Genomic DNA, 57,671 nt, shown 5'->3' with positions numbered 1-57,671 from the left:
TCGGACATACGTTCGCCGATCTGGCCGATGAGTATACGGATGCCTATCCCGGGTTTCCACCGGGGGATCATGAAGCGAATGTCGATTACGATGCCTCGGGTGCGGCCCTGAAATGGCTGGTCTGGGTAGAGCCGGGAACGCCTCTCCCCACGCCGGATATACCGACCTGGTACAATTCAGTCGGGACATTTGAAGGGGCGCGCTATTTGACCAGCGGAATCTACCGCCCATCGCACAACTGTCTGATGCGTGCGCTGGGAGTGCCGCTTGATCCGGTCTGCAAAGAAGCACACTTGCGCAGTTATTTCAATCGAACGAGTTTGATAGACAACGCTACTCCCTCGACTGGTTCCACTAGTCTGGTGACATACGGCGGTGTTGATTTCTCGGTCAATGCCATACCATTTCCCGGATTGAGTTATCAGTGGAAGATCAACAGCACGATTCTGCCGGAAACTGGTGCAACACTCAACCTGACGTGGGAAGAGTTTCATCAAATCGGAGGACAAGCCGGCAACAATCTCATTCTGACGATCAGCTATCCTACTAGCCTGATGCGATTGAGCCTGGAGTCGGAGCAGTTCAGTTGGGTGCTTCGCCCCGACTGCAACGGCAACGGGATCGCGGATGCGACCGATATCAGCACGCATACTTCGGACGATCTCAATCACAATAACATTCCGGACGAATGCGACCAATTGATCTGCTGTGAGGGGACAACGGGGAATATCAATCAAAGTGGTGGAGTTGACTTGTCGGACCTTTCGATCCTCATCTCCTATCTGACCGCGACGCCGCGCCCTGCAATCGGGTGCGACAACGAAGCCAATGTGAATGCAACGGCCGGTATAGATCTTTCAGATTTGTCAGTGTTGATCAGTTATCTGGTGACGACACCGGTGCCGGAACTTCCGGCCTGCCCGTGACGCTGAAACAATAGTCGCATTCAGGACAAAATTTGTGTGTGAAAAAGGGCCGCCGCTTGGCGGCCTTTCGGTTATAGACAGATAGTTTGACAAAAATATGGTTGGTGGCTATAGTGGGGGTACATTTGACACATTTGCATTTGACATATTTCTCTGCGCCGACGTCTGTTTGGCAACAAACAACCCATGGGAGGGTCTATGCGTTCAAAGTTATTCACTATTCTCTGCGTTGTAGTGTTGGCACCGTTTGCTGGATTTGCACAGGATCCGCTTGATCCAGGAGTGGTGGACACGTTTCGGTTCATGCCTACGACTCTGGTTGTAGGCGAATCACGGCCGGTCGACATCTGGTTTTGGAATGATGAAACGATAACGGCATTCCAGAACGTATTTACGGTTGCTTCCGGCGACGGCGGTTTTGCGAGAGTTGATTCACTGGTCTTTGCCGGCAGATTGGGTGATCCTTCTATGTTGAATGATCGCACTGTCAACTTAGATGTGGTGGATGGAGTGTCAACGGATACCATTATCGTCCTAGCGTTAAAATCAGCCCGCGGGAACAATTTGGTTGCCGGTGAGGGAGTCCTTTATCAGTTATACATGACAGGACTTGTGCCAGGCGAGATCATACTCGACAGCCTTCACTGGATAGAGTCGATAAACCTCGACTTTGTTGTTGGCGACGGTCAATTCACCCTCTTTCATCCCTATTTCAGACCCGCAACATTGCAGGTAGTGGAAGAAACCGCTCCGCTCGTTCTTTCACTCCCGTCTCAGCAGGAACCGGTGACGATCGGCGATATGGTTGGGTTCTCCGTTGCTGGCCCATCAGCACCGTCAGATAGTGCTATCGTCACGCTGACTTCTCTGACATTGGTCGATGATGACTCACATTTCGCCCAAACGAGCCCGATTGTCAGCGGTACTAACCCACTTGAATTCGATTGGACACCGGGCGCACAAGATATTGGGATCTGGAAAGCATCGTTTGAGGTATCGGGCAGTCAGAATCGCACGACATCGGGTCAGGTACAGATACAGGTGGTTGCATCGGAGGACTATCTGGTCCAGTTCACAAGCAACGCCCTGGACAACACTGAGCAAGCTCTCGGCATGACGCACGGGGATTGTGACGGCGACGGCAGGCCAGAGGTGGTTGTCGCAGGTTCAGGATGGCCAAACTCGTATGCAGTCTACGAATTTCAGAATGACCTGGAGGAGGTCTCGTCTGTCTACGATGGTTACCACAAGCGCGGGCCGCAGTTAGGCTACTTCAACGATGACGACACTCTCGACCTCGTTATGTACAGCACTTTTGGCCTGTTGACTTACTATGGCAATGGTGACAACACGTTTACCAAAGTTCAGACTTATGACGATCCGACAGCCTCGGGATACTCAACTGACTTTTTCGACTTTGACGGAAACGGCCATCTTGATCTGGTTGCATCAGACGAGGACGGCTTTGTTATCTATCCAGGCGCTGCTGGTGGGACATTTCTTCAGGAGATCCAATACTTGACCGAGGACAGTGCACTCTCAGTTACCTCCGCCGATTTTAATGGAGATGGATGGGATGATGTTGCTGTCGGCACAGTAAGTGGCCTGGAGATATTCCTGCACGATGGCCAAGACAGCCTTATCAGTACATTCGTTTATACGCAGACATTTGGTGCACGAGACATTCAGGTAACCAATCAAGGCTCTGACGTTAACAACGATGGCCGATTTGATCTTTGCCTTTCGACACCTTCGATCGGCGGTGCGAACAGCGACCTGATGCTCTATTTGGGGAATGCGGATGGTTCGTTCGGCCAGCATCTCGTTCGCACGGTGAACGGTCAGATCTTCGCCAACTGTCTCGGAGATTTCAACAACGACACGGATCTCGATATCGCGTACGTCAACGGCACGAAGAAGTACGTTGGCATCCTGTTTGGCGATGGTACGGGAGCATTCGCAAACGAGTTGCGGTATCCGGTCCCGTCATTCACTCCCTTCATGCTTGATGCCATGGACATTGATACGGATGGCGATATAGATGTCGTGGTCAGCTCGTATCAGATCTACGATACCGCGGTCATGTATTGCTATCTGAATCAGACGGACCCGGGGATGCTGGCAAAGCGGTTTGAAGTTCGGGCTACCGACAAAGCGAGGCTTGAGATCACGGCGCCGGACGGAGCACGACTGGACGAACTGAAGCAGGTGATACCAGCCTCTGCGTACTACGAACGGTCGTTGAATGGTAACAGCGCGCTGGATATTATGACCAGCATCAGTGTCATAGAACCTGGCGGCTATCTGCTGACAGTGGAGCCGAGAGCAAATGATCTGGAGAGCGACAACTTTTCGCTAAGCTATCAGGTCAACAGCGATCAGTATTCTATTGCCAGAGAGATACCGCTTCCGGTCGACGGATACCGCTTCATGGTCTATCCTGATGGTGCATCGCCGATCCAACCGGCGCTTGGCGCCTATGTTGCGTCACCATCGCCGCACTTCAGTTGGCCGAACAGCGGCACGGTCCTTTTCCAGTTGGCAATTGATCCGACTTTTGCGACGATCATCGACAGCGCGACAGTGACCGGCGGAAGCTACACCACCGACCTCTCGCTTGCCGATGACTCCACCTGCTACTATTGGCGTGTGGTTGAGGGGCAGGGTGCGGAAGCAATGTCCGGATTCAACAGCTTCACTATCGTTCCTGTCCCGACGGGTGCTGATGATGAGGGGAATTCTGGCCTGCCGACCGAGTACGTGTTGTATCCCAACTATCCGAATCCGTTCAATCCCAGCACAACCATCATGTATGACCTTCCAAGAGCCGGTCATGTAAAGCTGGAAGTGTATAACATTCTCGGTCAGGAGATAGTCACATTGGTTGATGCGGTGCAGTCAGCCGGCAGCAAGCAGATCGTCTGGAACGGCAGAGATGCACAGAACAACCCGGTCACTACCGGTGTTTATCTCTACCGACTGACGGCGGCTAATTTCCAGGCGGTTGGGAAAATGCTGTTGCTCAAGTGAAGTGATCAAGTTTTCTCTTTCGATGCCCCGAAGCAGAATGACTACTTCGGGGTATTCTTTTGACCGACAGGCAAAGACCGGGGCTTGACATCGGACGGTAAATGACTAATTTGGTGGGATATGTCGATGATGAAAAATATGGTTCTGCTGAATAGAGGTAACTGACCATGACACCTGTAAATCCCGATGTCCTGATAGCTTTGAACGCTGGGATCCAGTCCGAAACAGCGGCGTATGTCTTTTATATTGAGGCATCCAAAAAGTCGCAAGCCAAGCAGTTCAAGGATGTACTGGAAAGACTGGCGATGGAAGAGAAGATGCACTTCCAGATACTGGAAGGACAGCACCACTCCCTGATTCGTTCCGAGAAGTGGATCAGCACCGCTGATGCCATGAAGACCGAAGGACTTCCGGAGATCGGCGAAGAGATGAATGAAACGCATCGCGCTTTGATCAATGAAGTACAGTCGGCTGACTCGATCAAAACGATTCTCGAGATCGCGTTCCGGCTGGAAGAGGAAGCATTCGAGCTGTTCGATCGCCAATCCAACCTGACAACCTCGCCCGAAGGAAAAAAGATCTTCTCCGATTTGGCGAAGTTTGAGGAAGGACATATGCGGTTGATCCAGGAGATGATGAAGAAATACGGCGCCTGATCAGTTGGCGTGAGCAAAATCAGAGGGCCCGGAGCTTATGCTCCTGGCCCTTTTCTGTTTTCTGCAAGAATGAATGTCAGTCGAAGGTCCGGCGATAGGACCACCAGAAGGCTATGGAATAGAGCAGAAGTCCGACCGCCAGGAGGGGATAGAGGTATGCCTCGGGCGAGACACCAGCCGCGACATATTCGGAATCGCGAAGGAAAGTGTAGAGGATGACGGCTGTTGCGGCGAGGGCCAGCCCCCAGGTAGTCGGGAGAGCGCGGAAGCGTCGATTGCGCTTGTAGATCCTGGTCAGTGCAATCCCGACATAGATCATCAGGCAGGAGACAAGGATCGGGGCAACGACCGGCCCAACCCAGGGAGCGGGGATAAGAAAGAGAATATCCCAGTCGGTGAAGGTGAGTGGCCAGTCGATCATTACTTTCAGCCAGACGTAGTAGAAGATATCCCAGATCCCGAAGAGGAAAACAAACCAGCCGAACCGTTCCCATCGTTCGCGCCCGAGGATCCCGGCGACAGTCAGTAACATCACCAGCGTGGCCAGCTCCCGGCCGATCTCAACCGCGATATGCTGATTGGTGAACGCTTTGAGGATGACGTCAAATCCTTCGGGATAATAGAGGGCGCGCAGATAGACCACAACCGCCGCTTCAACAGCGGCCATGGCGACGGCGAAGAGAAACGCCAACGCAAGCCTGCTCCGATAGTGAACCATGTCAGTTATACGCAGGATGTTGCAATCTGGTCGGCGGTTTGTGGAGGGGTTTGGGCCAACAAAAAAGGCAGGAGGAGTGCTCCTGCCTTACAGAGTCATGAGGATTTTGATTACAGGACTTTGGCCGCCGATTTGTCGGCAACCTCGGCTCCGCGGAAAAAGACGCCTATGTTCTCGGCAAACGTTTTGACTTCGGCCATCTCTGTATCGGATGGTATCAGACGCGCCCGGAGCGGGTCGGGGTAGACTTTCAGTTTGAGCCCTGCCAGACGGTCCAGCACCAGTTTGGGTGCCTCGCCTCCCCAGCCGTATGAGCCAAATGAGGCAGCCCTTTTGCCGAGTGAATAGACGGTGGAGAACAGGCTGAGGAAATCCCAGATAGGCTTGGGAGCATCGCCGTTAAACGTCGGCGTCCCAACCACCACGGCAATCGACCGCTCAATCTCTTCCCGAATATCATCGGCGCTGGTCTGGGTGATATCGATCAGCTTGGCGGTGAAGCCGAGTGCGTTCAGATGTTTGGTGACTGCTTCGGCCATCAGGCCGGTGTTGCCGTAGTTGGTGGCATAAAAGACAGCCACTCGCTCGGCACCGGCGGTCTTGTCGATCGACCATTCTTTGTACCGCTCGATATAGCTGCGGACATTGGTTCGCAGAATCGGGCCGTGCGAGGTTCCGATCATTGCAATATCCAGCGCATCGAGTTTCGGCAATGATTTCCGCATGTAGCCGGTGAATGGGCGCATGATGCAGTCGAAATAGTATTTCACTTCCCAATCGAGATCGCCGATCTGCTGGTCATCCCAGAGCGAATCACCGGCGATATGCGCGGCGAATCCATCGCAAGAGAAAAGGATCTTTGCTTCCGGCAGATATTCCATCATGGTGTCGGGCCAGTGCATGTAGGGAAGGACTTTGAAGATCAACTTCTTGCCGCCAAGATCCAGGACATGCTCATCTTTCACGCCGACAATTTTGGCTTCCTGGTTGATAGTGCTTTTCACGAACGGAACCGCCGAGGCAGAGCAGTAGATCTCAAGTTTCGGGCAACGACGCATCAGTTCGACGATCGCGCCGCTATGGTCAGGCTCGGTATGGTTGACGATCAGGTAATCGATCGATTCAAGCGGGACCAGTTTCGACACCTTGTCAAAATACTCATCGGAGAACTGCTTTTTGACGGTGTCGATGAGGGCGATCTTCTCCCCTTTGACCAGATAGGCGTTGTAGGTCGTCCCCTGCTTGGTCTCCATGACGATATCAAAGATCCGGAGATCCGGGTCCTTGACCCCGACCCACCAGACGTTATCAGCTAATTGTAGGCTATCCATTCGAATCCTCTGTTGAAATGCTCGTTGAATATACTCAACCGGGGAAATTCGGCAAGGGTGCCCGAATGGTTGCAGAAAAATGGTGAAATTACGCTTTGTTCAGCGAGGTTAGTTTGCGGGAGAGGAATAGCCGTTCGGTTTCGTTTCCGGCCAGCGAGATCGCCAAGTTCAGACAGGCGGCGGCTTCGGCCGTTCGGCCAAGCTGGATCAGAAATTCGGCGCGGACGGCGTGATAATAGTGATATCCTTGCAGCGCTTCCTTGTCCGTCGATTGGTCGAGCGCCGCCATCCCAACCTCCGGACCCTTCCAGCAGCCCAGAGCGACCGCCCGATTGAGCCGAACAACCGGCGAATTATCAATCTCTACTAACTGGTCATATAATTCAATCATCTGTCGCCAGTCGGTCTGCTCGAATGACTGCGCTATGGCGTGAAGCGATGCAATCCCGGCCTCGAGATGATAACGGCTCAGCGTGCTAGCTTTGGCTGCCAGCTCAAGATGCTGAAATCCTCGGGCTATCGCCTCGTGATCCCACTTTGTGCGATCCTGATCCTCCAGCAAAACGAGCTCACCGTCCGGCGACATTCGCGAGGGAAAACGAGAGATCTGAAAATAGAAAAGCGCAAGCAGCGCGTGGAGATCGGGATGATTGGTCGTTCGGTGATTCGCTAACAGCTCAGCCAGGCGGATCGCTTCGCGGGCGATATCATCTGACAGCAACGCTTCGCCGGAATGGCGAGCATATCCTTCGTTGAAGATCAGGTAGATGATCCTGAGAATCGACTCGCGGCGCTTGGCCAGTTCCGATGGTTCCGGAATCTCAAACGGGATGACACCACTGCGCAACTGCCTTTTCCCCCGGACAATTCGCTGGGCGATCGTGGCGTCCTCAACCAGAAATGCGCGCGCGATCTCATTGACCGAAAAACCGCACAGCTCTTTGAGCGCGATCGCCGTCTGCGTATCGGCAGCGAGCGAGGGATGACAGCATGCGAAGAGCATCCGAAGTTGCGCATCGCTGATCTCACTCTCAAATGACGGATCAACTGCTTCGTGACGCCCGTCGCTTTCGAGATAGCGGACGATCTCTTCTTCCTTGCGGGTCATGGCAGTTTCGCGACGGATCTGATCGATCGCCAGATTATGCGCAGCCCGATAAAGCCACGCCGCCGGATTCTCCGGGATGCCATGATTCGGCCAGGTTTTGAGCGCACGGAGCAGGGTCTCCTGCACGACGTCTTCGACCAGGTCGATCCGCCCAAGGCCGAATCTGGCCGTGAGCGTGGCGGTCAAGAGCGCCGACTGGTTTCGAAACAGATGCTCCACCAATAAACCGGCAGAGCGATCTGATCTGTTTGATTCGTCTCTTTCGATCGGAGCCTCACTGGTAGAGCGAGATCGCGCGGACCTCGACCATGCCGCCATGATCAAACGTCGGACACTCTTTGGCGATCGCGACGGCATGCTCGTAGCTGTCTGCCTCGATCAGATAATAACCACCGATCGTCTCTTTAGTTTCGGTGAAGGGGCCATCGACTATAGCACTTCCCTGTTTGCGGAGGACGCGGCCATTGGATTGCAGTTCATCGCCGCCTTTGAAGCGTCCTTCGTCGCGGAGTTTCCTGGTGAAGGCGATATATTTCTCCATCGACTTCTGCATCTCTTCGGGTGAGAGCTCGACCCATTCGCCATTGCGGATCAACAACATATACTCGGCCATAGAACCTCCATGCGGGGTGCGTTGATTATTGACTTACACTATCCAAGATAATAACGAACGGCCGATTTGGGAATCGACAAGGAAGAAGCGAATTCGGACAAATATCCGGTTCAGCGATATCTTGCGATCCAGTCCAGCGACTCGGCCATATCCGCCATTTTGCATTCGAGCGCCCAGATCGCTTTCGGCGCATATTCCTGAAGATTCGCCAGAACGGACTCAATCGGAATATTTCCATTCCCCAGGCCGAGATGCTCGTCCTCGGTTCCGTGATTGTCGTGCAAATGAACATAGCCGATCCGATGTCTGAGCAGTCTGATCCACGCAACCGGGTCGCCGTGAGAAAAACAGCAGACATGCCCGATATCGAGATTGATATCGAGCCGCGGATCGCCAATTGCATCGACGACTTCCGCCAGTATCTCCGGCTCCGGCTCCAGTACATTCTCCAGATGCAGATGAAAACTGCCGGGGCGAGTCTCGAGGAACTGCTTCCAGAACGCGATACTCCTCTTGATCGTATGTGCTTTGGAACCAGTGAATGGACGGTAGCCCAGATGAAGCACCATGTGATTTGCCCCAAGCTGATCGGCCACCGAAGCCGCTTGTTCGAAGCGGTACCGGGCCAGGTCACGGACCATGACGTCGAAACTTCCGGGACAGAGATCACCAAATGGGCCGTGGAACGAGCGTAGGGCTATTTCGGAAACCAATGGTAAATGAGTTTCAATGGTCTCCGGTTTCTCGACGATATGGGATGGATCGTAAAACGACTGAATCTCAATCCCGCACTGATACTCTGCGCAGAGCCTGGCAGCTTCGGCAGGGTAACAATCATCACAGACGAGCAAAGTATGCATGAAAATCTCCCGGCGAGTCTATCGAGAAAATATGGAAAGACCGAGGCTTAGGAAAGCATTTAGAACTGTAGGGCGGGTCCGTCCGCGAACCCGCCGTCAGGAACCAAGGTTCCTGACCTACGAAGTCGACGTTTTCCGCGTCACCATCCGTACTCCCGCTGTCAACAAAAGCAGAATGATCAGTGCAATCATGATCGCCGGGCCGGTCGGGAGGTCAAAGACCAGCGATGAATGAATCCCCGCTAATGCCCCTACCACCGCGACTGTCCAGCCTATGGCCAGTCTCTTCCCTTTCGAGGGTGTGATCAGCAGGGCGATCACTGGCGGGATCACGAGCAGAGAAAAAACCAGCAGCACTCCGGCGATGTGTACTGATGATGTCACCACCAGCCCAAAGGTCGCGTAGAAGAGAAAATCCCAGAGGACAACATTCATACCCGAAGCGGCCGCCTGTTTGCGGTTCTCCGAGATCATGAAGAATTTATCGCGGAAGATATAGTGCACTATTCCAACTCCAGAGTAGAGTCCTGCGATCGTCAACAGCTCTGGGATAGTACAGGTGAGAATGGATCCATTCGAGATCTCCTGAATAGTCTCCATCCCTTCGGCATGATGCGATAAGACCAGCACAGCGAGTGCCGCAAAACCGGCATAGATGATGCCGATAAACGCTTCCTGCGGAATCCGGTCATCTTTCGTCCGACTGACTGCCACCAGCAACGCAGCGACCATCGTGAAGGCGAGCGAGATGAAATAGGATTGCATGGAGTGATCCCCCACGCCGGCGAAGATCGCGATGACATAACCGAAAGCCGCCGCTTGGGCCAGCGAAAGATCAACAAAGATCACTCCGCGACTGACAACATGGAATCCGAGATATGCGTGGATCCCGGCCAGCACGAGGCTGACCAGGATTCCGATTTGTACAAATGGCTGCTGAAGCAATTCGAACATCAGTGGCCGTTCGCTTTCTTGAGCGTGCCGAGCAAAGTGTCGAAGAGGCTGAAGTAGTCAGTCGCTTCGGCGACACCGCCGACCGATGACGGCACGGTGTAGACAGTCGCACCGGTGGCCTTGGCGAGCGAATTCGGGGCGCGCTCCGAAAAGTACGGTTCACGGAAGATCACAGAGATGTGCTGTCCGGACATCAGGTTGATCAGTTCGGAGGTGTGCGAGGCGGTCGGCTCGATACCCGGTTTTGGTTCGATCTGCCCGGCAATCTCGATACCGAACGCATTCGCGAAATAGGAGTAGGTAGTGTGGTAACTGACCAACTTGAGTCCTCTAAATGAAGCTGCCTCCGTCGACCAGTTCTGCCATGCAGAATCGAGTCGTTGAGTGAATGATGCGAAGTTGGCTTCATAGGCTGAGGCATTGGCCGGATCCGCTTTCACCAGGCCATCGAGAATATTCTTCGCAATCGTCTTGCCGTTGCGCGGGTCAAGCCAGTAGTGCGGATTACCCGACGGGTGTACATCCCCCATAGAGGCATCCACTTTGCCGGTCGGCTTCTCCAGGACATCGATCCCTTTCGAACAATCGACAATCACTATCTTCCCATTGCGGGAGCCATCGATGATCCCATCGGCCCATTGGTCCATGGTCAGACCGATCTTGAGGTAGATGTCTGCCTTGGAGACCTTGAGCATATAGCTGGGAAGCATTTCCACGAAATGCAGATTCGCTTTCCCTGTGCCGATCGAGGAGATCTCGATCTTGTCGCCGCCGATCTCTTTGGCGATGGAGGCGAGATCGCTGGAGGAAGCTACCAGTTTCACTGAGGCGGAGGCGACTTGTGTCAGCGCCGCCAGCATGAGCACTATGATAAACAATGATTTTTTCATGGTATTTCTCTTTCTCGATTAGAACTCATGCGGTTTGTGTGGGCCGAGCGACCAGAGTAACTGGAGGCCGACTGTGTATTCATCTTCTTTCTCGGGGATAAACTCGGTACTGACTCGTTGGGATGAGCGTTTGTCATCAAACGAAGTCAATCGCCCGAACAACCGGATGACGGTCGTCTCTTCCATAAGCGAGAACCCGGTGAAAAGCGTAAACGATGTTGTGCGGTTCAGGTCATCGAAAATGCCAGCCTCGGTGTTGTCCGGATCCTCGATGGGGTTGTAGTCATGCTCGCCGCCATCGAAGATCCCCGGGGCGAAATCGATCAGCGCGCCGACATTGTAGCGCTTGTGAAAGCGGAGATCCGCAAATGCGAATCCGCCGATAGTTGAGACAGATCCGAACGGTTCGCCGGGTAGGAATTGATCTCTCTTGCTGCCGATCAGCTCGCCATGGAGAACCAGCGATGTGTAGTCTGACCAGCGATGCTTGTACTTGATATCCACGCCAAACATGGTTGCCCAGAGGTCCTTGTAACCGGAGATATCGTCGCCAGTCCCTTCGGCGCCTGAGGCAGCGTACATACCATATAGGCCAGAGCCGCCGATCTCAAGGTTACCGTTTTGACCAATAGGAAAGAATCCGCTGAGGCGGCCGGAGAAGATCGGGTCCTCGGTGTTGCGTCCTTCGATATGCTCTCCCTCCTCTTCTTCCTCCTCATGGGCGTGTGCATCCGGTTCGAAAAAACTACCGCGCAGGACGTTGAGCGAGAGTTTGCTGTAGAATCCGACCGGGAGCAGGAAACTGACATTCACCCCTTCATCAGCGAATCCCTCGAATCCGAACATCATGCGGGCGGCGATCGGACGGTCGACGAAAGGAAATGCGTGCGGGTGGTAGCTGTTCAGTTTCCCGAAATCAATCAGGTACCGTCCAGCCTTGATCTGCGCGCTGAGGGGTAAGCCGCGCAGGATCGTGGCGTAAGCTTCTTCGATCTCGAAACCATCGCCATGATTGGCGACAAAAACGTCAGCCCGGGTATACGGGTTGAGGTAGCCGTTAAAGGCGAGTTCCAGTTCATTAAAGCGCATGTTGAAATTGCCATTGCGCAGGGTCTCGTCGCCATGGGCATCTTTGTAGTTGCCAGTAAAGGCGCGGAAGTCTCCGATAGCCGATATATCCGGCTGGGTCATGGCAAATGCGCCCGAACCAGTCACACAGAGAAACAGCAGAAGTAGTACTGCTACTTTCATAACATCCTCCAAATAGTTCATCGCACAGGCGGCCGATGGCCTGCCCGCACAGGGAAAGTGTCTGTCTTACCGGGAGATCAGGCGATGGACGGAGGAGCGCGTGGTGAGAGAGCAGCACCAAGCTGTGATTCGAGAACGAATTGCGATTCTGCCGTACAGGTGGTGCGAGGCGATTCTATCCGTGCGATATCCGGCAGATCCGCAAGCAGGTCGAGCTGACCATGCGTTTTGCACAACTGACAGAGATCGGGATTGTGTAGAGAATGACTATCAGTGGAATTAACGAGTTTGGATGCGGAATGCAGCTCTTTCGGCGTGTGATCGCAGGCGTGGTGCGGGACGATCCAGCCCAGGAAGAGAAACAGCCAGAGCGCCATCACGGGATGGAGAATTGAGCGATCGGCCTGTCTGTTTAGAAAGAAGCGCATTATCTCTCAGGTCATTTTCTGGTTAGAGCCAGCAGTCCGGCGACCAGGTCACTATCGGTTATTGGAACCGACTTGAGTTCGAGCGGTTCCCCGGCAGATGTAGTTAGTGCCAGGACGGCGGGGTCAGTCTGCTGTTCGGGCCGCACTACCAGGATTGTCGGCGCGGCGGGGGCTCGCAGGTCGGCGATCTCGCGATAGCTCGCCGCACTGTTGCTTCGGATATTATACCACCACCAGAACATGGTTCGATAGAAGGGGAACCAGACCAGGCTTTTCTTCTCACGAATGGCATCGATCATCCGGTCGGTGGTCAGGTACGGTTCAATGGCCGCGATCGCATCGATCCGGTTCTCGTCGATTGAGGCGAGCAACGCGGCATCGGCGCCGGCATTATATCCGACAACCAGGAGCGGGTGGGCGATCTGGCCATGGATCTCCAAGTGAGCGATCACTGCCTCGAGATCGACAGTCTCAAGCTGACCATCGGAATGGTAGAGTCCCGATGAGCCACCGGTGGCTCGTTGATCATAAGCGACTACCGCCAGCCCTGAATCATGAAAAGCACGGGCCAGACTAATGATCTGGCTTCGGTCCTGCTGTTCGGACGGGATGAGGATCGCGAGCCCTTTCGGGACGGAGTCTTTCGCTTTGATGTAAGCGGTGGCCAGCTTGGTCAGGCCATCGGCTTCGATCCGGATACTGTCAACGGAGAGTCCCGCTTCGATAAAGGGGGTCAGGTCGTTCGGCAGGAGGGTGTCGGCCGGTTGACCGGCGATCTCCGGGCGGCCCATAAAGGCGTTGGTCCGGTTGAGCGGATAAACGAGGTAGATAAAGACCAGGATCAGGACTGCCAGAATGACCAGGATCGTCTTGATCGTCTCTCGGGTAGCCCGGGAAATTCGCGCCATGCCGTAATGCTCCGTTGCCGTTGGTGGTTAGTCGCAGTGAATCTTCCGGCTTTTGAGGACTTAAGTCAACAGCAAATCAGGTGGGTGGGGTGAGGCGAGAGCCGGGGTCTGGCCGAACCAGGGGCGAAAGCGAGTGCATGAGGCGGGCGGATGCCTCGATTCGGAGCATGCAAGAGGAAGATGCTCCCATGATGAGCCAACACTTCCATAGCCCTTACCGGATATAGTGTTAGTGTACGGTGAGCACGAGCGAAGCGCTTCCGTGGGTGATGCTCCCGTAATAAGTGGGAGCACGGCGGAGCACGCCGAAGTGCGCGCGTGCCAGAGCGACCTCGGCTTGCTCAGTAAGCATAAACTAACCGATGACTGATGCGGGGATAACAGGGCGTTGCTATCCTTCGATCGACTGATGGCCTGTGCAAGAACTGCACAGCAAAGAGGGGGAGGCGAGGCGCGAGAGGGTCGGCGGGCGGGGTAGATCGGGCACCGAATAGTCAAGAAGCGCAAGGGAATACCGAAAAAGGATGAAGGAGAGAAGGGGTTGTGTCGCAGTAATTGATCCGGGATGCAGGGAACCGCTGGAGCGGGGGCTTTCTCCGATTCTCTTATAATGATAAAGAGCTGAATCGATTTGTTGAACATTCTTCGCAGTTTATGCGCGAAGACCGAATGGAGTGACAGGAGGTGCGGTAAGAACCAAACGTGCTCACGAGAAACCACGGTTAGCGGCGACAGTTCTGTTCGCACATTGCGAACGGGATCGGATCGGCCGGGCGTGGGGTGGCGGAATTTTGGCATAAAGTCCGGCTTTTTTGGCTTTTAGGTGTTGACACAATCGGACACTGTCTGTATATTCTCCGTTGGATGATAGGTGAGGATTCCACAGAACGGCATACACCAAAAGTCAAAAAGCCAAACTCTTTCCGACGCTGAATTGTTCTGAGTGAGTACTCCATCCTCGGTCCTGCTGTGGGGGCGAACCGAGAGATACAACAGGTTACTTACAAACGCACTACTGTTAAAGAAACACACGTTATCGTTACGGACTGCAGAGAAAGCTCTGTCCAGTTGGTGATGATGTTTTGTCTGTAAACATCAGGAGCCGCTGGCCGAAGCCGGACTTGTCGTCTACGGTGTGTGACAAGCAGGCTATGGAATGAGTATTCGTACATCTATCAAGGAGGCACTCATGCCGTTCGGCTTTCCCCCGCGGCGCGTTATTGCGCTGCTCGGAACAGTAGTGGCTATTCTGCTCGTACTCTCGATGGTGCCGACGACGGCTTCCGCAATTCCCGAATTAGTCTTGAGAGTCAGTGACACGACCGGGACGTCGTGCCAGCAGAACTCAAAGATCTCGGTCTATGTGACCAACATCACGGATTCGATCGCCGGATTCTCGCTCTGGCTCCGGTTGAATCGTCCGGACATCATGAAATTCCAGGTCGACACCACCATGGTGTCTGACACCACATACTGGAAGTGTCTGCAATACAATGGCCAGTTGTGTATCGATTCCCAGTCAATCCCCGCCAATCAGTATGGTCAACCGAATACGTTCCGTCATATTAAGGATACCTTGGTGACGGTCGGTAATATCGATCTTGCCGGTTCGCTGATCCAGAACTGGGATCTGGTACGGACTCGTTCGATCTCCGGTCAGGGGACAGACATCCTGGTGACCGCATTGGCCAGTTTTGATATTACGCCTCCAGTGCTCCCGCCGCCCTTCCCGCCGCGTCAGCAGGAAGCATTGTTGTTCAGTCTGAGCGCGGACATTCTTTGCGTGCCGGACACCCTGACGGACAGGACTGCCGTTATTTCCATCGAAACCGACTTCCTGGACAAGTTCATCTTCTCGCGTCCCACCGGGACGGCGATCGGGATCTACGGGGTCCCGTATCAGGATACCAGTTGCTGGCATTGCAATAACTGGCTTATGGGTAACTGTCTCGATTCAGTCAAGGTCTCGATCCCTCCTTGCGACTGGATCACGGTGGTGACCGACACGATGCCTGTCCTGGATACCACCAAGGTGTTCACGTTTGACGGTTCGCTGACGATCCTTTCGGGTTGCTGTGTCGGTACGACCGGCAATACCAATAAGTCGGTGTCCGAAACGCCTGATCTCTCCGATCTTTCGCTGTTGATCTCTTATCTGACAGTCACTCCGCGCCCGGTTCTCCCGTGCGACAAGGAGGCGAACGTAAACGCGATTGCGACGATCGACCTGTCGGATCTGAGTTTGATGATATCGTATTTGACGGTTACTCCGCGGCCTACATTGCCGGCCTGCCCGTAGGGAGCATGGTGGCACGGTGGCCGAACGGTCATGCTCCGGGAGAATTAACCAGATTCTAACGGGGCCGCAAAGCAGGTCCAATAAGGACCAGGTACATACCGCTTACTTCGATGGTACTTGCAAGCAAACCGCGTCACTGACGCGACAAGACAGATAAAAAATGCAGGCGTTTTTTTGATAGAAAGGAGGACGCGTAAGAGAGGCTTCATTGCACACGCTCAAAGAAAGGACGTTTGACTGAGCCCCATCTCTGTTGCCTGATCCGATGACTTGTTGGCTCTCGTCGTTGGACGTAAAGTGACGGAAAACTGAGGGGAAATCAGTGGCACAGTTAAACGTGGCAACTCGCAAATTGTTAACGAACGTTTGTTAGGAGACAAAAATGAAGCGAAATTCGTTTCTGATCCTAGTCGCACTGATCCTTTCTTTGGGTATTTCTGCTTATGCCCAAGACGGCGCTGTGCTGATTAATCCGAATGGCGGCACCATGGTCGGCCCGAACATCAAGTTGAACTCCGACCCCGCTTTCACAGTCGTTTATGACAACACCACCGGTGAACGGTGTAACGTTTCGAACGGTTTCAAGGTCACCTCTCCGGACGGCCTTGCGATCAACAACGTGAAGCTGGATACTCTTCCCCCGGATCCGGGTGGCGAAGCTTTCCTGCGCACGTACTTCAACCAGGCTTTTGCAGTCCAGACCGACAATGATACGGTTGGCTGCCTCGGCGCTGGTAACCCGTCTGGTACCCGTCAGCTCCCGCTTGGTCCGACGACCATGTTTGGGCTGAATATCGACATCTCGACCGTTGGCAATGTCAACGCTCAGGCCGATAACGGCAAGCATCTCTGCATCGATACCGCTGACGGTAACGACGGTCTCTGGACCTGGAAATGGGTGACTCGTACACTCGTTGACAAGTTCCCGACCTACAGCGTTGCCGGTTTGACCACGACCTCACAGTGCTTTGTGGTGGAGTGGGTTCTGAACCAGCCGCCGGCGATCTCCAATCCGCCTGCTCAGACCGAAACCGGTGTCTACTGCTCGACTTTCTCGCATCAGTTCACCGCGGTCGATCCGGAAGGCGATCCGATCACTGGTTTCAATCTCGTGTCAGGTCCTGGCGCCATCACCGCTGGTGGTATGTGGTCCTGGAACGGCGCCACCATTGGTGACGTCGGCGCTTCGATCACCGTTGTCGTGGAAGCTTGCGACGCCGGTGGCTGCGGAGCTGATTATTCCATGGCGGTCAGCGTGACGAACGCTGCTCCGGCTATCACGAACTCCTGCCCGATCAACGGCGGCTTCTCCTCCACCGGCTCTACCAAGACCGTGGATCTGGATGGCACCGATGATTGCGGCGTGTTGCTGTGGTCAGTGGCTGATGACGGCGATCCGGCGACTACGGTCTCGATCGACGCCAACGGCGTGCTTTCCTTCTCCTCTACCGCGGCTGGCCTGTTCGCTCAGACGGTTACCCTGTCTGACGGCGCGCTTTCCGTGACTTGCGTTGTGAACTTCGAAGTCTCCGCCAACTCCGCGTATGGCGTGCAGATCGAGAAGACCCACATGACGTTGCAGGGTGGTTTTGAGAACGTTGACGTTACTCTGAACTATATGCACCCGATCAATGGCATCGGTGGTTTCAACATTCTTATCGCCTATGACAACTCTGCTCTGTCCTTGCAGCAGGTTATCGAAGGTTCCATCTACGCCGCTTGCGGTTGGGAATATTTCACCTATCGTTTCGGTGCTGATGGTAACTGCTCCGGTGGTTGCCCGAGCGGTCTGGTTCGTGTGATCGGTATTGCCGAGACCAATAACGGCGCCAATCACCCGGTGGCCGATTGCGACGCGACTGGCGAGACCCTCTTCTCCTTGAAGTTCTTGGTCTCCAACGACTATACGTTGGAATGTCAGTATGCACCGATCCGCTTCTTCTGGCTGGATTGCGGCGACAACACCATCTCTGATGAGACTGGTAACATCCTGTACATCGCGGCTCGCGTGTACGATTATCACTTCATCGATGCTAACGTCCCGATGGACCCGAATCTTGCTACGTTCCCGGGCTACGCCGGCGTGCCGATTGGCGCTTGCGAAAACTCGACTCCTGGCAAGCCGGATCCGATCCGCGACATCGACTTCTATAACGGCGGTATCGACATCGCTTGCGTCGACTCGATCGACGATCGTGGCGACGTCAACCTGAACGACTTCGCGTATGAAATCGCTGACGCCGTTCTGTTCTCCCGTTATTTCGTCTATGGTCTCCCCGTGTTCACGATCAACCAGGCTGGCCAGATCGCGTCGACCGATGCGAACGCTGATGGACTCGTCCTCACCGTGGCTGACCTTGTTTACTTGATCCGTGTCGTCGTTGGTGACGAGCTGCCGTATGACAAGCTCTCCGCCGTGTCGACCGAATTCACCAACGCTAACGGTACTCTCTCTGTCACTGGTGACATGGGTGCTGCTCTCGTTGTCGTGAAGGGGAACGTTGTTCCTGAGAACCTGACTTCCAGCATCATGGACTTCGCTTTTGACGGTACCAATACCCGCATCCTGGTTTACCCGGATGTCAACAACTTCGCGTCCTTCACGGGTGAGTTCCTCAACGTGAATAACGCCGAAGTCGTGTCGGTTGAGTTTGGTTCCGCCAACGGTGCGACCGTTGTTGCGAAGCAGATCCCGGCGAACTTCTCGCTGAATCAGAACTATCCTAACCCGTTCAACCCGGAAACCGTTATTAGCTTTGCTCTGCCGAACGCGAGCGACTACACCCTGACCATTTACAACGTGACTGGTCAGAAAGTCGCCGAGTTCTCCGGCGCCGCCGAAGCTGGTATCGAAGAAGTGCGTTGGAACGCGACGTCGAACGCTTCTGGTATCTACTTCTATAAGTTGAATGCCGGTAGCTTCAGCGCCACGAAGAAGATGGTCCTGATCAAGTAATTTGGTCCTTTGGACTTTTCTCCCCGGAGAGGCTCGTCCTCTCCGGGGTTTTTAAACGACGATCGGTAATCACCAGAGGAGACGTCTAACGACAGATTGCTCATGTAATGAACACTATTAGAAAGCAGAGCGACTGACTTCGATGATGACCAGAGTAAAGAGGGCTAATTGGAGGGACCTTGCGCCAAGGTCATCTTTTTATTATACTGAGGTCTGGCTTCCGCGAAAGATCTGGACGATGCGCAGCAGTTTGCGCGAATGCGGGCGGTTGCAGACTGAAATGATACGTTCAATCCCTGCCTCACTATACCTCACTGCTGTTCAGACATGGAGAGCGCTATAGCTCAATTGGTACCTGGTAGTAGTATAGCGTCTTGTTGACGGTAAGTTCTTACATTACTTCTCATTACACGGACTTAAGAGAAGGCCATTAGCAACTGGACCAGTGGTGGTGGTATTTCCCTATGGATTGCCCTCCACCCCGCGAGGAGGCGGTTTCTGGTCTGATTCTTGCTCAACAGTAGGTGAACAAAACCGACTGTGAGTAGTGATTGGGGATAATGAGGTATTTTGGGATACTTTTCGGCATCTTGATGGTGCTGGTTGCTGCAACTTCGGTTACAGCCCAGACCGATCATTTCGGGCAAATCGACCGGGTCAGCCTGGACTCTGTTGAAGTTGTTCCGGGGCAAGATGTTACTATTCGGTGCCTGCTTACGAACGATGAGTTCCTGAGCATCGTATCCGTGCCCCTGACCTATGATACCACGGTCCTGACTCTCAAGTCGATCAGCTTTGACAGTTCCCGAGCTGGGTATATCCAGACCAAGATCCTGACGCCCTCACAAATTGGCCAGATCCATGGCCATTTTGTGGTGGCGGTAGTGAAAATGATGGAGACTCCGCTTCCCCCTGGCGACGGGCTGATTTTCAAGGCGACTTTCACAGTCGCAGCATCCGCGCCGGTCGGTACTCTGTCGATAATTGACTCGTTGGTTTTTCCACCTGGCGGCGAACTGATGATGACCGAAAGCAACTCCTCGGAATCGATTCGACCGGCCTTTACGGCCGGTAAAGTCGTTGTGCGTGGTCAGAACCGTCTGCCGGTCATTGCTTCGCCGACGCTGGTTAACGTGCTCGAGGGAGACACGGTCAAGATCGATGTGACCGCCAGCGACCCGGATGGTTCTGCTTTGTCGCTGAGTTGTCCGCTTAAGCCAACCAGTGCCCAGTTCACCAGCACTCAGGGGAATGGCCAGTTACTCTGGGTTCCGGAGTATGTCGGACCTCAGTCGGCCGATGCTTCCCCGCTGAAAATTACCTTTGCCGCCAACGACGGCAAAGCAACTGTCACCCGCGATGTGACGATCCAGGTGATCAACCGCAATCGTGCGCCGATAGTAGCGGCTCCCGAGCGGATGGAAGTGATCGCCGGGGATGCGCTGCAGTTTGATATTTCGGCGACCGATCCCGACTTCGAGGCGATCAGTTGGACGGTCAACGGCGCTCCGGTGGATGCATCGTTTGATCCGCACAACCCCTGCCGCTTCAGTTGGAATCCGTCGATCAACGCGCTGGATGATTCATTGCCGGTGCTGTTTATCGCGGCCGACCCGCAGGGCTTCGCCGATACGGCGGTTGTCCGGGTGGTAGTCCAGGCGGCGACTTTGTATGAACTTTCTATCGATTCGACTTCGGTGTTGCCGGGCGACCAGGCGACACTGTCAATCGCGCTCAGTAATCAGGTGGCGGTCAGCGGTTTCACGCTGATGCTGCAATATGACCAGTCTGTGCTCACGCCGATAACGGTAACGTCTGCGGCTACTCGCACCGCAGCGTTTTCACAGTTTACGGTCACGCACAATCCGGGTGGATTGCAGGGAAGCATCAAGATCGTCGGCGTTTCGTCGGCCGCCGGTCCATCGGTCTCCCCGCTGCCGGCCGGAACCGGCGCGATCGCCAAGCTGGTCTTCCGTGTTTCTTCCGATCTCGCCTATAAGGGGATGAGTATTCCGGTCCGCTTTGCTTTCACCGATCCGGCAACTCGGACGGACAACACGCTCAGTTCTACCACCGGAACGAAGATCGAGCAGACCGAGATCACCTACACCGATGGCTGGGTGAAGATCGAGGATATCGGCACGATCCTGATCGGAGATATCAATCTCAACGGTCTGGCGAATGAGATCGCCGATGTCATCTACTTCACGAACTACTTCATCAATCCGGCGCAGTACACGTTTAATGTCCTGCAGTACGCCAATTCGGACGTGAATGGTGATCAGTTGGTCGCCACTATAGCCGACCTGGTTCGGATGATCTCGATCCTGGTCAGCGGCGGCGCGGCCAAGCCGGTTGCGGAAGGCGAAGCTGCCGGTGAAGTGCAGGTGACGACCTCGATTGACGGTCTGTCGCTTGGCTACCACTCCGATGTTGCGGTCGGCGGAATGCTGATCACGCTGGAAAGCGAGACGGCGATCGATCCTTCGCTCATCGAATCGAACTTCGACAATATGACTATCGCGACCTCCCAGGAAGGGTTGGTCACGAAAGTACTCATTTATAGTATGACCGGATCGAGTATGCCGTCCGGCAACGTGACGGTGTTTTCTCTCCCCGGTTTGACCGACTGCGAAGTGGTCTCGGTCGATATGTCGACCGCGGATGGCCGCTTCATGACGGTGGCGCTGGCGAAAGGGACAGAGTCGCTCCCGACCGACTTTACGCTGGAGCAGAATTACCCGAATCCGTTCAATCCGTCGACGCGCATAGACTTCAGTCTCCCGGTGGCGGGTGATGTCACGCTGGTGATCTACGATGTACTGGGTCGTTCGATACGGACCCTGGCATCCGGATCCTATGCGGCGGGACACCACACGATAACGTGGGATAGCCGCGATGGATCAGGGCAGGCAGTTGCCTCCGGAGTTTACTTCTATCGACTTGAAGCCGGCGGCAGATCGACAACACGCAAAATGATGCTTCTGAAATAGAATTGAGTTGTGGTTTGAACTCTACACCAATGGAAAAGAACATGTTTCACCATACAGAGGTAGCAATGCGAACACTACTTCTAGCGTTGTGCGGGCTTGTGCTGGTCCTGGCGTTTGCCAGTCCCGGTCAGGCTCAGCCATATCAAGGTATCGCGTGTGACGACGTGACCAAGTCGAGCGTGGATATCATGCGAACGATGTCGTTTAAGGCGAGACCGGGAGACACGGTTGGTCTTCCGCTCTTTTTCAAGAACGACTCGGCGATCCTCGCTTTTGTTGCCGCGGTGCAGTTTGATTCGAGTAAGATGTATCCGCTGAAGGTCCCGAATCTGGGGACAATCAACCCGGATGACAGCGTCTTCTCGTTCACTCCGTGGGGACGGTTCAGAAAGGTCTACCAGGTGACCGGTGAATTCGGCACCTATGACAGCGTTGGTACGCGTGCCGAGATAAGTAATGGTGTGGCCCAGGATTCGACCGGCGCCACGCTGGAAAATGTACTGGTGCTGACGAGCTTACCGGCCTATTTCGATCCGACCCCCAGTAACGGTATTGATGACGGTTTTCTGGTATCGGATACTATTGCATCCGGCGCGGATACGATCGCATTCCTTCACTTTGTACTCAAGCCATTTGCCAGGCAAAACGATACCATTTCGTTCTCGATCTATAATGATGACAAGTTCGCAGGTGATACGGTTGTCCTTGGTATCTATACGCCCCGCTATGCCGGTTGCTACGGCGCTGAAATGACACAGCTCTGGTTCTATGACAACAATGGACCGGACAATCCTCCGGGACCGGATACAACGGATATCACGATCTGGCCGACCATTAATCCGCTCGGTGTCGGCAGACTCGTGATTGACTCTCTCTACGTACCGGTGGTGTTGCCGACCATTTCATTATCCGCCAATCCGACACAGGTATCATCGGGCGGTTCATCATTGCTTTCCTGGACGGCGACAAACGCCGATTCAATTGTAATTTCATCCTCGACAGCGGGTCGTCTCACGGTGAGCACGACGCTGATCAGCAGTTATGTCGCCAATGGCATTACAGTGGCGACAACCTTCACGGCGACTGCCTACAAGGGTACAGCAACCGCGACCGATCAGGTGACGGTGACTATCGGCGGCACGACGGTTGGCAATCCGCCCTCATTTAGTGCGCCAACCACGTTGCTCTACGAAGTCAACGAGGGGGAACCGGTCTTCTTTACCGTGACCGCCTCGGATATTGATGTTGGCAATACGGTGACTCTGACGGTGACGAGCTTGCCCACGGGAGCTTCCTTCCCGCTTCCTGCGGCAGCGCAGACGGTCACCAGCAATTTTACCTGGACTCCCGATTTCGGGCAGCAGGGGACCTATCAGGTGATCTTCACCGCGAGAGACAATCTCCTGAATACTACCACTCGCACAGTTACGATAGTGGTCAATGAACTTGAATTTGATCGGTTGTTCTCGCTGTCGTCGCCGCCACCTGCCGGCAAGCCGGTTGGTGGATTGCGCGGAACCGGCGGGATATTCTTCCCGGTCAACCTGGTCTCCTCCGCAAACGTGTACGGTATCCAGTTTGATCTGGAGTTTCCGGATTCGATGATCACGATCGACTCGATCGTTCGTTCGGGCCGAATTCCTGAATATACGATCTACGACAATATCGGCGTGACTCCCGGCAATATCCGTGTTGTCACCTTTGGCATGAACAACGAACCGGTGCAGACCGATACGACTACGGCAATTATGTATGTCGTGGTGACGCTGGATTCGAGCGCGACTCCCTGGACCTCGGCGCCCATGAAACTGCGCAATGGTCGCGAGTCGGTCAATCCGGATCCCAATGTTGGCGGACTTCCGCTCGTAACCGACACTACCGGTATCGTGGAGGTCGACTCTCTGGGTGACGTCAACCTCGACCACTATATCGATGTCGCCGACGTTGTTAACATTGTCGCTTTCGTGATCGGTAACTACGACCTGACGCCGCGCCAATTCGCGACGGCTGATGTCGTGATCAATGATTCAGTCAACGTCTTTGACCTGGTGGCCAATATCAACGCCATCTATGGTATTCCGTTGCCGGTCTCCCCGGCGCCGTCGACCGACGAACATGCGATCGTCTCGCTTGCCTATGGTGAGATCCCGGCCGGTTCGCGCGATTTCATGACGGTGGCGTCAGAGCTGCCGGAGCAGGTCGCGGGTGTTGAAATGGAGATCGAATATGATCCGGGCACAGTCACCCTTGGCATTCCCAAGTTGACTGCGGACAACGGCAAATTCGCACTCCAGTACAAAGATAATGGTGCAGGAAAATTGAAAGTCCTGCTCTATCATATGGCGCCGTTCAAGTCCGGTGAATTGATCCAGGCTGGAACAGCCGATCTCGTCTCGATCGAGGTCAACGCCAAAAATGAAGTCACTCCGGGTAACAAACAGCAGCTTCGCCTGACCAAAATGTTGCTTTCGACCTCCGCCGCCGGGAAGATCGAAGTCGACGGTGTTGATGAACCGTCGCTCCCGAGCAGCTTCTGGTTGAAGCAGAACTATCCGAACCCGTTCAATCCGACGACGCAGATCCAGTTCTCGATCGCGCCCGGAGACGGGGGCGCGGGAATGCGCGATGTGACGCTGGATGTCTACAATGTCCTTGGTCAGAAGGTCCGCAGCCTGCTGAATGGCATGCTGTCGGTCGGCCCGCACACGGTTGAGTGGGATGCGACCAGCGAGTCAGGCGAACGAGTCGCCAGTGGTATCTATCTGTATCGTCTCCAGGTCGGTGCAGAGAGCCAAACCCGTAAGATGATCTTCCTGAAGTAAGGCGAAGTGGAGATACGAATGAGGCAGTTACTTTTCCTCACTATCCTGATGTTGACGCTGGCCGTCACGGCGTCGGCACAAACTGCGCCTCCGGTGCTTGATCCGATCGGGCCGCAGTCGGTTGACGAGGGGGTCCTGTTGACGATCGGGGTTACCTCGAGTGATCTCGATGCAACCATTCCGACCCTGACCACCTCGGCGCTTCCGACCAACGCGACCTTTGTCGACAATGGAGACGGCACCGCTACGTTTAGTTTTACGCCGGACTTCACCCAGGCAGGAACGTTTAATGTCACGTTTTATGCGAATGACATTGTGACTTCGGATATCGATTCCGAAGAGGTGGCGATCACGGTCAATAATGTAAACCAGGCGCCGATTTTGGCGGCGATTGGGTCTCAATCTGTGGCCGAGGGTGCATCGCTTAACTTTGGCGTTACTGCATCTGATGCAGATGGCACCAACCCGACGCTGACGACTTCAACTCTGCCGACCAATGCCTCGTTTACGGACAATGGCAACGGCACTGGGTCATTCAGTTTCAATCCAGATTTCACGCAAGCCGGTTCATTTAATGTGACGTTTTACGCTACCGACGGATCGATTGTTGATTCTGAAGTAGTCGCGATCACAGTTACCGGCACAAACCAAGCGCCGATCTTGGCGGCGATTGGTTCGCAGTCCGTCGCTGAAGGTGCCTCGCTGAATTTTGGCGTAACTGCCACTGATGCGGACGGAACGACTCCGACTCTGACAACTTCGACATTGCCGACCAATGCCTCGTTTATAGATAATGGTAATGGCACTGGCAGTTTCACGTTCAATCCGGACTTCACGCAAGCTGGATCATATAATGTGACCTTTTACGCGACCGATGGCTCGATCATTGATTCCGAGGTCGTGGCAATCACAGTCACTGGCACGAATCAGGCGCCGATTTTGGCGGCGATTGGTTCTCAGTCTGTCGCTGAGGGCACTTCGCTGAATTTTGGAGTCTCAGCAACTGATGCAGACGGCACGAATCCGACATTGACTACCTCGACTTTGCCGACCAATGCCTCGTTTACGGATAATGGCAATGGGACTGGCAGCTTCACGTTCAATCCCGATTTCACGCAGGCTGGTTCATATAATGTGACCTTTTATGCGACTGACGGTTCGATCATCGATTCTGAAGTAGTAGCTATCACGGTCACTGGCACGAATCAGGCGCCGATTCTTGCTGCAATTGGTGCTCAGTCTGTCGCTGAAGGTTCCTCGCTGAACTTTGGCGTAACTGCAACAGATGCAGATGGCACCAACCCTACATTGACAACCTCGACTCTGCCGACCAATGCCTCGTTTATAGATAATGGTAATGGCACTGGCAGTTTCACGTTCAATCCGGACTTCACGCAAGCCGGTTCATTTAATGTGACCTTTTATGCGACTGATGGCTCGATCATTGATTCCGAAGTCGTAGCGATCACAGTGACCAACACCAACCAGGCGCCGATTCTTGCGACGATTGGTGCACAGTCAGTGGCTGAGGGTGCCTCGCTGAACTTTGGCGTGAGCGCGACTGATGCGGACGGCACCAGCCCGACTCTGACTACCTCGACACTGCCGACCAATGCGTTATTTACCGATAACGGCAACGGCACTGGTAGTTTCACGTTCAATCCGGACTTCACGCAATCTGGATCTTATAACGTGACTTTCTACGCGACCGATGGATCGATCATCGATTCAGAAGTCGTAGCGATCACCGTTACGAATACCAACCAGGCGCCGATTCTTGCGACGATTGGTGCACAGTCAGTGGCTGAGGGTGCCTCGCTGAACTTTGGCGTGAGCGCGACTGATGCCGATGGCACCAACCCGACATTGACGACCTCGACTCTGCCGACTAATGCGTCATTTACTGACAACGGCAACGGCACTGGGTCATTCAGCTTCAATCCCGATTTCACGCAAGCCGGCTCATTCAATGTGACTTTCTATGCGACTGATGGCAGCATCATTGACTCCGAGGTCGTAGCTATCACCGTTACAAATACCAACCAAGCGCCGATTCTTGCGACGATTGGGTCGCAGTCTGTCGCTGAGGGTGCCTCGCTGAACTTTGGCGTGAGCGCGACTGATGCCGATGGCACCAACCCGACTCTGACCACCTCGACTTTGCCGACTAATGCGTCATTTACTGACAACGGCAACGGCACTGGCAGCTTCACGTTCAATCCGGACTTCACGCAAGCCGGATCATATAATGTGACCTTCTACGCGACTGATGGCTCGATCATCGATTCAGAGGTCGTGGCAATTACAGTGACTAACACCAATCAGGCGCCGATTTTGGCGGCGATTGGTGCACAGTCAGTAGCAGAGGGTGCATCGCTGAACTTTGGTGTAACTGCAACTGACGCTGATGGAACGACTCCGACTTTGACTACCTCGACTCTGCCGACCAATGCCTCGTTTACGGATAATGGCAATGGTACTGGGTCATTTAGCTTTAATCCCGATTTTACTCAAGCCGGGTCATATAACGTGACTTTCTACGCGACTGATGGCAGCATCATTGACTCCGAGGTCGTGGCGATCACAGTCACTGGCACCAACCAGGCGCCGATACTGGCGGCCATTGGTCCGCGGTCTGTTGCCGAGGGTGCTTCGCTGAACTTTGGAGTTACTGCAACTGATGCTGATGGCACTAACCCGACGCTGACAACCTCGACTCTGCCGACCAACGCGTCGTTTACTGATAACGGCAACGGGACAGGCGGCTTCACGTTCAATCCGACTTTCACGCAGGCTGGATCTTATAATGTGACCTTCTACGCGACCGATGGCTCGATCATCGATTCTGAGATCGTTGCAATTACAGTGACCAACACCAACCAGGCGCCAATTTTGGCCGCGATTGGTCCGCGGTCTGTTGCTGAAGGTTCCTCGCTCAATTTTGGTGTTACCGCCACTGATGCTGATGGGACTAACCCGACGCTGACAACCTCGACTCTACCGACCAATGCCTCGTTTACGGACAATGGCAACGGCACTGGGTCATTCAGCTTCAATCCCACTTTCGCTCAAGCTGGTTCTTATAATGTGACCTTTTACGCTACCGATGGGTCGATCATTGATTCAGAGATCGTAGCGATAACAGTAGGGAATACAAACCTGCTTCCTGTTCTGGCCAGTATTGGCCCTCGGTCAGTGGCAGAAGGTGGCGCACTGAGTTTTGGTGTGACGGCCACGGATGCTGACGGTAGCACACCGGCCCTGACGACTTCGGCACTACCGGCCAACGCGTCGTTCATTGATAATGGTAACGGATCTGGCTCATTCAGTTTTAATCCGAGTTTCAGCCAGGCCGGCATTTACAATATCACCTTCCGTGCTTCGGATGGTCAGGATGTTGACTCCGAAATCGTGGTGATCACGGTGAGCGGCGTCAATCAGGCGCCAGTGCTTGCGGCAATCGGACCGCGTTCAGTGACTGAAGGGATCGCGTTGAATATCCCGGTCTCCGGATCAGACGCCGATGGATTCATTCCGGTGCTGACGACGAGTGCTCTTCCGGCTGGTGCGATATTCACTGACAACGGAAACGGCAGCGGATCGTTTGCCTGGACCCCGACGTTTAACCGCGCCGGATCGTACAGCGTGACCTTCTATGCGACTGATGATTCCTCCGCGGTCGATTCCGAGGTCGTGGCGATCACGGTCAATGAATCCGGTAACCATGCACCGGTGTTGGCGACCATTGGCGGTCAGTCGGCTACCGAGGGGATCAACCTCAGCTTTGGCGTATCGACTGTTGACCCCGATTCCACTCTGCCGGTTCTGACGACCTCGACTCTCCCGCTGGGCGCGAGCTTCACCGACAATGGCAACGGCACCGGCAGTTTCAGCTGGACGCCGTCATTCACGCAGGCCGGCGCTTACAACGTGACATTCTATTCTTCGGATGGTACGGCGATCGACTCCGAGAGAGTGGCGATCAACGTGTTTGAGTCCGGCAACCAGGCGCCCGTTCTGGCGGCGATCGGTCCGCGCTCGACCACCGAGGGGATCAACCTGAATTTTGGCATTTCGGCCACCGATCCTGATGGTACCACTCCGGTGTTGTCTACCTCGACACTTCCGTCAGGCGCAAACTTCACCAATAATGGAAATGGGACCGGGACATTCAACTGGACCCCGGGTTTCACCCAGGCCGGTTCATACAATATCACCTTCCGCGCCACCGATGGCGTGGCGACCGACTCCGAAATAGTGGTGATCACCATTAATGAAGCGGGGAACCAGGCGCCTGTGCTGGCGGCTGTTGGCAATCGTTCGGTTACTGAAGGGGCACTGCTCAGCTTTAATATCTCCGCGACGGATCCTGATGGCACGACTCCATCGTTTACCGCATTGACACTTCCGTCCGGTGCGAACTTTGTCGACAATGGCAATGGTACCGGCTCATTTAGCTGGACTCCCGGTTTCACCGCGGCGGGACCCTACACGGTTACTTTTATCACTTCGGATGGTGCGTTAGCAGATTCCGAAGTCGTGACTATCACCGTAAATGATGCGGGCAACCAGGCCCCGGTTCTGGCAGCGATCGGCGCGCGTTCGACCTCCGAGGGTGTTAACCTGACGTTCGGCGCCACGGCGACTGATCCTGACGGCACCACTCCGACGCTGTCTTCCGGCACACTGCCGACCGGTGCAACATTCATCGACAACGGCAACGGCACAGGGACATTCAACTGGACTCCGTCATTCACGCAGTCCGGCGGCTATCAGGTAGTGATTCGAGCCACCGATGGATCGCTCAGCGATTCTGAAATAGTAACAATCAACGTCCTCGAGGCGGGCAACCGCGCGCCGGTCTTTGCGACAGTCGGCCCGCAGTCAGTGACCGAAGGGTTGTTGCTTACTATCCCGGTCAATTCGTCAGACCCGGATGGGACAACTCCCGTACTGACCAGTTCGACGCTTCCTCTGGGTGCAGGCTTTGTTGACAACGGTGACGGTTCGGGAAGTCTGACCTGGACTCCGACCTTCCTGCAGTCTGGTGTTTATAACGTTTCATTCTTTGCGACCGACGGCATCCTGCGGGATACCGAGCTGGTCGTCATCACGGTCATCGATGCCGGCAACCAGTTGCCGGTACTGTCATCGATCGGACCACGCAGTATTACTGAAGGGATACAGTTGACGGTTGCGGTAAGCGCGACCGATGCCGAGGGGCAGTTCCCGGACATGTCTACCGGCGCACTCCCAGTCGGAGCATCATTCGTTGATAATAACAACGGTACCGGGACACTCAGTTGGACGCCGCTTTACAATCAGGCGGGAGTCTACTCGGTGACATTCCGGGCGACCGATGACTCGCTGGCGGTTGACTCCGAAGTAGTAGCGATCACCGTAAACGATGCCGGCAACCAGTTGCCGATCCTGGCGGCGATCGGTGGACGTTCGATCCCCGAAAATTCGCTGCTGACGTTCGGTGTATCCGCCGCAGACCCTGATTCAACCATACCGGCACTGACGACATCAACATTGCCGCTGGGCGCATCATTTACTGACAATGGCAACGGAACCGGATCATTCTCCTGGACACCCAATTTTGTGCAGTCAGGGAGTTACCCGGTCAGATTCTATGCATCTGATGGAATTGCGATTGACTCAGAACTCGTGACGATCACTGTCACCGAGGCCGGCAACCAGGCGCCTGTTCTGGCGGCGATCGGTCCGCGGTCCGTGACCGAAGGACTGAACCTTTCGTTTACTATCTCAGCGACTGATCCGGATGGAACGACACCATCCTTTACGACCTCCACGCTGCCGTTGAATGCCAGTTTCACCGACAACGGTAACGGAACCGGGTCATTTAGTTTCGACCCGAATTTCGTTCAAGCTGGTGTATACAATGTCACCTTCCGCACCTCTGATGGCGGATTGGTTGATTCCGAAGTCGTAGTTATCACAGTTAATGATGCCGGTAATCAGGCGCCTGTCCTGGCCGCTATCGGAGCTCGCTCTGTTTCAGAGAGCCAGTTACTGACGGTTAACATTTCGGCGTCGGATCCCGATGCAACCTTCCCGACGCTTTCCACTTCGGCATTGCCGCTGGGTGCGTCGTTCGTGAATAACGGCAACGGCACCGGTACGCTGACCTGGACACCGACCTATCTTCAGTCTGCAATCTATGCAGTGACCTTCTACGCGTCGGATGGTTCGATCGTCGATAGTGAACTCGTGACTATCACGGTCCGTAACGCCAACGCCGCACCTGTTCTCGCCGCTATTGGGCCGCGGGCCGTGGCTGAAGGCGCTTCGCTGTCATTCGGCGTCTCGTCTTCAGACATTGACGGGACCAATGCCGCTCTGACGACATCGTCGCTGCCGCTTGGTGCCAGCTTCACTGACAACGCCAATGGCACTGGTCAGTTTAACTGGTCGCCTACCCAGGCGCAGGCCGGGGTCTACAATATTACGTTCTACGCGACCGACGATTCATCAGCGGTCGACTCCGAGATCGTGCAGATCACGGTTGGTAATGTTAACCAGCCGCCGGTCCTGGCGGCGATCGGCGCTCAGTCCGTAGCGGAAAACGTCCTCCTCAGTTTTGGCGTCACGGCCACAGATGGTGATGGTGTCTTCCCGGTGCTGTCCACCTCAGCATTGCCGCTTGGCTCAACGTTTGATGACAATGGCGACGGTACCGGCTCATTTAGCTGGACCCCGAGCTTCACGCAATCCGGACTATACTTAGTAACATTCTATGCTGATGACGGCGAAGATATCGATTCTGAGACCGTGGCGATCACGGTTACCGAGGTGAATCTGGCGCCGGTATTGACGGCAATCGGCCCCCGGTCGATAGCAGAGAACTCGCTGTTGAGCTTCACCATAACGGCGTCCGACCCCGATGGTACCAGCCCTCAGTTGACCAGTTCGTCGCTCCCGTCAGGCGCCTCTTTTGCCGATAATGGTAACGGCACCGGCGACTTCGACTGGACCCCTGATTTCACCCAGGCCGGAGTTTACGAAGTGACCTTCTATGCCTCTGATGGCCAGTATGTTGATAGCGAGAGAGTGACCTTGACGGTAAACAATAGTAACCGCGCGCCACAGGCGAATGCCGGCACCGACCAGATCGATGTGCCGGTCAACTCGACCGTCCTGCTGGATGGCACGTCGTCATTCGATCCGGACCTTGAGATCATCACCTACTCCTGGACTCAGGTTAGTGGAACCGCGGTGACGTTGACCGGTGCTTTGACGGCGACGCCGTCATTTGTGCCGCCGCTTCCAGGCAGTTACACGTTCCAGTTGATCGTTTCGGATAACAACTTGTTCTCGACTCCGGATACGGTGGTGGTGAGTGCTATCAATGCCGCTCCGCCACAGGCGATCACGGATCTGAGTATCGCTATTATCACTGATAATATCCAGTTGAACTGGAGTGCAATTACGCTCGACACCGCCGGTCTTCCGACGCAGGTGGGCGGGTATATCATTTATCGCGATACGATGGCGCATTTTGCGCCGACATCGGCAGACTCCATCGGCGCGGTGACACCGGGCACGCTGACATTTACTGACAATAACATCTTTGGCGCGAATGTCGTGGGAGATACGCTGAACCAGTACTTCTACGTTGTCGTCCCGTACGACATCTACGGGAATCGCTCGGCAGTCTCCAATCGGGTCGGCGAGTATGATTATGCGATCCTCACGACGGCGACCACAGACTTCAACCTGATCTGTGTTCCGTTTACGAATACCGGCATCACCAATGCGGTGCAGTTGATCGCCGCGATCGGCGTCTCGAACGTCAACACGGTGAATAACTACAATCCGACGTCGCAGAGTTTCGAGTCGCGCTTCGCGGCGGGCTTCGGCGTCAATTTCTCTGTAGTCCCCGGCGGGATCTATCAGGTCAATGCCGCCAACGCGACCACCTTCTCGGTCGCGGGACGAGTTCCGGCCCCGTCGGCGATCAGTTATCAACTGATCACAACGGCCAGCACGGATTATTCTTTCCTGTCGATCCCCTTCGATCATGAATCGCAGTTTGCTACCGCGCAGGACGTACTGAACAATGTCCCGGGCGGATTCAATACTTTGAATAGATTTGTTGCGGCATCGCAGAGCTACCAATCCCGCTTTGCCGCCGGTTTCGGTACCAATTTCACCGTCAAGGCGGGCAAGCCGTATCAGGCGAACAACGCCGCGAGCGCGACTTTCCCTCAGTAAGGAACGGTGGGTGAGAGTATGAGAAAAACACGTTTCGATATATCCGGAGGTGCCACAGTGGCAAAGAGAAAAGAACTTCTTAGGATGCAGAAGTTGCTTGGACTTGTCGTACTGTTGTTGATGACGCCCATATCGTCTGCTTTTGCGCAAGGATCGATATTCGGCACGGTACAGAATTCCAACCTGACGACTCCGGCCAACGGAGAGATCAGCTTCTACGGATTCACCAACAACACGGATGACGAGATCCGTCTGGAATCCTCGATCGGCGCCGGATATGATGCCGGCAACTGGTTCGACGATTTCCAGAACTACCTTTCCAAGACACCGGGCAACCCGTATACCTATCGCTTCTTCAATACGGTGAATGGTGAAGGTGCTGTTTTGGCGAGCACTATTCCGAACAATTCGTTCCAGCAGGAGAATATCTCGCTGGGGACAGTTGCCTGGCCTGCTGCGCCTGCCGGTATGAGTGCGCGGATCATTTCGCCGACCTCTGTCGTCCTGACCTGGACGCGGGTCGCCGGTGTAAGTTACCATGTCTACCGTCGTCCCTCGACCTCGCAAGGCTCATTCTTCCGGATAGACAATCCCGCCGGTCTTCTGACCGATGCCGGTGAGATCGACAGCTTCTTCGTCGATAACACCGTTTCGGGTGGCGGATCATATGATTACCTGTTGATCGGCCAGAATGGTGCCGGTCAGCTTGGACCGCATTCAGCGATCCTGACAGTCAGCACGGCCACTCCTGCCGCTCCGGCGATCGCATCCATTACGCCGAACAGCGGATCGAGTTTGGGTGGTACGGCAGTCGTGATTGCCGGTACCGGCTTTGATGTTAATGGCGCCACGGTGACGCTCGATGGCGCACCGCTGACGTCGGTGACAGTTAATTCGCCGTTCCAGATCAGTGCGGTCACTCCGGCAGGCTCTGCCGGTCCTGCCGACCTGGTGGTTACAAATACGGCGGCCGGACTTTCGGCCTCGCTTCCGGCGGCCTTTACCTATCTTGGTAACCAGGCGCCCATTCTCGCGGCGATCGGCCCGCGGTCGGTCAACGAAGGTGCGAACCTCAACTTCGGCGTCACGGCGACCGATGCCGATGGCACCACACCGACCCTGACAACCACGACTCCTCTTCCGGCCAACGCGACTTTTGTCGACAACGGCAATGGGACTGGAACCTTCAATTTCAATCCGAACTTCACGCAGTCCGGTTCCGTCAACGTGACCTTCTATGCAACCGACGGGATAGTCATCGACTCCGAAGTGGTCACGATCACGATCAATAACGTGAACCAACTGCCGGTGCTTGCGGCGATCGGCCCGCGGTCGGTCAATGAAGGCGCGAACCTGAACTTTGGCGTGTCAGCCACGGATGCCGACGGCACCACGCCGATCCTGACTACCACGACTCCACTGCCGGCCAACGCGACATTCGTCGACAATGGCAATGGTACCGGGACATTCAACTTTAACCCGAGCTTTGCACAGGCCGGGACATTTAACATCACCTTCTATGCCTCGGATGGGACAGCTATCGACTCTGAGCAGGTGGTGGTGACGGTAACAAACGTGAACCAGTCGCCCGTGCTTGCGGCGATCGGCCCGCGTGCGACAACCGAAGGTGCGGTTCTCAACTTCGGCGTTTCCGCAGCGGATCCCGATGCAACCACGCCGATCCTGACGACCTCAGCGCTCCCGACCAATGCCAGTTTCACGGATAACGGCAATGGCACCGGGACTTTCAACTTTGCGCCGGACTTCACGCAAGCCGGGCCATACAGCGTTACGTTCTACGCATCTGACGGCACGGCGATCGACTCCGAAGTGGTCGCGATCACCGTCACCGGCACCAACCAGGATCCAATCCTGGCGGCGATCGGTGCGCGGTCGATCACCGAAGGTCTGTTGCTGACCTTTGGCGTCTCGGCGTCGGATGGCGATGGTTCAACTCCGACCCTGACAACGTCTGCGCTTCCGGCGAATGCAACGTTCCTCGATAACGGGAATGGCACCGGCACTTTCAACTTCACGCCAAGCTTTGCCCAGGCCGGGCCATACAGCGTGACGTTTTACGCGACCGACGGGATTGCGACTGACTCTGAAGTCGTGGCGATCACTGTCAACGAGGCAGGCAACCAGGCGCCAGTGTTGGCCAATATTGGACCGCGTGGCGTCTCCGAAGGGAATACGCTGGCGTTCGTCATTAGCGCGAGCGACCCGGACGCAACTCTTCCGACTCTCACTGCGCTCAACCTGCCGCTCAATGCAACATTGACTGACAACGGCAACGGCACCGCCAACTTCAGCTTTACGCCTGATCTGACTCAGTCCGGCTTCTACGGGGTGACATTCATCGCGTCCGACGGCGCTCTGGCTGATACCGAGATCGTGGCGATCAACGTCACCGAAACCAACCAGGCTCCTGTCCTGGCGGCGATCGGCCCGCAGAGCGTTACCGAGGGCATCTTGTTGTCGTTCGGCATCAGTGCGACCGATGGTGATGGTCCGATCCCTACGCTGACCACCTCGGCCCTTCCGGCCGGTGCGTCATTCGTGAATAATGGCGATGGAACCGGGACTTTCTCCTGGACGCCGACCTTCCTGCAGGCTGGTCCGTATTCCGTCACTTTCTATGCGACCGATGGTATCGTGACAGCGGATGTTGACTCCGAAGTCGTCAGTATCACGGTGAACGATGCCGGTAACCAGACCCCTGTGCTGGCGGCGATCGGCGCTCGCTTTGTGATGGAAGGAGCGACGCTCAACTTTACCGTCACGGGCAGCGACGCGGATAACACGCCGTTGACTCTTGGCACGACTGCTTTACCGACCAACGCGACATTTGTCGATAACGGCGACGGTACCGGCAGTTTCAGTTTCCTGCCGGACTTCACGCAGGCCGGAAGCTATCCTGTCACGTTCTTCGTGAGTGATGGTGCAGCGGCCGATTCTGAGCTGGTGACGATCACAGTCACTGAGTCGGGCAACGTTTCGCCGGTCATCGTGGCGATCCCGGATACTGCGGTCTCCGAGGGTGGCACACTGGTGATCAATGTGACGGCGGATGATCCGGACAGTCCGCTCGCTCCGGCGATCGGCGTCTCCGCCAATACGATGCGCAATTTCACCTTTGTAGATAATGGAAACGGTACGGCGGTCCTGACCTATACGCCGGACTTTATTGACGCCGGAATTGACTCGATCTTTTTCCTGGCCTCGGATGGTTCATCCGCGCCCGGAACAGAGATCGTGCGCGTGACCACCAATGATGTCAACCAGATCCCGTTCTTCCGCGCAGTTACGCCGAAGCAGGTGCAGGTGAATGACTCTCTGCGCTTCACGATCACGGCGGTCGACTCGACCGATCCGGGATGGCCGCGTCGTCTTTTCCTGACCGCGACCGGACTGCCGCTTGGCGCGATCTTTACTGACAATGGCAACAACACTGGTTCATTCCGGTGGGCGCCGAATGTCAGCCAGATCGGCAGTCTCAACGTGACGTTCTACGCGACCGATCAGGGGATCCCGGCTCTTGCCGGAACAGTGGTTGTGCCGGTGACAGTGGTTCCGGTCAACAATCCCCCGGTGCTGAATCTTGCATCGGCTGAGGCCCGCATAGTCGGCGAAGGCCAGTCACTGGTCGTAGCCATCAGCGCTGTCGATCCGGATGGCGGCGCACCGTCGATCGAAGGACAGGACCTTCCGGCGAATGCCTCGATCGTGCCAACCGGTGCAGGCACGGCCAATCTGCTCTTTAATCCTGATTTCACGCAGGGTGGCAATAGCGGCAATTCACGCCTCTACTCGGTCACGATCCTGGCGTCCGATGGTTCGGCCACCGATCGCTCGGTTGTCACAATTCAGGTGGTGGATGCCGGCAATCAGAATCCGGTCTTTGATACCGTCCCGACACCGTCGATCGTTGAGGGTGTGACCGACACGATCGTGGTGCACGCCTTTGACCCGGACGGCGGATCTGTTACATTGACAGCGATCAACTCCACCTTGCCGGTCAATGCAGATTTCTTCGACCGTGGCAATGGGACCGGATGGATCATCTTTGCCCCGGGCTTTACCCAGGCGGGAAGCTTTAGTATTGGGATCATCGCCAATGACGGCACCTCGCTCGACACGGCGTATGTGGATATCACGATCGTTGAAGCAGGCAACCAGCCGCCTGTTCTGGCTACCGTAGCTGACCGTACAGTGAAGGAACGTGCCTCCCTGGTCTTCCGGTTCTCCGGGACCGATCCTGATGGCACGCGCCCCTTATTGTCGGTGTCACCGCTTCCAGTCGGTGCAGTCGTGGTAGACTCCGGAAACGGCGCGGCCTCGTTCACCTGGGTGCCGACCAACTTTGATGCTGCTGTCTATCCGGTCTATTTCAGAGCGGAAGATATTGATTTCCCTGGCGTCTTCGATTCGCAACTGGTCGTGATCACGGTGGCTGATTCGAATATCGCCCCGATCATCTTTGCGACCGGCGGCCGGACGATCTTCGAAGGGGACACGCTGCGGTATGTCATTACATCCGCCGACGAAGATCTGACCTTCCCGAATATCCGCTGCCGCCTGACGACGGCTGATTCACTGGCGACCAACATGACGTTCTTTGATTCAGGCAACGGTGTAGGCGTGCTGACCTTCATTCCGAACTATTCACAGGGCGGAACCGGAGCAGTAGGCAATACCCAGATCCTGTACAACGTTTATTTCATCGCCGAGGATGAGACCGATCCGTTGTTGACGACCCAGACCTCATCGGTCCAGATCACTGTTCGTCATCGCAATGCGCCGCCGAATCTGGTGATATCGCTGGGCGAGGGTCCGTTTACAATTAACGAAGGATCGACGTTGACCTTTAGTGTGTCGGCGAGCGACCCGGATGGCGGCCTGCCGACGATTACGGGGACGAATATCCCGATCAACGCGACTTTTGCGGCGGGTGTGCTTTCGCGGACGTTCACTTTCACGCCGGACTTCACGCAAGCCGGGACATTTGTCGTCCGCTTTTACGCGACGGATGCCGCCGCGCCACCGGCGGTCGACTCGGTCTATGTGACGATCAACGTGACGGATGCGGGGAATCAGGCGAGCCGCTTTACGACGACTCTGCCGGATACCCTGAATATTGCATCTAACTTCTTGACGCAGATAGTGATACGTGCAACCGATCCGGAATACGGGACAATCGCTTTGGCGGTCAGCCCGATCCTGCCGTTCGGCAACTTTGTTGACTCGGGGAATGGTGTTGGGGTCTATTCACTTACTCCAGACTCAACCCTGGTCGGCCAGTTGTGGGCGATGCAATTCACGGCGACCGACGCCCAGAATGCGGTCACCACAACAGCGACTAACCTCCGTGTGGTCAGTTTCCTTCGCGGAGACCTGGATCAGAACGGCCGGTATACGTTGCTTGATCTGGCCTCGTTGGTGAATTATCTGCTTCGTCAGGGACCGCCGCCGGTGATCATTCAGACGGCGGATGTGAATGCGGATACGAAAGTTGACCTTTCGGATCTGGCGTTCATGATCAACTTCCTATATGAAGGCGGGTCCCGTCCGCCGCAATAATTGCGTCCAAAGATCGAATGCGACGGGATTTTTTGGAGCCCGACTTGCTGTGTGCGAGTCGGGCTTTTTGTTCCCGGTCCCGGTCAATTTTGGACTAAAAGTCTTGACAAAAGTACTAGTTTTCAGTAAGTTACCATTCGGAAAAGTCTTAACATGAGTTTGACCGCTTGTGTGGTCTTACCGGTTTATTCTCACGGAATATTAGCGAAGGTGGCATCTCCGCCAGCCCCTTATCAGAAGATGAGTGGATAGTCGTGACCGGACTGTCGGACGACGGAGTTGCCTGTTGTATAAATCACTTTATTGAACGCGTACTTCAAAAGTTCACGTCTCGTTGGCACTTTCGGACGAGGGGTAAGTGACGCCAACTCAACCGACCTGAATAAGGTTAGGAAGGGAGGTTGATTTACAGAGTAGAGTAACAACTACGCCGCCGATGTGTAAAGTTATAGGCATCGACCGGCACCTTTTGCATTCCGTTTTTTTTTACTCGAAAATCAGTGTAATCACAAATACGCTGGGAACTATCGTAAACAGTTGAAAGGAACAAGCATGACGAAGAAATGGTTCTCGATTGTCGTCCTTCTGGTCGTGCTCGTTGGGATGCTGGCAGTCACCGCTGACGCCAAATTGCGCCCTAGCGATCCACGCATTGAGAAGGCACGTCTATTCCAGAGAAGCCTGGCCCTGGAAGATGGCCGTGGTCAAATGGTGGCTGCTGCTCGCGGCTATCAGACCTCTTCCCTGGGTGCCGCTCAGCCGGCAGTAGATTCTCGTGGTGCATTAGTTGCGCAGACTTGGCGCGACTGGATGTCCAACTCTTCGATCGGCCGTACGGTCGATTTCAACCCTCCGGCGTCCGGTTTCCCGGCGGTGCAGTTCTCCTATATGGAGAAGGCTTCCGCTTCGGCTTCCGATCTGACCCGTTGGGGATGGGCTGCATTTGAAGCCGCCACCGCTGGTGGATCGTTCGTTCCCCCGGGCGGTAAGGTAATCGTGCAGAGCAACCTGGGTGGTTCCGTCGAAGCCGGTTCCTACCCGAAGATCGCCGTGGACGCCACGGGTACCGCGTTTGTCGGTTCCTATGACTTCCCGGATCAGGCAGGTTCCCCTGCTACCACCCAGATGCATGTAACCTATGACAACGGCTCTTTGGCCGGTGACTTTGGTGGCATTCTGGACGGTTCCGTTATGTCCGAAGCGGTTCGTGATCTCGGTGGTATCGAAGCCGCCGAAACCATCTGGCCGACCATGGATATCTATGAAAACGGCGCCACCACCACCATCTACCTCGCCGCGTTTGAAAATGCGACGGGCAATGATGGTGCGATGAAGGTGTACCGTAAAGTTGGTTGGACGGCTGCGAACCCGGATGCGACTTGGTCGCTCGTGTTCACGGACACCACCTTCTTCCCGACTCAGGATATTTCCTGCTCGCGCGTTTCTTCGCGCGTTGGTGTGGCGTGGCCGAAATTCACCCCGGCTGGCCGTACCGCTGGTGACACGTTCCAGAACGACGTGCATTGCGCGATCTCCCCGACCGGTGCTTCCGGTACCTGGGTTCGCACAAACATCACCAACTATTCCGGCGCCGGCTATCGTGCCTGGCTGGAAGTTGCCTGCTTGTTTGATTCAGGCGACAAGTTCCACGTGATTTGGAACGGTGGATACACCGATGGCGTCGATTTCGGCGCTCGTCGTTGCCGTCTGTTCCACTGGTCAGAGTATGTTCCGGGCAGCATCTACACGATCTTTGATGCCGGCTGGGATCCGACCCTTACCGATTGCGTTGGTGGCTCGAACGTCATGAACGTTGGTAAGTTCTCCATCGCCGAGTGCGACAGCCGTCTCTATGCCATCTTCACGGCATGGAACTGGCCGGGCCCGGATGGGACCGATCCGGTTGACGATTGCTGCGCCAGCGCCGCGGTCAACCAGGCCGCCAACGGCGAACTGTATCTTTCCGTTTCGTCCAGCTTGACCGGTAATGCGTGGGATGTTCCGCGTAACCTGTCAGATTCATATGCTCCGGCCTGCGACACGGGCAACTGCGTCGACGACCGTTGGGCCTCCATCAGCCGTTACGGCATGGATGATGCTCTTTATACTCCGGCTCCGTCCTGGACCAACGCCCTGACCTATGATCTTGGCACCGGTTATGCCGGCACCAAGTATCTCCAGGTCTGGTACCTGACCGACCGTTATCCGGGCGGTGGTATTCTGGCTACTCCGCAGGGCCCGCTGACCAACAACGATATGCGCTGGATCCGTCTGGCCTGCGTTGCGCCGGTCCCGGCTGCTTTGCTCTCCGTCAATCCTGGTTTCATCGCCTATCCGGAATACACCAAGCCGGGTGTCGAGAAGCAGTACACGTTGACTCTGGAAAACACGGGTAACACCACGTTGACCTTCAGCTCTATTACTCCGGTTGAAGATTCAGCGAAGCCGTCGGCTCCGGCCGGCTGGCTCGGTTTCTCCGGCGCTCCGGCGAGCATCCCGATCGCGGGTTCCGCCAATATGACGCTGGAACTGAACAACGGTGGCATTATCAACACTCCTACCAAGACCCGCGTGTGGGGCAAGCTGGTGTTCAATTATGGACCGCCCGCGAAGACCCTCAATTTCCCGGTCGAATTCATCATTGCTGACACGATCGTTGGCACCACCTGGGATTCCATTACGACCCAGTGCGGTATCCGTCTGACCGTGGCCTCCAACGGTAACATGGGGAATAACTTCCTCGGTGGAGCCAATATGGGCTTCCCGCAGCCGTCTCCGGAATGCGACACCGATGGTGGTACCCTAAACGCTGGTGATGCGTCGATCTACATGGGCGATGCTTCGCCGGTGATCGTCCGTTTCACCGCTCCGAGCACCTATATTGCTTCCTGGTCGATCTTCCAGGATGGCTTCTCTTCGAATAACGGCTTCAAGCCGCTGTTCCCGACCTCCGCTCGCGGCTCCTTCAGCGCCGCTCGCTGGGATGGTTACAACTCCGGTACCTTCTGCACCTCTGACTCTCTGGTCAAGATTGAGAAGACCTGGTGGGCCCCGATTGGTGCGTCCAACAATGATAGCTGCAGATTCATCATTCAGCGCATGCGCGTCTTCCCGTTCACGATCGGTTCCTCTGTGACCAATCTTGCTATCGGTGAAGGCTTTGACTGGGATGTGGCGACCGACTCCGGTACGTCTAACGACATCGCCGGTACCGACCCGACCCGTCGCCTGGTTTACATGCGCGGATTCACCTCTGCCGACACCGGCATCACCAACCACAACTGCTATTCCAATAGCCTTCGTGTTGGTGGCGCGGCGTTGATCACTATGCACATGAAGGATTGCGTCGGTGGTGGTTCTGCTGGTGGCACCCTGTATGCCGGTTACAACGCGGCCAACGATAGCTTTGTCTATCCGGCTGGTGGCTTTGTTCCGGAAGAACTCTGGGCCAACATGCAGTCGACCGGGTATTCTAACGAAGCCCGCATCACTGACCTTCACTCGGTTCTCGTCTACAAGAACGGCGCGTCCAATGTCGGGTACACACTCCCGGCTAACGACACGCTGACCATCTGGACCGCGATGGCGGTTGTTCGCCCGACCGGCGGCACTGCTCTCCAGGCCGTGGACTCCTTGAAGAAAGAGATCGATAAGGCGTTTGCCTGGTATGCTAACGTCAGAACTTGCGCCGGCGGTTGCTGTATCGGCACCCGTGGTAACGTCAACAAGTCAGTAGCCGAGACTCCGGACCTTTCGGATCTTTCGCTGTTGATCTCGTACCTGACGGTTACTCCGAAGCCGACGCTTCCGTGTATCGACGAAGCGAACGTCAACGGTTCAGTTGCGCCGACTCCGGACCTTTCGGACTTGTCGCTCTTGATCTCGTATCTGACAGTTACGCCGAAGCCGGTCCTGCCGAACTGCCCGTGATGAACGGATAGTTTGTCGGAGATTGATTCGACAGATAAAGGCCACCCATATGGGTGGCCTTTTTTATTGGGAATGAGTCGGCTGGTTATTGCGGCCCTCACCCGCCCTTTCAGGGCACCCTCTCCCAGAGGGAGAGGGGATTCCAGATATACTCCAGGAGACGGTGGTATTTCGACGAAGGCGGGACGGATGCGGGTGGTGTTGAGGAGTTACGACAGCGGTGAGTATTGCCGGATCGACCGACCTCGTTTTTTGCTTGTATAAACCGGCTAAGTCGTTATATTATAGGCTGTACGACGCAAACGTCCGGCTGTTATCCGCTTGGATGAAACAGGTGGTTTACCTCACCAGCCGATTGATCTCACACCGGGTACCCAAGGTATGCGGTGTCGCTCGCACCCCTGAGGTCATTACGTCCTTCAGGTTCAGATTCGCAACCGGATTGCAGACAAACAGTCGGTGAACTATTCGCCGATACACAATAGAAAAGAGAAGAATCAGATGTCAACCTATATACGGGAGTACTGATGAGTACTAAGCTAAGATCCCTTGCCTTGATCTTGCTCGGCGCGGTAGTGGTAGTGTTGTCGGTTCAAAGTGTGCATGCGGTCTCGATCGAGGGACAGGCATTGCCGAAACCGACCATGCTCAAGGGGAAGATCACCGTTCAATTTACCGATGAAGTTATTCAGTCGCGAATAACCAAAGGGTTTGGACGCGTGTCAGTGGGAGTAGCGTCACTTGATCAGGTCCTCGCCAAAGTTCAGGCCAGTGCGGCCGAACCGATTTTTGTCGATGCCCGCAAACCTGCCGCCGGGTCTGCTCTCCGCGACCTGACGGGGTACTACGAACTGACGATTCCTGAAAATGCAGACCAGGGAGAAGTTATTCGGGAGTTGATGCAGAACCCGAATGTGAAGCTGGCCGAACCGGTCTGGCTGTCGTATATCGACATCTCCACGCCCAACGATCCGCAATATAATAGTCAGTACCAGATGTCTCCTCCCGGTCCCGATCCGCAACCATACAATGCGTGGGATCTCGAGCGCGGTTCTGACTCCATCAAGATAGCGATCATTGATACCGGCGTGCTCTATGCACATCCGGATCTGGCCGGCAATATCTGGGTCAACCCGGGTGAGGATATGGATGGCGATCTGGCCGTCTTTGATCCGGGAGACATGAACGGGATCGATGACGACGGCAATGGATTCATCGATGATCTCGTCGGTTGGGATTTTGTCGCTTCCATGAGTTCGGTCTGGCCGGGTGAAGATGGTGTCACACGGGACAACAATCCGAGCGATCATAACGGTCACGGCACACACTGCGCCGGGATCTCCGCCGCGATGAATAACAATGCGACCAACGTCACTGGTGTGGCGGGTGGTTGGTTTGGTGGACATCGGTCGTCGCGCGGATGCCGCATCATGTGCGTTCGCGCCGGAGGAACAACTGCCGGTGGACTGGGTGAGTTGAACTCAAATGATCTCGCCGCCGCGGTCAACTATGCCGCGAACAATGGCGCAGATGTGATCAACGCCAGTTGGGGCGGCGGTTCGTTCTCGTCACCATTGAATACGGCGATGTTTAATGCGATTGCTGCCGGTACGTCCTTCATTCACTCGGCGGGAAATGATAACGTCGATGCTGAAGGTTGGCATGACCAGGTACCGGGTGTGGTCACGGTAGCCGCTACCTATAATGCGGATCAGAAGTGGACCTGGAACGCGACGCAGGGATCGAATTACGGCACCTGGATCACGGTCAGCGCTCCGGGGCAGAACATTCTGTCCACCGTCTCCAACTCGTACACGCCGAGTACCGCAATTTACACCGGTACGTCGATGGCCGCTCCGTATGTGGCGGGCCTCAATGCGCTGATCCGTTCGATGATGCCCTCGCTGACGCGAGCCCAGGTTGATTCGATCATCACGGTCACGACGGACAATATCGATACCCAGAATCCATCGTATGTCGGATTGCTCGGGACCGGGCGAGTGAATGCGTTCACCGCGCTGAGCAACCTGGCCAATGCGAAATTCACGTCGAACGTGACCGATGCCAACGTACCGTTCACGGTCAACTTCACCGATCAGTCGCCGAATTCACCGTCGACGTGGGATTGGGCGTTTGGTGATGGTGGAACCTCGACCGACCAGAACCCATCGCACAATTACACGGTCCCGGGAATCTACGATGTCTCATTGAAGATCACCGAGTCTCGCGGACTGGGTGAAGAGCATCTGCAGAATTATGTCTGGGCGCGCGCTGATACGATCAAGATCGATTCGGTAATGGTAGATCCCGGTACCAAGGCGGTCCTCAATATTTACCTGAGCAATACCGCCCAGGTGAAAAACATGATACTGCCGTTTAATATGACCAACAGCGAAGGGATCACGCTTGATTCGTTCTCTGTCGTCGGGACGCGGACCTCGGCTTTTGAGTATGCGGCGCTGGATGGCGGCGACGGTATGTACACGTTTGGATTCGACCTTCGTCCGACCCTGACCGGTACTCCGAATTATATGACGGTCGGGAATGGGAATATCCTGAAGTTGTATCTCAATATTCCGTCCACCGCAACTAAAGGTGCGGTGGTGACGATCGATACGCTGTCGCTTGGTCTGGGCGGCTCGAAAAAGCCGAAGATCGCTGCGGTGTTTGCAGACTATTGGCCGGTCTTCAAGACTGGTAAGGTGGTGGTTCGCCCCTGCCTGCGCGGAAAGATCCTCTGCGGTACAGGCGCGGTCGACCTGACCGACCTGAGTTTGTTGATCAGCTACCTGTTGACGGGGAGTCCGACGGCCGATCCGTACGGCGGGAACGTCAATGCCGTTGGTGGGATCGACCTGTCCGATCTTTCCTATTTGATCGCTTATTTGATCGCCGGGGGAAATCCGCCTCCAAATTGATCGAAACACACGCAATTGTATCTTGATAGCGGGGTTGTAAATCCAACCCCGCTATTATTTTAAGAGAAAAGCCAGACTTTTTTATTGACGCCGGTCTTGGGGGGGTGTTATAGTTGATTACTTTCTGAAAATCTGCCCTAATCTTAAGTGGCATAACACAAACCTCACAGGGAGGTGGCGCGCAAGATAGTTTGTTAAGGTTTTTTGGTTAGGCGAACTCAAGGATGGTGGCGTCGTTATACTATTCGGCGCAAGCAAGCGCGGCCAGGGTGGCCGCATGAATTGGCAAAAATTTTGTAGGTTATAAAGTAGGAGTATGCATATGAAGCGATTGATTCTGTTCGCGCTACTTTTCGCCGCGCTGGCGATGGTCGCCCCGACGAACAGCTATGCGCAGGATGGCGTCGTATCGATAGACACGGTGAAGAACACCATCTATCCGGACGGCACCTTTGAGAAGGGTCAGAATCCCCGCATCCTGATCCGATTCAACAATACCACTGGTGAACGTGCGAACGTCTCGAACGGATTCAAGCTCACGTCGCCGGATGGTGCCGAGTGGGATAGCGCCACGGTTGACTCGGTAGGCGCAGTGAATGTCGACGGCGAGAATATCTTCTTGGCTTACTTCAACCAGGTGGTTGCAGTCCAGGGTTATTCCACCGTTCGTCCCGGCGATGGCCCGCCCGTTGATACCTTCGGTATCCTTGGCGCCGGCTCACCGACTTCGGCCTCTCGTCAGATGCCGATCGGTTATAATGACACGATATTGGCGATCAACATTTACCTGACCCCCGCCGCCGACAATCATGGGACGCATATCTGTATCGATTCCGCGTGGGCGCAGGACAGTCTCTGGACCTGGAAATGGGTGACCCGCACTCTGCTCGACAAGAACCCCACGTTTGAGAATTACTCTACTCAGACCTACGAACCGACTGGTTCAGGTGGTGCGGATCGCATCGGCTCAGGCTACTGCTTCATGATCCGTGATCCTCTCGTTGGTGTTGATGACGTGAACCCCGGCTTGCCGACCACGTTTAAAGTCAGCGACAACTATCCGAACCCGTTCAACCCGTCCACCACGATTGACTACTCCGTGCCGCGGAAGTCAAAAGTGACCCTCGCCGTGTACAACGTACTCGGCCAGAAGGTCGCCACGCTGGTGAATACGGAAATGGCTGCCGGCAAGTATCGCGCAGTCTGGGATGGCAAGGCCGACAATGGCTCGACCCTCTCTTCGGGTATCTATTTCTACAAGTTCGAAGCTGACAACTTTGTCAAGACTTCCAAGATGGTCATGCTGAAGTAGTTTTTCTTCAGTCTGATTTAGACCCCTCCGGCCCTGGTCGGAGGGGTTTTTAATTGGTTTTTGGGGGCGGGAAGTGATAGCGCCGAGTAATGTGTTGTGTGACAACATCTTAAACAATTCTCCTTGACATTCTCCGGGGGATATGTTAGGCTACTTATTCAGTGGCCCTGGCGACAAGTTATAACTAATTGATAGACAAGGTTTTATATGTTAGGAGTCATCGGGAATCGATTCTCCATTGGTAAAGAAACGTATCAGCCCTTCTCCGCCGAACTACACTACTTCCGGATCGACAAGCGTTATTGGTCCATCTGTTTTGAGCGTATCAAGCGCGCCGGCTTTCGTATCATCTCAACTGCGGTCCCCTGGAATCTTCACCAGGATGACAGCAAGTATATTGATTTCAACGGATATGGCGATCCGCGTCGCGACCTGATCGTCTTTCTTGAGCTGGCTCGTGAGTTTGCGTTTAAGGTAGTGCTTCGTCCCGGACCGTGGATCAATGGGCAGATCACCAATGGTGGATTGCCGAATTACCTTTTCCAGGATATTCGCTTACTCGCCCGCGATTCCCAGGGAAATGAACTCGCGCTGCCGTCTACTTTTGGTGTGCCGGGAGGATACCTCCCCAGCTATCTGCACTCCAATTTCCAGTTTCACCTGAAGAACTATTTCAAGGCGTTCATCGAGACGACCAAAAATTACGTCCACCCGCGTGGGCCGGTCTTTATGGTTGAGCTGGATTATGAGACTTCGTTTGGTCGAATGCTCGACCCGGACAAGGCCGACTACAATCCGGATCTTCTGGCGCGGTATTACCCGCCATTCCTGGATGGGCTGTATCAGGGGGATATCAAAAAGCTGGCATCCCGCTACAAAGAGAAGCATACCAGTTTCGAAACGGTCGAGCCGCCCAAGAAATTCAGCGGTCTGGATCTCGAAGACTACCCCAAAGTACTGGATTGGATGAAATTCCGTGAATACACCCTCAACACCTATCTCGAGGTGATGGAGGATCTGTTTAAGTCCTACACGGTGGAGCCGCTCTTTTTCCGGTCGCTCTATTTTAATGCCGGCGAATTGCTTCCGGCGTTCAACCTCGTGCCTGATGACCGTGCGCCATTCCTCGGCGCGAATGTCTTCCCCGAAGGGAATTATTTCGACCTGGTCAACAAAGCCCGCTTCCTGAAGGCGGAGTATGGATTCGCCTTTGCGTCATCCTTCTCCTCGGGCGGAGCATCGGCGATGCCGAACCGCGACCGTGAGCTGAAGCCGATTACCGACAATATCCGCCGCTTCTATTATGCGGCTGGAGCGGCAGCTGGTTTCAAGGGGCTCAACCACTACATGTTTGTCGATCGCGATTACTGGTATGGCGCGCCGCTGCACCAGGATGGGACGGTCGGCGACGGGTATGAAGTTGCCAAGAATTTCAATAACGCGATCACCACGCTCGGTTTCGATGAGATGGAGGCGAAAAACGATGTCTGCATCGTTGCCAACCGTCTCTACTACATGCTCCGTCGAACTACCAGCGAAAAAGAGTTCACCTATCTCCCGCGGCTGGTCGATGAATCAATGACCGGCTTCTGCCGCGATCTGATGCGACTGAAGATCCACTACGGTATTCGCGAGAACCGCGACTGGAACGCACTCAAAGAATACAAGATGGTCTTTGTGCCGACCGCCGAGGTGATGTCGGAGAAGGATCAGGAAGGTTTGGTCGAGCTGGCCAAAGCCGGAGTGACCGTGGTGCTCTGCGGCTTGATGCCGAAGTACGATGAAAATCTCAAGGAATGCCAAGTCCTGGCAAACCACTTCCGGATCAAAACGACAACCGACTATCATATCGGTTCAGTGACCCATAAGAACGGATCATTCCCGACCTACATTTATGGCTCGATCCGTCCGTCGGATGACCCTAAAGTGAAGAAACTGGCTACCGAGGGTCCCAAGATCATCGCGGTCAGTTGCGGTCGGTTCAAAGGGATGATGTATCTGTTCACATTCGATTTTGCTTCCGGCGGCAATCACCAGAAGCTGGCGTTTGTGGAGTCGACTCTTTCCGGCGAGAATATCACCAGCCATCTCTATTCGTCCGATCCATCGGTCGATGTTGCTTTCCAGATGGGTGAAAAGAAGGGGATGTTGTTTGTGGTGGTCCCGCCTCCGGGTGAACTGTCTGACAGTTTCGAAGCTCGCGAGAAAGAGATCATTGTTCGTGCCGATCTGAAAGAGCTTGGTTTCTCCGCGGCCAACCTGAAACTGACCAATATTCTGGCCGGTGAAGGTGTCGAGGCGATCAAAACAACTGCCAAGGATCTCAAGGAAGGTATGCCGATCAAGGTGATGTATCCTGATGGCGTGATCTACCTGGTCGAAAAACGGTAACCGAACTGCGTCAGGAGTGACGATGTCGCTTCAGGCTTTGCACAATCGATCGATCATGATGAGGGCGATACTCTGTATCGCCCTCTTTTTGTTACCACTCGCGTCGGTTGGCGCCGAACTTTCATTTCAGCGAGGTGCGGTCACGACTGCCTCGCCGGAAGCAACCGCGATCGGCGAACAGATATTCCAGCAGGGGGGAAATGCGTTTGATGTAGCTGTCGCTGTCGGATTTGCACTGGCGGTCAGTTATCCGCAGGCGGGGAATATCGGTGGTGGCGGCTTTGCGCTTATTCGTGATGCCAGGTCGGGCGAGATCCGCGCGCTTGATTTCCGTGAGGTTGCACCCTCGGCCGCTATTGAAACGATGTATCTCGATTCCAACGCCAATGTGATCAAGAATCTTTCGCTGTATGGTGCGAAAGCAGTCGGTGTGCCGGGGACTGTTGCCGGGCTACACGAACTTTGGAAGAAATACGGCAAACTCCCCTGGAATGATCTGGTCCAGCCAGCGATCGAACTGGCTCGCGATGGTCTCGTCATTGACCAACATAACTCCTCCGAGATCGCCGAGGATGTCGACAATCTGAAGCGGTACGCAGAGACATCCCGGATCTTTCTCCCGAAAGGACATCCGCCGAGACCGGGGGACACGCTCTTTCAGCCTGAACTTGCCGCAACGCTGAAATTGATCGCCGACTCCGGCCCTGAGCCATTCTATCACGGAAAGATCGCCGAACAGATCGTCGCCACCATGCAGAAACATGGCGGGTTGATCACCCGCGAGGATCTTGCCGGCTACCAGCCGATCTGGCGGGCACCAACTCACTTCACGTTCGACTCGCTCGATATCTATTCGATGCCGCCGCCATCATCGGGTGGCATTTGTGTCGGACAGATACTCAAGCTGCTCGAGCCGTTTGATCTGTCGAAACTGACCTCGACCTCACCCGAGTATATCCATCTTTTTTGCGAGGCTGCCAAACTTGCGTATGCCGATCGCTCGATGCATCTGGGTGACCCATCATTCTGGAACGTGCCGAATCTTCTCGATAGTGGATACGTCGCCCGCCTTCGCGCGAGAATGAATCATGATTCCGCGACCGCATCATCGGATGTAAAACCGGGGAATCCGCAGTATGAATCCGACCAGACAACGCATTATTCTGTTTGCGATTCAGCCGGGAATATGGTGGCGATCACCTACACGCTAAATACTAGCTTTGGCTCATGTCTCGTAGTCGATGGCGCCGGGTTTTTGCTCAACAATGAAATGGATGATTTCTCTATCAAACCGGGGGTGCCGAACGCGTATGGGCTGATCGGCGGCGAGGCCAACAAAGTCGAACCGAAAAAGCGGATGTTGTCTTCGATGTCTCCCACACTCGTTCTGAAACAAAATCACCCCTACTTGATTCTCGGTTCGCCGGGTGGCTCGAAGATCATTACCACGGTTGCCGAAGGGATTTTGAATTACGTGCGCTTCCACCGTTCGCCGAGTGCGACGGTCGCGGCGCCGCGATTCCATCATCAATGGGTGCCGGATACGCTTTATCTTGAGGAAGCGAGTTGGGCAGGATCGGTGAGTGAGGAGATGAAAGCGCGCGGGTATGTTATCAAGAAGATACCGGCCTGGTGCAATCTGCAGTTGATCGCGATAGATAGTTCCGGCGCGATGATCCCCTCCTCCGACCCGAGAGGGAATGGGAAAGCGGGGGGATGGTAGGGGGTAAATCGTCGATAGGCGCGCAGCGGACCAGTCCAGACAACGTCTGGCTTGTGAAATCCGGCACTTGCTCAATATCCCGATTTTCTGTACATTATCCCTCCAAAGTTTGTTGATACGAATAGTCTGCTTATAGAGGAGTTTTTCAGATGGGTATCTACCGAGTCCCACCACCAAAAAATGAGCCGGTTCTGAGCTACGCTCCCGGTTCCGCCGAACGTGACGGCATCAAAAAAGCGTTGGCCGAACTCAAAGCCAATCCGATTGAGATCCCGATGTATATCAACGGCCAGGAAGTCCGCTCCGGCAAGAAGCTTGAGATTCGTTCGCCGCATAACCATAACCTGGTTCTCGGCCATTATTGGCAGGGGGGCGAGGCCGAGGTCAAGACCGCCGTGGATGCCTCTATGGAGGCCGCCAAGACCTGGGCTTACATGCCGTGGGAGCAGCGTGCGGCTATCTTCCTGAAGGCCGCAGAGCTGATGGCAGGCCCGTACCGGTACACCATGAATGCGGCCGCCATGCTGGCACACTCGAAGAATATCTTCCAGGCGGAGATCGATGCGGTCTGCGAACTGGTCGACTTCTTCCGTTTCAACGCCCATTTCATGCAGCAGATCTATGATATCCAGCCGCTTTCTTCTGCCGGCATCTGGGATCGGACCGACCACCGGCCGCTGGAAGGGTTCATTTTTGCCGTCACGCCGTTCAATTTCGTCTCGATCAACGGCAACCTCCCGACCGCTCCTGCGATGATGGGGAATGTGGTGGTCTGGAAACCGGCCTCGACCGCGATCTACACCTCGCATTTCATCATGAAGATCCTTCGCCAGGCCGGCCTTCCGGATGGCGTGATCAATATGATCTTCGCCCGCGGCTCCGCAGTCGGCGACACGGTGCTGAAGAACCCGAATCTGGCAGGGATCCATTTCACCGGTTCGACCGGTGTATTCCACAACATGTGGAAGACCGTTGGTGAGAATATTGGGACCTATAAAACCTATCCGCGTCTGGTCGGCGAGACCGGCGGCAAAGATTTTATCGTGGCGCATCCATCGGCCAACCCGGCCGAGGTCGCGACCGCGATAGTCCGCGGCTCGTTTGAATATCAGGGGCAGAAATGCTCGGCGTCATCGCGCTGTTATCTGCCGAAATCACTCTGGCCGAAGATCAAGGAAGTGATGCTCAAGCAGCTTGCCGAGATCAAGATGGGTGATCCGGAAGATTTCGGGAATTTCGTCAATGCGGTGATCGATGAATCCGCGTACGAGACGATCAAAGAGTTTGTCGATTTTGCCAAAGTCCAGAAAGATGCCGAAATCCTCCATGGCGGCGTCTGCGACAAGAGCAAGGGATGGTTCATTCAGCCGACTGTCGTGCTGACCACCAATCCGCATTTCCGTCTGCTCGAAGAAGAGATCTTTGGGCCGGTCGTGACGCTGTATGTGTACGACGACAACGAATTTGCCAAGACGCTGCACTTGGTCGACAGTACGTCGCCCTATGCGTTGACCGGCGCGATCTTCGCGACCGATCGCAAGGCGGTGGAACTGGCCGAGCGGACGCTGCGTCATGCGGCCGGGAATTTCTATATCAACGACAAGCCGACCGGCGCAGTGGTAGGCCAGCAGCCGTTTGGCGGCGGCCGTGCCTCGGGAACGAATGATAAGGCGGGCGGAATTCAGAACATGTTGCGCTGGACATCGCCGCGTTCGATCAAAGAGACGTTTGTCCCACCGACGGATTACAAGTATCCGTTCCTCGGATAAGCGGATTCGATAGTACTGTAGGGCGGGTTCTGCAAGGAACCCGCCTTTTTATTCTCAGTTGAATTGCCAGAACTATTTCATGCTTCCTGAATACTTCGCGATCATCGGCGCCATCATCGGCTCGCTCGGCGGCCTTTATTATCTATACGATACCATCATGGGCAAAGCTCAGCCCAACCGTGTGACCTGGCTGCTTTGGGGGATCTTCCCGATGGTCATCTTTGTGGCGCAACGAGCGCAGGGGGTCGAGAGTCTGTCATGGACATCGTTTGTCGCCGGCTTCACGCCGTTCCTGATCGTTGCGGCATCATACTTCAACAAAAAGGCCTATTGGAAAAGCAGCCCTCGCGATTACTATCTGATGGCGGCGGCTTTGGTCGGCATTATCCTCTGGGCAATTACCGACAATCCGAACCTTGCGCTGTTGTTTTCACTGGTGGCGGATATTTTGGCGGCGATTCCGACGCTCATCAAGTCGATCAGTCATCCGCGATCCGAGAGTTGGATCGGCTACAGTATCAGCGCGTTTGGATTTGGAATCAGCCTGCTGTCGGTGCAGGTATTCGACTTTGAGAATACGTCATTCGTAGCTTACGTGTTTGTTCTTAACGCGACACTTGCGGTTCTGGCCACACGAAGACGGTAGTTCGTTTTATCACATTGATGTCGGGTTTCGCTGCGCTTTTCCTTGAAAAGTGCTGATCTCCTTGAAAATCCGCTCAACCCGACCTACAGCACTTCTATGCATGGGATCGCCACGCCTTGCCCTCGACAATTTGTCTTGAGAAATCCGTCCTCTGCCTGGCAAGGCTCGCGATGACGTCTATTAGTTTACAGTGAAGGCTGAAAAAAACGGCTCCCGTTGAGGAGCCGTTATCTCTATCCGATTGAAAATCGAACTGCTTACTTCGCAGCGACCGGGTGGACCAAACCTTTTGCCTTTTCGAAATCGAACGGCTTAAAGTTGGCATTACCTTCGGCTTTGTGGCAAGCGGCGGTGCAGGTTTCGGCGGTCGGGATAACCAGACCGGCGGCAACCGCGGCCTTGCGACCAGCGGCCTTATCCGTATAGGCCTTTTTGCTCATGATAGCCGGCTTTTTGTATTCAGAGCCAGCGCCGTGGCAAGCTTCGCAGCCAACCGACGTGATCATCGTACCATCAGCCATTGCACCGGTCTGGTGGCAGCCGACGCACTCCGGCTTCGCCTGTTCTTCGGGCTTCAGCAGATCAAACGCCTTGGCATGACCAGTGGTCAGCCAGGAATCATACTGAGCCTTGTGGCACATTTTGCATCCCTTTTCCGAGCCGACATAGGTCGGTTTGGCCTGGGCGGTCACAATAGCAGTCACCAGCATACCCATGGCGACGACGATTGCGATCAGGACAAGTAGCTTTCTCATTACGTAACCTCCTAATAGGACAAAATTGGTTGTCTCTATGCTTTTCTCTTATACGTTCCCTTGGCTTTTTTCGTCCCAATAATCGCCCGAATTATCGACGAAACAGCCGGTAAAAAGGATATTGAGAGTCGCCTAAGTTGTCAAGCTAATTGCATGTAGCAGAGGGGAAAATCGGCTTTTGGGGCGGTAAAAATCCTTGCGAACAACGGCCGGAAGCTGTACGTTCTAGTGCTATATTTATGAAAATACTGATAGTCACCCAGCATTTTCCCCCGGAGAGAGGCGCTGTTCGGCGTCTTTTTGAGTTTGCGCGTCATTTCGCGCATCAGGGGCATGATGTGTCTGTGATGACCGCTATCCCGAATTACCCGGATGGGATTGTCCCCCCGAAATACCGCGGCTCTTTCTTCTATATCGAAGAGATGGAAGGAGTTAAGGTCTACCGGAACTGGGTGCTGGCGGCCTCCAACCGCTATCCTGGGAAACGGATGGTCGGGTTCATTATTTTCCTGGTGACCTCGCTGATCAACTCGTTCCGGATCAAAACCAAGTTTGATGTTATCCTGGCGTCGACGCCGCCGGTCACCACGCCGCTGATCGGGTGGGTCCTCAGCAAACTTCGCCGGACCAAACTGATCATCGAGATCCGCGACCTTCAGCCGGAATCGGCGGAGGATTTCGGCAACCTGAATCGCTCGCTTTTCACCCGTGCGCTCAAAAAACTGATGCATTGGCTGTACCGTCGGGCCGACCTGGTGGTGCCGGTGACCAGCGGCATGCGCGATTATCTACTCGAAATCGGCCTCAAGCCTGAGAGAGTGGTGACGGTCAAATCAGGATTTAGTTCTGAGTTTGCTGAGGCCGGCTACAATGGCGTCCGGAAAAAATTCGGCTGGGAAGAGAAGTTCTTGGTTCTCTATGCCGGTACACTTGGCTGGGCGCATTCACTGGAGACCGTGATCGAGGCGGCCCGTCAATTGACCGACCAGCCGGATATCTGCTTTGTCTTTGTCGGCGATGGTCAGAAGCGGGAAGCGCTCGAAGGAATGGTTCGTGACTACGGCCTCAAGAATGTTGTGTTTGTCGGTTCGCAACCGCTTGAAGTGATCCCGTATTTCCTCAAGACCAGCAACGTGCTGGTGCATAGTCTCAAGGATGTTCCAGTGACTCGCTCGGGGGTTCCTTCCAAGCTGTACGAATATATGGCATCCGGTCGTCCGATCCTGTTCGGCTCACACGATGGCGAAGCGATCAACGAACTGGACAAAGCGGGTGGCGCGCTGGCATTCCCGCCCGATAATCCGGAGAAGCTGTGCGATTTGATCATGGCGCTCAAAGAGGGTAGGATCGATGGCGAGCGGCTGGGCAGCCAATATCTCGAGTATGCGCGCGATCATCATGCCCGCGAACTCTGGGCGACGAAATATCTCGAAGCGATTCACAAGATCTGACCGGACAAATTTCGGTTTCTTCCCGTTTCTCCCATCCGTATATTGCACATCAACTTTTGGTCAAGGTGAGGTAAACTTATGTGTAGTCAGCCTGGGGCTATCGCGACTCGTGAAAAACTGGAAATCTCCGATCTTCCGTCGCTTCTGATCGGCGCCGACACGGTAGTGCCGACCCTACATGGCCCCAAGCGCTATATCAATTTCGACAACGCTGCCTCTACCCCGACCTTTCAGCCGATCGCTGACTCGGTCACTTCGTTTCTCAAGTGGTACTCCAATGTGCATCGTGGGACCGGCTTCAAATCGCAGTTATCGAGCTGGATGTACGAGACCTCGCGCGATATCGTCGCCGAATTTATCGGTGTCGACCTCAGCACCCATGTCGTGATCTTCACCAAAAACACCACCGAAGCGATCAACAAACTGGCGAATCGTTTTCCGCTCCAGTATGACGATATCGTGCTGACCACCCTGATGGAGCACCATTCGAATGAACTTCCGTGGCGACGGGTCGCCCAGGTGGAGCATATCGGCTTGAATCCCGATGGGACAATCAGCAAAGAGCATTTCGTGATGCTGCTGAAGCAGCATGGCGGCAAAGTGAAACTGGTCGCCCTGACCGGCGCTTCCAATGTGACCGGCTATATCAATGACCTCGACTTTTTTGCTTTTGAGGCCCACAAGCATGGGGCGAAAATCCTGGTCGATGGCGCGCAGTTGGTGCCGCATCGCCCGGTCGACATGAAATCCGGGGATTCCCCTTATCACATCGACTATCTCGTTTTCTCCGGACATAAGATCTATGCGCCGTTTGGCGTCGGCGTGCTGGTGGTCGACAAAGAGACGTTCGAGCAGGGTGAGCCGGATTCAGTCGGCGGCGGCGTGGTGGATATTGTCACGCTCGAAGAAGCGTATTGGACTGATCTCCCGGACAAAGAAGAGGCGGGCACACCCGATATCATCGGCGTGGTAGCGCTCGGCAAAGCGATCAAGCTGTTTGAGTCAGTCGGCTGGGATGCGATAATCCGACATGAAGCCGACTTAACCGCCTACGCACTGACAGAACTTCGAGAGATCCCGGGTGTCACCCTGTATGGGGATACCAACCCGGCCCACTCGGCGGATCGATTGGGAGTGATCTCACTTAATATCGGAGACCTTCCACACTCATTGGCGGCGGCGATCCTGAGCTACGAGGGGGCGATCGGCGTTCGTTCCGGTTGTTTCTGCGCGCATACCTATGTTAAGTCATTGCTACGGGTATCGGAGGCGAATTCGAAACTGCTGGAGCAGCAGATCCTCGCACGCGACCGTTCGCAGATCCCCGGCGCGATCCGGATGTCGTTTGGTCTTTATAATACCCGCGCCGAAATAGATGAGTTTGTCGCCCAGGTGAAGAAGATAGCTTCCGGCGACTATTTCAAGGGGTATGTGCTGGACAGAGAAGCCGGCGAATGGACCCCACCCCAGTTTAAGGTTCGGTTTGAAGAGTATTTCAAGCTGTAGGATTGCATGAAGATCCTCACTGTTGTCGGGGCGCGTCCGCAGTTCATCAAAGCGGCGGCGGTCAGCCGGGAGATCGCCAGAATTCCGGCACTCACCGAAAAGATCATCCATACCGGCCAGCATTTTGATGACAATATGTCGGAAGTTTTCTTCCGCGATATGCAGATCCCGACTCCTGCATTCAATCTCAATATCCATTCGCTTTCGCATGGCGCTATGACCGGCCAGATGCTGGTCCGGCTCGAAGAGATATTTCTCTCTGAAAAGCCGGATATGGTGATGGTCTACGGCGACACCAATTCCACGCTCGCGGGCGCGCTGGCGGCGGCCAAACTGCATATTCCGGTCGCGCATGTTGAGGCAGGATTGCGGTCATTCCGAATGTCGATGCCCGAGGAGATCAACCGGGTGATGACCGACCGGATTGCATCGCTGCTATTCTGTCCGACCGATACCGCAGTAGCCAATCTCAAGGCGGAGGGAGTGGAACGGTCAGGGGCGCGTATTGTGAAGTGTGGTGATGTGATGTATGATTGCGCGCTCTATTACGGGAAGATCGCGGAAGAGAAGTCGACCATTCTCCATTGCCTGAAACATGACCGCTTTGCACTCTGCACAGTGCATCGAGCGGAGAATACCGATGAGCCGAAGAATCTGAAAGCAATCTTCGAAGCGCTCGATCAAATCAATGCGGAACTGCCGGTGATAC

General features: G+C 54.9%; 30 protein-coding genes (2 of these 30 cut by a window edge). 19 read left to right on the top strand and 11 right to left on the bottom strand.

The window, feature by feature from the left end:
* The 3 genes from IPH75_07015 to IPH75_07005 all read left to right on the top strand — a co-directional run.
* Positions 1 to 926 carry the 3' portion of a hypothetical protein gene (locus IPH75_07015; GenBank protein ID MBK7141812.1) on the top strand. 985 nt of this gene lie to the left of the window's left edge, so the window shows 926 of its 1,911 coding nt (coding positions 986-1,911); its start codon lies beyond the left edge, outside the window; its stop codon occupies positions 924 to 926.
* Positions 927 to 1,124: 198 nt separating this feature from the next.
* On the top strand, positions 1,125 to 3,956 hold the full coding sequence (locus IPH75_07010; GenBank protein MBK7141811.1) for a VCBS repeat-containing protein: 2,832 nt from the start codon (positions 1,125 to 1,127) through the stop codon (positions 3,954 to 3,956).
* A gap of 167 nt (positions 3,957 to 4,123) precedes the next feature.
* The gene (locus IPH75_07005) at positions 4,124 to 4,612 is read left to right on the top strand and encodes a ferritin family protein (GenBank protein MBK7141810.1); all 489 of its coding nucleotides are present in this window, start codon (positions 4,124 to 4,126) and stop codon (positions 4,610 to 4,612) included.
* Between the two features lie 76 nt (positions 4,613 to 4,688).
* Here the strand turns inward: IPH75_07005 and IPH75_07000 are convergent, their stop codons facing one another.
* From IPH75_07000 to IPH75_06955, 10 genes are all read right to left on the bottom strand, one after another.
* Entirely contained in the window at positions 4,689 to 5,330 is a 642-nt protein-coding gene (locus IPH75_07000) for a hypothetical protein (GenBank protein MBK7141809.1), read from the bottom strand.
* Between the two features lie 110 nt (positions 5,331 to 5,440).
* Positions 5,441 to 6,661 (bottom strand): FprA family A-type flavoprotein, encoded by a 1,221-nt coding sequence (locus IPH75_06995; protein ID MBK7141808.1) that lies wholly within the window; start codon positions 6,659 to 6,661, stop codon positions 5,441 to 5,443.
* An 88-nt stretch (positions 6,662 to 6,749) separates the two neighbouring features.
* Entirely contained in the window at positions 6,750 to 7,988 is a 1,239-nt protein-coding gene (locus IPH75_06990) for a sigma-70 family RNA polymerase sigma factor (protein MBK7141807.1), read from the bottom strand.
* Positions 7,989 to 8,043: 55 nt separating this feature from the next.
* Positions 8,044 to 8,382, bottom strand: a complete 339-nt coding sequence (locus IPH75_06985) for a hypothetical protein (GenBank protein ID MBK7141806.1) — start codon at positions 8,380 to 8,382, stop codon at positions 8,044 to 8,046.
* Positions 8,383 to 8,492: 110 nt separating this feature from the next.
* Entirely contained in the window at positions 8,493 to 9,242 is a 750-nt protein-coding gene (locus IPH75_06980; protein ID MBK7141805.1) for a sugar phosphate isomerase/epimerase, read from the bottom strand.
* Between the two features lie 117 nt (positions 9,243 to 9,359).
* Positions 9,360 to 10,196, bottom strand: a complete 837-nt coding sequence (locus IPH75_06975) for a metal ABC transporter permease (protein MBK7141804.1) — start codon at positions 10,194 to 10,196, stop codon at positions 9,360 to 9,362.
* A complete protein-coding gene (locus IPH75_06970) occupies positions 10,196 to 11,086 on the bottom strand; it encodes a zinc ABC transporter substrate-binding protein (protein MBK7141803.1) in 891 nt (296 codons plus the stop codon). The genes IPH75_06975 and IPH75_06970 overlap by 1 nt, the downstream gene beginning before the upstream one ends.
* An 18-nt stretch (positions 11,087 to 11,104) precedes the next feature.
* The gene (locus IPH75_06965; GenBank protein ID MBK7141802.1) at positions 11,105 to 12,337 is read right to left on the bottom strand and encodes a hypothetical protein; all 1,233 of its coding nucleotides are present in this window, start codon (positions 12,335 to 12,337) and stop codon (positions 11,105 to 11,107) included.
* 77 nt (positions 12,338 to 12,414) lie between these two features.
* On the bottom strand, positions 12,415 to 12,765 hold the full coding sequence (locus IPH75_06960; GenBank protein MBK7141801.1) for a hypothetical protein: 351 nt from the start codon (positions 12,763 to 12,765) through the stop codon (positions 12,415 to 12,417).
* Positions 12,766 to 12,776: 11 nt separating this feature from the next.
* Entirely contained in the window at positions 12,777 to 13,673 is an 897-nt protein-coding gene (locus IPH75_06955; GenBank protein MBK7141800.1) for a hypothetical protein, read from the bottom strand.
* Positions 13,674 to 14,862: 1,189 nt separating this feature from the next.
* On the opposite strand from IPH75_06955, the gene IPH75_06950 reads away from it, so the two are divergent.
* The 13 genes from IPH75_06950 (at position 14,863) to IPH75_06890 (ending at position 53,250) form a co-directional block, all read left to right on the top strand.
* A complete protein-coding gene (locus IPH75_06950) occupies positions 14,863 to 15,972 on the top strand; it encodes a hypothetical protein (protein MBK7141799.1) in 1,110 nt (369 codons plus the stop codon).
* 382 nt (positions 15,973 to 16,354) lie between these two features.
* Positions 16,355 to 18,928, top strand: coding sequence for a T9SS type A sorting domain-containing protein (locus IPH75_06945; protein MBK7141798.1), 2,574 nt, complete (start codon positions 16,355 to 16,357; stop codon positions 18,926 to 18,928).
* 560 nt (positions 18,929 to 19,488) lie between these two features.
* Positions 19,489 to 21,921 (top strand): T9SS type A sorting domain-containing protein, encoded by a 2,433-nt coding sequence (locus IPH75_06940; protein MBK7141797.1) that lies wholly within the window; start codon positions 19,489 to 19,491, stop codon positions 21,919 to 21,921.
* A 65-nt stretch (positions 21,922 to 21,986) separates the two neighbouring features.
* Positions 21,987 to 24,743 carry a T9SS type A sorting domain-containing protein gene (locus tag IPH75_06935; GenBank protein ID MBK7141796.1) on the top strand — a complete coding sequence of 919 codons (2,757 nt, stop codon included), beginning with the start codon at positions 21,987 to 21,989 and terminating at the stop codon, positions 24,741 to 24,743.
* Positions 24,744 to 24,761: 18 nt separating this feature from the next.
* Positions 24,762 to 32,981, top strand: a complete 8,220-nt coding sequence (locus IPH75_06930; protein ID MBK7141795.1) for a tandem-95 repeat protein — start codon at positions 24,762 to 24,764, stop codon at positions 32,979 to 32,981.
* Between the two features lie 84 nt (positions 32,982 to 33,065).
* Entirely contained in the window at positions 33,066 to 38,561 is a 5,496-nt protein-coding gene (locus tag IPH75_06925; GenBank protein MBK7141794.1) for a tandem-95 repeat protein, read from the top strand.
* A gap of 552 nt (positions 38,562 to 39,113) precedes the next feature.
* The gene (locus IPH75_06920) at positions 39,114 to 42,491 is read left to right on the top strand and encodes a hypothetical protein (GenBank protein ID MBK7141793.1); all 3,378 of its coding nucleotides are present in this window, start codon (positions 39,114 to 39,116) and stop codon (positions 42,489 to 42,491) included.
* Positions 42,492 to 43,018: 527 nt separating this feature from the next.
* The gene (locus IPH75_06915) at positions 43,019 to 45,409 is read left to right on the top strand and encodes a S8 family serine peptidase (protein MBK7141792.1); all 2,391 of its coding nucleotides are present in this window, start codon (positions 43,019 to 43,021) and stop codon (positions 45,407 to 45,409) included.
* Between the two features lie 322 nt (positions 45,410 to 45,731).
* Positions 45,732 to 46,721, top strand: a complete 990-nt coding sequence (locus IPH75_06910) for a T9SS type A sorting domain-containing protein (GenBank protein MBK7141791.1) — start codon at positions 45,732 to 45,734, stop codon at positions 46,719 to 46,721.
* 207 nt (positions 46,722 to 46,928) lie between these two features.
* Positions 46,929 to 49,112, top strand: a complete 2,184-nt coding sequence (locus IPH75_06905) for a beta-galactosidase (GenBank protein MBK7141790.1) — start codon at positions 46,929 to 46,931, stop codon at positions 49,110 to 49,112.
* A gap of 22 nt (positions 49,113 to 49,134) precedes the next feature.
* On the top strand, positions 49,135 to 50,835 hold the full coding sequence (ggt, locus tag IPH75_06900) for a gamma-glutamyltransferase (protein ID MBK7141789.1): 1,701 nt from the start codon (positions 49,135 to 49,137) through the stop codon (positions 50,833 to 50,835).
* A 149-nt stretch (positions 50,836 to 50,984) separates the two neighbouring features.
* The gene (gene pruA / locus IPH75_06895; protein ID MBK7141788.1) at positions 50,985 to 52,604 is read left to right on the top strand and encodes an L-glutamate gamma-semialdehyde dehydrogenase; all 1,620 of its coding nucleotides are present in this window, start codon (positions 50,985 to 50,987) and stop codon (positions 52,602 to 52,604) included.
* 58 nt (positions 52,605 to 52,662) lie between these two features.
* Entirely contained in the window at positions 52,663 to 53,250 is a 588-nt protein-coding gene (locus IPH75_06890; protein MBK7141787.1) for a hypothetical protein, read from the top strand.
* Positions 53,251 to 53,507: 257 nt separating this feature from the next.
* Here IPH75_06890 and IPH75_06885 read toward each other — a convergent pair whose 3' ends face one another.
* Positions 53,508 to 54,005: a cytochrome c family protein gene (locus IPH75_06885; GenBank protein MBK7141786.1), complete on the bottom strand. Its 498-nt coding sequence runs from the start codon at positions 54,003 to 54,005 to the stop codon at positions 53,508 to 53,510.
* 239 nt (positions 54,006 to 54,244) lie between these two features.
* Here IPH75_06885 and IPH75_06880 point away from each other — a divergent pair, with 239 nt between their 5' ends.
* The 3 genes from IPH75_06880 to wecB form a co-directional block, all read left to right on the top strand.
* Positions 54,245 to 55,456 (top strand): glycosyltransferase family 4 protein, encoded by a 1,212-nt coding sequence (locus IPH75_06880; protein MBK7141785.1) that lies wholly within the window; start codon positions 54,245 to 54,247, stop codon positions 55,454 to 55,456.
* 78 nt (positions 55,457 to 55,534) lie between these two features.
* Positions 55,535 to 56,962, top strand: coding sequence for an aminotransferase class V-fold PLP-dependent enzyme (locus IPH75_06875; GenBank protein MBK7141784.1), 1,428 nt, complete (start codon positions 55,535 to 55,537; stop codon positions 56,960 to 56,962).
* 6 nt (positions 56,963 to 56,968) lie between these two features.
* A protein-coding gene (wecB, locus tag IPH75_06870; protein MBK7141783.1) for a UDP-N-acetylglucosamine 2-epimerase (non-hydrolyzing) crosses the window boundary here: on the top strand, positions 56,969 to 57,671 show its 5' portion. Its footprint extends 368 nt past the window's final position; the window shows 703 of its 1,071 coding nt (coding positions 1-703); the start codon lies at positions 56,969 to 56,971; the stop codon falls past the right edge of the window.

It is taken from the genome of bacterium (assembly GCA_016708025.1).
Taxonomy (GTDB): domain Bacteria; phylum Zixibacteria; class MSB-5A5; order GN15; family FEB-12; genus FEB-12.
The sequence above is the reverse complement of the archived record's forward strand: the minus strand, read 5'-3'. Positions and strand labels throughout refer to the sequence as shown.

What these genes read in the sequence shown, in the direction of transcription:
- IPH75_06995 (MBK7141808.1), bottom strand. Translation starts at nt 6,661, where the DNA reads ATGGATAGCCTACAATTAGCTGATAACGTCTGGTGGGTCGGGGTCAAG.
- IPH75_06875 (MBK7141784.1), top strand. Translation starts at nt 55,535, where the DNA reads ATGTGTAGTCAGCCTGGGGCTATCGCGACTCGTGAAAAACTGGAAATC.
- IPH75_06970 (MBK7141803.1), bottom strand. Translation starts at nt 11,086, where the DNA reads ATGAAAAAATCATTGTTTATCATAGTGCTCATGCTGGCGGCGCTGACA.
- IPH75_07005 (MBK7141810.1), top strand. Translation starts at nt 4,124, where the DNA reads ATGACACCTGTAAATCCCGATGTCCTGATAGCTTTGAACGCTGGGATC.
- pruA (MBK7141788.1), top strand. Translation starts at nt 50,985, where the DNA reads ATGGGTATCTACCGAGTCCCACCACCAAAAAATGAGCCGGTTCTGAGC.
- IPH75_06985 (MBK7141806.1), bottom strand. Translation starts at nt 8,382, where the DNA reads ATGGCCGAGTATATGTTGTTGATCCGCAATGGCGAATGGGTCGAGCTC.
- IPH75_06905 (MBK7141790.1), top strand. Translation starts at nt 46,929, where the DNA reads ATGTTAGGAGTCATCGGGAATCGATTCTCCATTGGTAAAGAAACGTAT.
- IPH75_06925 (MBK7141794.1), top strand. Translation starts at nt 33,066, where the DNA reads ATGCAGAAGTTGCTTGGACTTGTCGTACTGTTGTTGATGACGCCCATA.
- IPH75_07000 (MBK7141809.1), bottom strand. Translation starts at nt 5,330, where the DNA reads ATGGTTCACTATCGGAGCAGGCTTGCGTTGGCGTTTCTCTTCGCCGTC.
- IPH75_06910 (MBK7141791.1), top strand. Translation starts at nt 45,732, where the DNA reads ATGAAGCGATTGATTCTGTTCGCGCTACTTTTCGCCGCGCTGGCGATG.
- ggt (MBK7141789.1), top strand. Translation starts at nt 49,135, where the DNA reads ATGTCGCTTCAGGCTTTGCACAATCGATCGATCATGATGAGGGCGATA.
- IPH75_07010 (MBK7141811.1), top strand. Translation starts at nt 1,125, where the DNA reads ATGCGTTCAAAGTTATTCACTATTCTCTGCGTTGTAGTGTTGGCACCG.
- IPH75_06915 (MBK7141792.1), top strand. Translation starts at nt 43,019, where the DNA reads ATGAGTACTAAGCTAAGATCCCTTGCCTTGATCTTGCTCGGCGCGGTA.
- IPH75_06930 (MBK7141795.1), top strand. Translation starts at nt 24,762, where the DNA reads ATGAGGCAGTTACTTTTCCTCACTATCCTGATGTTGACGCTGGCCGTC.
- IPH75_06940 (MBK7141797.1), top strand. Translation starts at nt 19,489, where the DNA reads ATGAGGTATTTTGGGATACTTTTCGGCATCTTGATGGTGCTGGTTGCT.
- IPH75_06945 (MBK7141798.1), top strand. Translation starts at nt 16,355, where the DNA reads ATGAAGCGAAATTCGTTTCTGATCCTAGTCGCACTGATCCTTTCTTTG.
- IPH75_06885 (MBK7141786.1), bottom strand. Translation starts at nt 54,005, where the DNA reads ATGAGAAAGCTACTTGTCCTGATCGCAATCGTCGTCGCCATGGGTATG.
- IPH75_06950 (MBK7141799.1), top strand. Translation starts at nt 14,863, where the DNA reads ATGCCGTTCGGCTTTCCCCCGCGGCGCGTTATTGCGCTGCTCGGAACA.
- IPH75_06955 (MBK7141800.1), bottom strand. Translation starts at nt 13,673, where the DNA reads ATGGCGCGAATTTCCCGGGCTACCCGAGAGACGATCAAGACGATCCTG.
- IPH75_06965 (MBK7141802.1), bottom strand. Translation starts at nt 12,337, where the DNA reads ATGAAAGTAGCAGTACTACTTCTGCTGTTTCTCTGTGTGACTGGTTCG.
- IPH75_06880 (MBK7141785.1), top strand. Translation starts at nt 54,245, where the DNA reads ATGAAAATACTGATAGTCACCCAGCATTTTCCCCCGGAGAGAGGCGCT.
- IPH75_06920 (MBK7141793.1), top strand. Translation starts at nt 39,114, where the DNA reads ATGACGAAGAAATGGTTCTCGATTGTCGTCCTTCTGGTCGTGCTCGTT.
- IPH75_06960 (MBK7141801.1), bottom strand. Translation starts at nt 12,765, where the DNA reads ATGCGCTTCTTTCTAAACAGACAGGCCGATCGCTCAATTCTCCATCCC.
- IPH75_06980 (MBK7141805.1), bottom strand. Translation starts at nt 9,242, where the DNA reads ATGCATACTTTGCTCGTCTGTGATGATTGTTACCCTGCCGAAGCTGCC.
- IPH75_06935 (MBK7141796.1), top strand. Translation starts at nt 21,987, where the DNA reads ATGCGAACACTACTTCTAGCGTTGTGCGGGCTTGTGCTGGTCCTGGCG.
- IPH75_06975 (MBK7141804.1), bottom strand. Translation starts at nt 10,196, where the DNA reads ATGTTCGAATTGCTTCAGCAGCCATTTGTACAAATCGGAATCCTGGTC.